A 50,585-nucleotide genomic window follows, 5' to 3' on the forward strand; every position below is an offset into this window, starting at 1 on the left:
ATGTATTCCCCTAATACTCAAATTAATAAAGTAATTAATAATGGACATTCTATTCAATTTAATTTTGAAGCTGGCGATTCTATTCGATACCATAATCATACCTATCATTTGGCACAAATTCACTTTCATGAACCTTCCGAACACACCATTAACGGAGTTCGTTATCCTTTAGAAATCCATTTGGTACATACTGGAAAAAATAAAGAATATACCGTAATGAGTGTTTTAGCCGAAGAAGGAGAAGAAAGCCAGTTGTTCGAGTTTTTTGAAAGTTTTTTACCTTTAAAAGAGCATGAAACCAAAGAAATTCACCAATCATTAGATTTATCTACTTTATTTCCGAAAAACGCTAATTTTTACTCATATGGCGGTTCCCTAACCACACCACCTTGTACAGAAAGTGTAAATTGGGTAGTATTTAAGCAACCCATTATTGTTTCTGTAGAAGAAGTACTAAAACTAAAAAAGAACATGCCTAAAGACAACTATAGAAACGAACAACCTATTTATGATCGAGAAGTTGCGCTAAACCTCTATTAAAAACAGGTGTTTTTACCGTTGATTTTATGATTCAAAAAAACTAACTTGCTAACTCTGGATATAACGAATTAAAACTCTGCATATCCGAAAAGAGTTGGCAAACATTTAAATGAAATTAATAGATAGAAAGAAATAATCTAATCCGAAAATAAAATGAGAATATTTATACTTCCTATATTATTTATACTCTTAAATTCATCTGCTTTTGGACAACAATTTTTATGGTCTACAATCGAAAAAGATTCAATTGCTGAAAAGCATATTCCTTTAGAGTATGTTAATAATGAAATACTAAAGTTTTATGACCATTATGAAAAACATTATGACCTTTCTGGTTACAGTAAAAAAAGGTTTATTGAAGAAATAGATTATGGTTTTGATGATTGGAAATGGATTAATGACATAAATGATTTAACTGTTTTTGCTGTAAAATCAAATACCGGAAGTGGTTCTGTAGTTTTAGTTATGTTTATTAGTGAGAAAAATATTAATCTTATTATTTTCTCCAATCAGGTTTTAGACCGAAATTTCAACTACCAATCTAATTACGAATTTGAAAGAAAAAAGTTTGAGACTTGGCTAAAAACTCTAATGAATTAAAACACTCTTAAAATATATTATGAAAAGGAATTTATTCACAAAAGATGAAATTACTCTTTGTACATACATAGCTCGCTTTGGAAAAAACGAATTTGATGAAAATGATATTCATAAATTAAAAAGTCGTTCTGTTTCTTCAATAAAAATGAAAGTTCAAAATATTGCTTCAATGTTAGATGAAGAAGGATTTAAGACAAATGACAACATATCCAAACTGACTGGGAAACCACCAGGACAAAAGGGAAGAAGAACAAATTGGGACACTGTAAATAATTTGACTGATTTAAATAAACACGAATTCCTAAGTATGTGTCAAAAAATAATTGAAATTTAATTGAGGTCAAATTTGATTTAAAAAAAACGATTTGCCAACAATGTATAACCGCAATTAAGGCGGATTCGACTACGTCCGAATCCACTCGGAATTGCTAACGTCTGTGCTAAACCGAAAATTAACGTATATTAACCCGTAACTGACGGTTATACTAGACCTTTGGAAACAATAAAAAAACCAAGCTTTAGCTTGGTTTTTAAATGCTATAAATATTAAAAATTACATCATTGCTGCTGCAATTTTTTTATAAGTTCCGTTTTCTAATTTTTCTCGAATTGCAGAAAACGCAGTAATGGTTTCATCGATATCTTCTTGTGTATGTGTAGCTGTAGGTATTAACCTTAAAATAATTAATCCTTTTGGTATTACTGGATATACGACAATAGAACAGAAAATTCCGTGATTTTCTCGTAAATCATTTACCATTGCCATCGCTTCTGGAATATCTCCTTTTAAATAGACTGGTGTAATACACGTTTGCGTGGTTCCTAAATCGAAACCAGCCTTACGTAAGCCAGATTGCAAAGCATTGGTGTTTGTCCACAATTTGTCTTTTAATTCTGGCATGGTACGTATCATATCCAAACGTTTTAAGGCTCCTTTTACCATTGCCATTGGTAAAGATTTGGCAAACATTTGAGAACGCATGTTGTATTGTAAAAACTGAACAATATCTTTATCTCCAGCAAAGAAAGCGCCAATACCTGCCATGGATTTTGCAAAAGTTGCAAAATAAACGTCAATTTTATCTTGAACACCTTGTTCAAAACCAGTACCTCTACCTCCTTCTCCAAGAGTTCCAAACCCGTGAGCATCATCAACTAACAAACGGAAATTGTATTTTTCTTTTAAATCACAGATTTCTTTTAAACGTCCTTGTTCTCCACGCATTCCAAAAACACCTTCGGAAATTGCAAGAATTCCTCCACCTGTTTTTTCTGCCAATTTCACAGCACGCTTCATGTTTTTTTCAAAGCTTTCTATATCATTGTGTTTATAAACAAAACGTTTTCCTGGATGCAAACGAACACCATCAATAATACATGCATGTGTATCTACATCATACACTATAATATCGTCTTTAGAAACCAAAGCATCAATTGCCGATACCATTCCTTGATAACCAAAATTCACTAAATAAGCAGCTTCTTTATCAACAAATTCCGCACATTCTCTTTCTAATTGTTCGTGATAAGGCGTATGACCAGACATCATTCGAGCTCCCATAGGATAAGCCATTCCATGTTCGTTGGCAGCAGCACCATCTACTTTTAAAACTTCTGGATGATTTGCCAAACCTAAGTAATCGTTAATACTCCATGTAACTACTTTTTTACCATTAAAAGACATCCTGTTAGAAATTGGTCCTTCTAGCTTTGGAAACACATAGTAGCCTTCTGCTTGATCTGCCCATTTCCCTAAAGGTCCTTTATCTTTTATGATTCTATCGAATAAATCGTTCGCCATATTATCAACTGTTTTGAGGGTGCAAAGGTAGTAAATTAAAACAGTATTTCAAACCTTACAAAAAGGGATGTTATCTATAAAAATCCTTGTTCTTTCATCCATTCATCACTATAAATCTTATTCATATAGCGAGAACCATGATCTGGAAAAATTAAAACGACAACACTATCTTCTGTAAACATACCCTGAGCTGCGTATTGTTTGGTAGCTTGCATTACTGCACCACTTGTATAACCAGGAAACATTCCTTCTTTTTTAACAATATTTCTTGCTTCTAAAGCGGCATCTTTATCTGATACTTTCTCATAAACATCAATAATATCAAAGTCTGTTGCAGTAGGAATTAAATTTTTACCTAAACCTTCAATTTTATATGGACTTACTTCACTTAAATCTAGTTCTCTAGTTTCGTGATACTTTTTTAGAACAGAACCAATAGCATCTACACCTAAAACTTTAACATTTGGGTTTTTCTCTTTTAAAAATTGTCCTGAACCCGAAATGGTACCTCCTGTTCCGCTGGCAACTACCATATGTGTTAATTTTCCATCAGTTTGTTTCCAAATTTCTGGCCCTGTAGTTCTATAATGCGCTTCAGTATTCAACTCATTAAAATATTGGTTGATATAAACTGAATTCTTAGTTTTCTTATGAATTGTTTTTGCGACTTCGTAATAAGATCTTGGATCTTCTGGCGGAACGTTTGCAGGACATACGTGTACTTCTGCACCCATACATTTTAGCAAATCAATTTTATCTCGAGAAGATTTATCACTTACGGCAAGAATACATTTATACCCTTTTACAATGCTGATCATTGCCAAACTAAAACCTGTATTTCCAGAAGTGGTTTCTACTATTGTAGCTCCTTTTTTTAAGATTCCTTTTTTCTCTGCGTCTTGAACAATGTGAAGTGCAATTCTATCTTTTGCAGAATGACCTGGATTAAAAGCCTCGAATTTAGCATAATAAGTTCCAGGTAAATTTTTGGTAATCTTATGCAACTTAATTAATGGAGTTTCCCCAACTAATTCTAAAATCGAATTTGTAATTCCTTGATTCCTTGTCATTCTATCTTGTTATCGAAAAAAACTTAAGAATATTGTTTTTTACGATTTCGTTTGCAAAAGTACATTTATTAATGAAAATTGAAAAGTGTTTTACTACTAATTTATAGGATCTACTTTGTTTTCTAAACTTAATAAAAAAGTATAATCTTTTGCAGTTTCTTTTAGCGCATCAAATCGTCCTGAAGCACCTCCGTGACCTGCTTCCATATTGGTATGCATTATTAAAATATTATCATCCGTTTTTAATTCTCTTAATTTTGCAACCCATTTAGCAGGCTCCCAATATTGTACTTGAGAATCGTGATAACCAGTAGTAACTAACATATTAGGATATGCTTTTGCTTCTACATTATCGTAAGGCGAATAGGATTTTATATAATCGTAATAGCGTTTGTCATTCGGATTTCCCCATTCGTCATACTCTCCAGTAGTTAGCGGAATGCTTTCATCAATCATTGTAGAAACGACATCTACAAAAGGAACTGCAGCAATAATACCATTGTACAATTCTGGGTTTAAATTGATGATTGCTCCCATTAACAATCCTCCGGCTGAACCACCCATAGCATATAAATGTTTTGATGAAGTATAATTGTTTTCAATTAAAAATTTAGAACAATCTATAAAATCGTAGAATGTATTTTTCTTATTCAACATTTTACCATCTTCATACCAGTCTCTACCTAAATATTCGCTTCCACGAATGTGAGCTAAAGCGTAAACAAATCCTCTATCTAACAAACTTAACCTTGTTGAAGAAAAACTATCTGGAATCGTATACCCGTAAGAACCATAGGCATATTGTAACAAAGGAGTTTCGCTGTTTAATTTAGTATTTTTATGATACACCAAAGAAATGGCTACTTTTTTTCCGTCTCTTGCTGTTGCCCAAACACGTTTACTGATATAGTTTTCTTTTTTAAACTTACCTCCTAGTACTTCTTGTTCTTTCTTGATGTCTTTTTGTTGTGATTTCATATTAAAATCAATCACAGAACTTGGAGTTGTAAATGAATTGTAAGAATAACGAATAATATCTGTATCAAATTCTGGATTTGCATACACATTAGCAGAATATGTTTCTTCACTAAAAGGTAAATAGTAATCTTCTGAATTATCCCAACGTTTTATTCTTATTTTGTTTAAGCCATTGTTCCTTTCTTCTAATACTAAGTAGTCTTTAAATATTGAAAAATCTTCTAACAACGTATCTTCTCTATGAGGAATAACGTCTACCCAATTCTCTTTAGAAGTATTCTCTATAGGCGTTTTCATCAACTTAAAATTGATGGCTTTATCTTTGTTTGTTAACAAATAAAAAGAATCACCAAAATGAGAAACATTATATTCTAAATCTCTTTCTCGTGGTTGCAAAACAGTAAATTTTCCTGTAGGATTATCGGCTTCTAAATACTGAGCTTCTGTAGAAACAGTGCTGTATGATCCAATAATTATATACTTTTTAGATTTTGATTTGGTAACATAGGTTCCAAAAGTTTCATCTTTTTCGTTAAAAACCTCCACGTCTTCTGAAGATGGAGTTCCTAAAACGTGTCTAAAAATCTTTACGCTTCTTAAAGTAACTGGGTCTTTTTTAGTGTAAAAAATGGTTTTATTATCATTTGCCCAAACAGAACCTCCAGTAGTGTTTTCAATAATATCCTTATAGATTTCTCCAGTTTCTAAGTTCTTTATTCTTAAAAAATACTGTCTTCTACTAACAGTATCTGTTGCAAAAACAGCCAGTTTGTTATCTGGAGAAATATTTAATCCGCCCAATTGATAATAATCGAAATCTTTCGCCATTTCGTTTACATCAAATAAAATTTCTTCCGAAGCTAGTAAATTCTCTTTTTTACGACTATAGATTGGGTATTGTTTGCCAATTTCATAACGCGTGATGTAGAAATATCCATTGCTTTTATAAGGCACAGAAGAATCATCCTCCTTAATTCTCCCTTTCATTTCTTGAAACAAATCTTCTTGAAATGTTTTTGTATCTGCAGTTATTGCATCATAATAATCATTTTCTGCTTCTAAATAATCAACTACTTTTTGAGTTTGTTCATCTTTTATTTCTGATAATTTTTGTTCATCAGATAAACGCATCCAGAAATAATTATCAATTCTTACATCTCCATGTTTTTCTAATTCTGTAGGATTTTTCTCAGCAAAAGGTGCTTTTACATCAATCGTATTCATCATTCTATTTTTAATGAGCGATTGCAAATGTAAGATTTATAATGATGAACAAAAGAAAAATTTAATCAAGTGATAAATTTTCATTTTTACTTATGAAAGTATTAATTTTGCATCATAAATAATTTTAAAATTAAAGATATGTTTGGAGATTTAGGTGGAATGATGAGCAAACTAAAAGAAGCTCAACAAAAAGTAGAGGAAACCAAAACAAGATTAAATTCAGTTTTAGTTGATGAAGTTGCAGCAGATGGAAAATTAAAAATCACCTTAACAGCTAATAGAGAAATAAAATCGATTTCTATTGATGAAACTTTACTAAATGATGCTGAAGAATTAGAAGATTATTTAATCATAGCTTTAAATAAAGCTATAGAAAAGGCTTCCGATATAAATGAAGCTGAACTTGCTGCAGCTGCCAAAAGTGGAATGCCAAATATTCCGGGTATGGGATTTTAAAATAAGTACTATGGTAATGCTTTTGAGCTATTTTTAACATCAAATAAACAAAGATACTTTAGCACTTAAAGTATCTTTTTTTTTCTTATAATACGCCTAGCGAAGAAACAATGATTAACAAGATGTAGAGCGATATGGTTATAATGGCAAAAACACCAATAAATTTATAATGAGATTTTAACATCTCGAAAGATGCCGCTAAAATTTCTTCATTTTTGGTTGATAATGCCTTTTTCATTCTATTCGAGAACTGCATTAAATAATATGCTGGAAAAAAATAAATAATTGCTAAAACAATATAAGTTATGGTCATTATTATTCCTAAATTCTGAGGCATTCCAGGTTGCATAGCTGCTGCCATACCAAAAATAGTATTTGCAAATATTGCAAATACTAACATTAATCCTATCATTATAAAACCTAATATAGACAAGAAAAATGACCATTTTGCAGTTTCTCTTAAAAAGTTTTTTGAAGCATTTGTTAAGGTTAATTGTTCTAATTGGGTAATTGGAGTGCGTGTATTCATAATTTTTAATTTATATCTCAAAAAAAAACCACGAATTTGTAAATTTAAATTCTTGAATTCGTGGTTAAAAAATTTATATTATTATGTTATTCAAACTCAGCTAGCGTTTTTAAAATAATAGCCACGCAATCTCTTAATTGAGCTTCTGTCATCACTAAAGGAGGTGCAAAACGAATCATATTTCCGTGTGTGGGTTTAGCTAATAAACCATTGTCTCTTAATTTTAAACAAATATTCCAAGCAGTATCGCTATTTTCATCATCATTTAAAACAATAGCATTTAACAATCCTTTTCCTCTTACTAACTTTATTAATTTACTATCTAAAATGTAATTATTTAGTTCACCTCTAAATATTTCTCCCAAATAATCGGCATTATGAGCCAATTTTTCATCTCTAACTACTTCTAACGAAGCAATTGCTACTGCTGCAGCTATTGGATTTCCTCCAAAAGTAGAACCATGATTTCCGGGTCTAATGACATTCATTATTTCGTTATTTGCTAGTACAGCCGAAACCGGATAGACACCACCACTTAAAGCTTTACCAAGAATTAAAATATCTGGTTTTACCTCTGGAGTGCCAGAACAATTTTTGTCTATACAAGAACAATTACCACAACTTGCTAATAAGCGTCCAGTTCTTGCAACTCCAGTTTGTACTTCATCTGCAATAAATAAAACATTATGCTTTTCGCACAAAGCTTTTGCAGCAGATAAATAGCCGTCAGAAGGAACATATACTCCAGCTTCACCTTGAATGGGTTCCACTAAAAAACCTGCTACATTGGGGTTATTTTCTAAAGCATCTTCTAAAGCTTCTAAGTTATCGTATTCAATCTTTAGAAATCCATCCGTAAAAGGTCCAAAATTTTTACGAGCTACTGGGTCATTGGAAAAAGAAATGATAGTTGTTGTTCTTCCATGAAAATTATTTTCACAAACTATAATCTGTGCTTTATTAATATCAATTCCTTTCACCTCATAAGCCCATTTTCTACAAACTTTTAAAGCTGTTTCCACAGCTTCTGCTCCAGAATTGATAGGCAGCAACTTATCAAAACCAAAAAATTCTGTGGCAAATTTTTCATATTTTCCTAACTTATCATTATAAAATGCTCTCGAAGTTAAGGTTAAACGTTGAGCTTGTGTTGTTAAAGCATCTACAATTTTGGGATGGCAATGTCCTTGATTTAGAGATGAATAAGCTGATAAAAAATCGTAATATTTTTTACCTTCTGCATCCCATACAAAAACCCCTTCTCCTTTTGTTAAAACCACAGGAAGTGGATGGTAATTTTGAGCACCATATTTATTTTCAAGTGCCATTGCTTCTTGCGAAGTTAATTGGTCTAAAACAGCCATTTTTAATAATTTTTTAATTAATAATAACCATTCCTTGTCTACCTTTATCCTTCTGATGTGTTTTCAGAAATTCAGCGTGGGAAAGAAATCATCCCCGAAGTTGGACAAAAATAGTAAAATAATTGATGTCAAAAAAAAATCTGTTTTAAACTATTTCGATGAAGTTGATGAAATTAATAATTCTAAACGTTTCATTTCTCTTAGTAAGGCATTTTTATCCATTTGCATCCAAGCAAATATTTTTAACATACTTACTCCAATTAAAAATACAATTGTACCAGTTGCCCACTTTATAAGTTCTTTCGTTTCATCTGTATTAAAAAACTGTACGATACAATAGATAAAAAGTCCAAAGAAAACTACTGTCATTACATTCATTAAAATCATAATCCATTTATTTTTTCCTTTAAAAAGTCCAAAAACCATTTGAAAAACATTCTGTTCATCTAAATCATTATAAAATTTAGTTTCCTCTTGAGTTAAGGTTTCTTTGATTAACTTGTCTATTTCTTCTATATTATCTTTCATAATTTTGGTGTTTTAAAATTGTTTTTAATTTTTCTCTTGCGTGAAATAATCTTGATTTTGCAGTACCAATTGAAATATCTAAAATTTCACTTATTTCCTTTAAACTATAGTTTTCTTTATAAAACAAACGAATAACCATTTGATGATCTACAGATAGTTTTTCTATTTTTTTTAAGAGCTTATTTTGTATTGTTAAAGACAGTTCATTTTCAGTAAAAGAATCCTCTATTTTATCTTCATTAAAGTGTTTTATTAACTTATTCTGCTCTCTTTTTTGAGCTCTAATTAGATCAATAGATTTTCTATTTACAATACTTATGGCCCAACTTTTAAACTTGTTAGGTTCTTGCAATGTTTTTAATTTAAGTATGATGATTGTCCAGCTATCTTGCGCAATATCTTTGGCTAAATCAGCATCTTTTACAATCCAAAAAGCTAAATTACAGAATCTTAAATGCCATTTTTTTACTAAAAAATTCAAGGCATTTACATCTCCTTTTTGATATTTTTCAATCAAATCTGCATCCGATAAATTATGTTTTTGTTTCATAATCAATTACAATACATAGACGTATACAAAATAAAAAGGTTCAAATTATTTTTGTTTCCTGTTTTCACAGGAATGACAATTTTACTTGAAATCCGAGAAAAATCTCGAAAAGTATTTTCGATTTAAAGGTAAATTAATTAAAATAACTAATCTAACCCTTTAACTTTTCTACAAACTTCATAATTCACACTTCATACTTCATACCTCAAACTTCATACTTCAAACTTCACACTTCAAACTTCCTAATTCATCCTTCCTCCTTCACCCTTTTTTACCTAATTTTGCAAACCATTAAATTTGAAAGAATGCCACGTAGAGAACGAAATAAATTTGTAAAAAGAAATCAAATTTTAGAATTAAAAATTGAAGATTACGCTTTTGGCGGAAAGGGAATTGCAAGAATACATTCTGATGAAGGAAGTTTTGTGGTATTTGTTCCGAATACATTACCAGGGCAATTGGTAAAAGCTCAGATTAAAAAATCGAGTAAAAAATATGCTGAAGCAAAATTGATTGATGTTTTGCAACCTTCAGAAGATGAAATTGAAGTTCCTTTTCAAGATATTCCTGGAGCTCCTTACATTCAATTACCAATTGAGTTGCAACATCAATATAAAAAAGAGAGCACATTATCACTCTTTAAAAGAATTGGGAAAGTAGAAAATATTGAAGATTTATTTGATGAGTTTATCACTTCTCCTAACGTGTTTCATTACAGAAATAAAATGGAATATGGCTTTTCTGCCATTGGTTACGATAGAATCAATAAAACAGATAAAGATGAATTCACCCTAGGTTTTAAAAGACGTGGAGTTTGGTGGATGGGAGATAACTTAGAAAAAGATTCTGGTTTGTTTGATAAACAATTTGAAGATCATTTAAAGAACATTCGTAAATATTGTTTAGAAACTGGTTTGGCTCCTTGGCATGGACCCAAAAAAGAAGGTTTTTTTAGATATTTTGTAGTCAGAAAATCTTACAAGACAGATGAATTATTATTCAATTTAGTCACAACATCTTATGATTTGCCAAAGTTCGATTTAAACAAATTTGCTAATTTCTTAGTCGATTTATTTGGAGATAGAGTTGCTGGTTTATTACACACTATTAATGATGAAGTTGGAGATAGAACTATTGCTACTTCTGGAAGTATAGATTTGGTTTATGGAAAAGACAAAATAGTAGAAGAATTGTTAGGCTTAAACTTTGAAATTAGTATGAAAAGCTTTTTTCAAACGAATCCTAAATCTGCAGAAAAGCTATATACAAAAGTGGTTGATTATGTTTTAGAAGATAAATCTAAAGTAGATAATACTGTGGTGATGGATTTATTTTGCGGAACTGGAACTATTGGGCAAATTGTAGCTTCAAAAAGCGATAACGCTAAAATTGTAGGGGTAGATATTGTAGCTTCTGCTATTGAAGATGCTAAAGAAAATGCAAAAAGAAATGGTATTGATGGTCTTAAATTTTATGCGGCAGATGTTGGTAAGTTTTTAACACAACATCCTCAATATCAAAACAAAATAAAGACAATTATTCTAGATCCTGCTAGAGCAGGTATTATGCCTAAAACTTTGCAGAAAATCATCAACTTAAATCCAGATAGAATGGTTTATGTTTCTTGTAATCCTGCAACACAAGCTAGAGACACAGAGTTATTAAGAGAAGCTGGTTATACCATTAAAAAAATTAGTTTGGTAGATCAATTTCCGCATACGGCACATATAGAAACTGTAGTTTTGTTTGAGAAAAGTTAAACAAGTTATAATTTCTAAACTTATATTAGTTATTTATAAAAATGATTCTATTTTAGCAATAAGATATCAAATATGAAAAAACTTACAGATTTCGAAATCAATAAAAAATTAGAATCTCTAATAGACTGGGATTATTATGAAGATGCTTTACACACAGATTTTGAGTTCGATAATTTCAAAGATTGTATGTCTGCAATGAATAGAATTGCTTTCGAATGTGAGGCTATAAATCATCATCCAGAATGGACTAATATTTACAATGTCTTAGAAATTAAATTAACGACTCATGATGCAAATGGAGTTACAGAATTAGATTTTAAACTAGCAGAAGCCATTAATAAAATTGTAGAAGTTGAAGAGTAATATGAGGAAAGTAATAGTTTTTTTAGGTTTCATTATATTGGTAAATATTTCTTGTGAAAAAGACGATTTTTGTTTACAAAATCCTGTTACCCCAAATTTAGTGATACGTTTTTATGATGACATTAATAGAAACACTAAAAAACAAGTTAAAAAGCTATCTATTTGGGCAGAAAATAAAGATACATTGGCATTATACACGAGTGTAAACCAAGACAGTATTGCAATACCTCTTAATTCTTCAGATACTAAAACTATTTATCATTTAAAAATGAATGATTCAGATGGTAAAATAATTAATAATAAAATTGAAACATTAACAATAGAATACAATCCAACAGAAATTTATGTTTCTCGTTCTTGCGGATATAAAGTTATTTTTAACAACATAACTTTTTCATCAACAAATACTTGGTTTAAAGAAATTACACCAACTACATTAACCACAATCGATCATCAAAATTCAGCACATGTTCAGATTTATCATTAGTATTTGTTTTCTTATTGCTTTTATAGACGGATTTTCTCAAGAACAAAAAAAGGACAGTTTAGTTAATAATCAAAAAGATAGCATCATCTTTAAATCTGCTTACGGAATTAGAGTTGGATTTGATATAAGCAAACCAATAAAAGCCCAATTTGATAAAGCTTACAGTGGTTTAGAGATTGTTGCAGATTACAGATTATCTAAACGATTTTATGCAGCAGTAGAACTAGGTTTTGAAGAACAAACTGCAGATGAAGATCATACCAACTCTACAGCTAAAGGAAACTACATTAAAGTAGGTTTTAATTTTAATGCTTACAAAAATTGGTTAGACATGAACAACGAAATCTTTTTAGGTTATCGTTATGGTTTCAGTATTTTCGAACAAACTCTTAATAGTTATTCACCAAATGTTATTTCTGGAATTAATGGGAATCCAATTTACTTTCCACCAAATACAATTACTACACCAACTATAACAACAGGCTTAAATGCTCACTGGTCTGAGGTTGTTATTGGTTTTAGAGCAGAAACATTTAAAAATTTCTTTGTTACATTTAGTGGATCATATAAAGTTATGATGAGTATAAAAGATCCCGAAAACTTTAAATCGCTCTTTGCTCCTGGATTTAACCGAATTTTTGAAGGCGGAACAGGTTTTGGGTTTAACTACACGCTTACATATTTAATCCCTTTTAAAAAGAAATAAAATTAAGTTTTATTGATTTTTTAGTAACTTTAGCAACCATTTGATTAAAATCAACCATTATGAATAAAATTCCAAGTGTCAATTTAGCTGATTTCCTTTCTAATGATAAAACTACAAAACAGAAGTTTATCGATGAAATTGGTCATGCCTATGAAAACATTGGTTTTGTAGCTTTAAAGGGGCATTTTTTAGATGATAAATTAGTAAAGAGTCTATATACTGAAGTCAAGAATTTTTTTGATTTACCTATAGAAGTAAAGAAAAAATATGAAATTCCAGGAATTGGAGGACAACGTGGTTATGTTTCTTTTGGAAAAGAATCTGCAAAAGGGAAAAAAGAAGGTGATTTAAAAGAATTTTGGCATTTTGGGCAATATGTTAACAAAGATTCTAAGTATGCTAAAGAATATCCAGATAATGTAATTGTAGAAGAGTTACCAAAATTTAACGAAGTTGGTAAAGAAACCTACCAAATGTTAGAAAAAACTGCGAAATATGTTTTGCGTTCTTTAGCACTGCATTTAGGTTTAGAGGAAAATTATTTTGATGATTATATCAAAAACGGAAACAGTATTTTACGTCCAATTCATTATCCGCCAATACAAACAGAACCTAAAGGTGCTGAAAGAGCTGCAGCTCATGGAGACATTAACTTAATTACTTTATTAATGGGTGCTCAAGGAAAAGGTTTACAAGTTCAAAATCATAACGGAGATTGGATTGATGCCATGGCAGAACCTGATGAGTTAATGATAAATGTTGGTGATATGTTATCACGTCACAGCAATAACAAATTAAAATCTACCATACATAGAGTTGTAAATCCACCAAAAGAAATGTGGGGAACATCACGCTATTCAATTCCATTTTTTATGCATCCAATCTCTGATATGAAATTAGATGTTTTAGAAAATTGTGTAGATCAAAAGAATCCTAAACAATTTGATGATATTACTGCTGGTGAGTTCTTAGAAGAACGTTTAAAAGAATTAGGATTAAAAAAATAGTTGTTAGTTTTTAGTTGTTGGTTTATAGTAATTAGAATTTTAACCAATAACTACAAACCATAAACCAATAACAAAACAATGGATTTAAAAGATCAACTAAAAAACTTATTTCCTAATCACGAGGAAACCTCTGAGCCAGTTATGGAAAAATCCAATATCTGGCTGCAAGACGATCCTATTATCTGTAAATATGAAAAGAGAAAAGGGAAACCCATAACGATTTTAGAAGGGTACACTGGAGCTACTTCAGATTTTAAAATATTGGCCAAAGACATAAAAACCAAACTTTCTGTTGGAGGAAGTTTTAAAGATGATAAAATTATTATTCAGGGTGATTACCGAGATAAAATAATGACTATGCTTAAAGAAAAAGGATTTAAAGTAAAACGTGTTGGTGGATAGTTATTAACATTTCACAATAAATAAACACAAAAAACGTTGTTTTTTAATTATGGGCAATTCTATATTACACATTACCAATGGAGATAGTACTACAAACTGTCTAAAAAAACTCAAATTTTCTGGAGATTTTATCACCTGGAGAGAAATGTTGTGTGAAGGTAAAACAACTACTGATGTTGGTAGTGAATCTTTTTGGAAAAATAGGTTTGATTTCTTTAAAAACTCTTACAAAGTCAGCAAAAAAAAGTTTATAGATTTTACTTTAAAAGAATATAGAAATCTTTGTAACAAAAAAGAAAGTAAAGAAATTGTGTTATGGTTTGAGTACGATTTGTTCTGTCAAATAAATATGATAGCAGTTATAAGTTGGCTTAAAACTTACAGAAAAGGATATCATATTTCTTTAGTTTGTAGCGGAAATGTTAAGGATTCTAAAAAACTTAAGGGTTTAGGAGAATTAACAGAAAATCAAATTCATCAACATTATAAAAACAGAGTATATTTAACCCAAGATGATATTGAATATGCTGATTATATTTGGCAATTGTATTGTTCGGACTCTCCTTTACGTTTAGAAACTGTTTATAAATTTAACCCAATGTCTCCTTTTCAATATTTAGCATCTGCTATTGAAGCTCATTTACTACGTTTCCCCTCTATTGATAATGGTTTAAGCACAATTGAAAATACCATTTTAGAAACTGCAAATACTCATAATCTTTTGTCTAAACATCAATTGGTAGGTGAATTATTAAAAAGTCAAGAAATTTATGGTTTTGGAGACTTGCAATACGAACATAAAATAGACAAACTTCAAAAGTTATTTACCTCTTTCGATCCTGTTAAATTATCAAGGAAAGGAAAGAAGATTTTAGCAAACGAAATAAATTATTATGGTGAATTACGCAACGAAAATTCGTATCTTGGTGGAGCAAAAAAATATAGTTTTCTGTTTAATAATCAATCAGAAAAACTATTACAAATTACTTCTTAAATGTCTATAAAACATTCTGAACTCATCTTAAATCCTGATGGAAGTGTCTATCATTTAAATTTAAGACCAGAACACATAGCTAATGATATTATTTTTGTTGGCGACCAAGATCGAGTAGATAAAATTACCAAACACTTTGATTCTATTGATTTTACAACTCAAAAACGCGAATTCAAAACTACCACTGGAAGCTACAAAAACAAACGATTTTCTGTAATGTCTACGGGTATTGGTCCAGACAATATAGATATTGTAATGAATGAATTAGACGCTTTAGTAAACATCGATTTAAACACCAGGAAACCTAAAGAAAATTTAACTACTTTAAACATTGTTAGAATTGGTACTTCTGGTTCTTTACAAGCAGATATTCCTGTAGATTCTTTTGTAATTAGTTCTCATGGTTTAGATTTAAATGGGATGCTCCACTCTTATCAGATTGATGAAATTTCTAATTCTGATATTGAGAATGCTTTCGTAAAGCACACTAATTGGAGTGATAAAAAAGCGAGTCCAATCATCATTTCTAACAGTAAAAAATTAGAAGACAAATTATCTTCAGACAAATCATTTTCAGGCATTACTGCAACTGCAGGAGGTTTTTATGGGCCTCAAGGGAGAATCTTAAGACTATCATTACAAGATGATGACTTAAATCACAAAATTGATAGTTTTGACTTTAATAATCATAGAATTACCAATTTAGAAATGGAAACTTCTGCTATTTATGGATTATCAAAATTATTAGGTCACAATGCTTGTTCTATCAACGCAATTATTGCTAATAGAACTAATGGAACTTTTAGCGAAAATCCTGGAAAAGTTGTAGCTGATTTGATTGAATATACGCTTAAAAAATTAATACAGTAAATGATTAACTTAAAAGTTGGTGGCGTACCAGAACATTTTAATTATCCTTGGTACATCACCTTAAAAAATAAAGAATACAACAAGCACAATATCAATCTTCGATGGCAAGATTTTCCTGGTGGAACAGGACAAATGTGCAAAGCTTTAAGAAATGGAGACGTAGATATTGCCATTGTTTTAACAGAAGGGATTATTAAAGACATTGCTGCAGGAAATCCTTCTAAAATTGTACAGACCTTTGTAAAGACACCTTTAATATGGGGAATTCACGTAGGTGCAAAATCAACTTTCAAAAAAATTGAAGATTTAGAAAACGCCACTATTGCAATTAGTAGATTTGGTTCAGGGTCACACTTAATGTCAATTGTAAATGCTTATAACCAAGGTTGGGATATTAGCAAACTAAAGTTTAAAGTAATTGGAAATTTACAAGGTGGAATTGACGCTCTTACAAATGGTGAAGCAGATTATTTTATGTGGGAACACTTTACTACTAAACCTTTGGTAGACAATGGTACTTTTAGAAGAGTTGATGATTGCCCTACTCCTTGGCCTTGTTTTGTGGTTGCTGTAAGAAATGAAGTATTAGAAAACAATTTTGATGAAGTAAAACAAGTTTTAGATATTATTAATGAAGAAACTAAAGATTTTAAAAAAATTGATAATATTGATGAAATTCTAGCGGAAAGGTACGAACAGCAGCTAGAAGACATTCAAAAATGGTTAAAAATTACTGAATGGAATGCAGGAAAACCCATCACAAAGAATTTAATTACTCGTATTCAAAATAAAATGATAACCTTTAACGTTATCGAAGAGAAGAAAAACTCAGGAATGTTCATAAAAAATATGTACATTTAACTCGTAAATCATATAATAATGAAAAAAGTAGTATTTATTGCAATTTGTGTTTTAGGAATCATTTGTTTTTCTTCTTGTAGAAGTACATCTAAATCTTGTGGTTTAGCAGACAATACAACAACTATTCCAACAACCTTAAAACAAGTAGATTTATCTTAAATCTCTTGTTTCTTAATTTCAAATTCAATGAATCCGCACTATGCGGATTTTTTTATAAATTTATCTTTCATTGAAATTATTCTGATTTATGTCTAGAGTCCATCTTTTTGAAATAGCTGATTTTAAATGGTTTCCGCAGTTTTTAAGAAATTATTTAACCGACTTTTTGCAATTTTTATCGAATAAAACAAAGTTGTATAAACCCATAATTACTGTTATTGAAAAGGGATTAGATTTGTGTAAAACTAATCAAATTATAGATTTAGCTTCTGGTGGCGGAGGTGGATTATTATGGTTGAATTCAGAATTGCAACAAACAAATCCTGATTTAAAAATTTTACTAACCGATTATTTTCCAAATATTACTGCTTTTGAATTCACAAAAAAGCAAGCAAATAACATAGAATACGTTTCAAATTCTGTAGATGCTAGAAATGTTCCGAAAAACTTAAAAGGTTTAAGAACTCAATTTTTGTCCTTTCATCATTTTAAACCTATAGATGCAAAATTAATTCTTCAAAATGCCATTGATTCTAATACAGCAATTGCTATTTTTGAAGCACAAGAAAGAACAATTCCAAGTATTTTGGCAATGCTCTTTTCTCCTATTTCGGTTTTGGTAACCACACCTTTTATAAAACCTTTTAAAATCGGAAGAATTATTTTTACCTATTTAATTCCTATCATTCCTATTGTAACTTTATGGGATGGAATTGTTTCATCGTTAAGAACCTATTCTGTGAAAGAAATGACAGAATTAGTAAATCAATTAGACAATAAAGACGATTTTTATTGGGATATTAATAGGATTAAATCGGGTCCTGGAGCAATTTTATATTTATTAGGCACTCCAAAAAACATTACCAAATAATTTCTTTTTTATTGATGGATTTCAAAAAAGCATTTGTTTTAGAAAAATGCTGATTTCCAAACCAATAACCTCTATTTGCACTTAATGGTGATGGATGTCCAGACTCTAAAATATGATGTTTTTTCTTATCAATTAGTTTCGATTTCTTTTTAGCAAAACCACCCCAAAGTAAAAAAACTACATCTTTTTTTTCTTTAGAAATCTGTTTAATAACTTCATCTGTAAACGTTTCCCAACCTTTTTTTTGATGACTTCCAGCTTCGTGAGCTTTTACAGTTAAAGTTGCATTTAACAATAAAACACCTTGTTTTGCCCATTTTTCTAAATTCCCACTTTGGGGATAAGCAACATTTAAATCAGAAGAAATTTCTTTAAAAATATTAATTAATGAAGGTGGATGAGGAATACCATCTTGGACAGAAAAACACAAACCATTAGCCTGATTAGGTCCGTGATAAGGATCTTGACCAATAATTACCACTTTTAAATCATTTAATTTACAGTAATCAAAAGCAGCAAAAATAGTTGAACCTTCTGGATAACAAGTATGATTTTCATATTCTGATTTCACAAAACTTGTTAATTCTCTAAAGTAGGCTTTCTCAAATTCTGGTTGTAAAATATTTTTCCAACTATCAGCTATTTTTACTTGCATTGTTTCTTATTTTTGTAACGATTTCAAATATAGTATTTTGAGCAAAAACATATCCAAAAAAACATTACAAGATTTAGAATTTTCAACGGTTTTACAACACGTTGCAGCATATTGCATCTCTAGTTTAGGAAAAGAAAATGTTTTTGAAATTCAGCCTATACACAATAAAAAACTTTTATTTAAAGAATTGCATTTGGTTGATGAATACTTATCTTCTTTTGAAAGTGAAAACAGAGTTCCTAATCACGGTTTTGATAATATTACTGAAAGTGTAAAACGTTTAGCTATTGAAAATAGTTTTATAGAAACGGATGCTTTTTTAAAAATTGCAACTACTTCTTTAACGGTAAATGAATTAATCAAGTTTTTTAAAAAATTTAAGGAGCAATTTCCAACTTTTTTTGAACTTTCTCAGCAAATTGAATTTACCACTTTTGTTGATGATGAAATAAAAAAAATTATTGACATTTCTGGTGAAGTAAAAAACAATGCATCACCAGCTTTAAAACAAATTCGAAAAGATATCAATCACGTTCGTGGTAAAATTGGCGCAAGTTTTTCATCAGCATTATCTAAAGCAATTGCTGCTGGATATTTAGATGACATTAAAGAAACTGTTGTTGACAATCAACGTGTTTTGGCTGTTTCTGCTATGCATAGAAAAAAAGTTGCTGGTAGTTTATTAGGTTCTTCAAAATCTGGTAATATCGTTTATATTGCACCACAGGCAACACTATCTTATGCAAGAGAATATCAAAATTTGATTTATGACGAAAAACAAGAAATTGTAAAAATATTAAGAGAGTTATCTGCAACAATCCGCCCATTGGTTTCACTTTTAGAAGAATATGTATCATTTTTAATTCATATTGATGTTGTTGGTGCAAAAGCAAAATATGCACATGAAATGAATGCCATTTTGCCAATAATATCAAAAGAGAAAAAAATCTATTTTAAAAATGCGTATCATCCTGTTTTATGGAGAAAAAATAAAGAACAAAAATTAGAAACCATTTCTCAAACTATTACGTTAAATGAGCAACAACAAATTATTGTAATTTCTGGACCTAATGCTGGTGGAAAAAGTATCACTTTAAAAACCATTGGTTTATTACAAATAATGTTGCAAAGTGGTATTCTAATTCCTGTTGATGAGCGCAGTCAAACGTATATTTTCGACACTATTCTAACAGATATTGGAGATAATCAATCTATAGAAAACCAATTAAGTACATATAGTTATCGTTTAAAAAATATGCGTTACTTTTTACGCAAGTGTAATGAAAATACATTGTTTTTAATTGATGAATTTGGTACGGGTTCTGATCCTGAATTGGGTGGTGCTTTAGCAGAAATTTTCTTAGAAGAATTTTACCACAAAAAGGCTTTTGGAATTATAACTACCCACTACTCCAACTTAAAAGTTCTAGCAAATGAATTGGAGAACGTTACCAACGCAAATATGCAATTTGATGAGCGTTCTTTAGAACCTTTGTATAAATTATTTGTTGGGCAAGCAGGTAGTTCTTTTACATTTGAAGTTGCTCAGAAAAACGGAATTCCTTTTAGTTTAATCAATAAAGCAAAAAAACGTGTTGAAACTGAAAAGGTACGTTTAGACAAAACCATTTCTAAGTTACAAAAAGAACGTAATCGATTACAAAAGAACTCAGATAACTTAGAAAAACAGAAATCAAAAGAACAAGAACATTTAGATAATTTACAAGAAAAAGAACAACGTATTCAAAATAAATTAGCTGGTTTTCAAGAATTGTATGATCAAAATCAAAAGATGCTTTCTTTAGGTAGAAAAACCAATGAACTTTTAAATAAATATTTTCAAACCAATAATAAAAAGGAATTAAACTTAAATTTCAACAAATGGGTTGCAGACGAAAAAGTAAAATATATTAAGAAAAACCCCGTTAAACCAAAAACAAAAGCCCAAAAACAAAAGGCTAAAGTTGCCGTTAAAAAACAACAGGAAGTTATTAAAAAAGTTGAAAAAGAAGTTTTAGAAAAAGTTGTTGAAGTACGCAAAGAAAAGAAAATTGAGGCTGCAAAAATTGCAAAAGCAAAATCTGAATATGTTTATAAACTCAATGATAGAGTTCGAATTATAGATTCAAATTCTGTGGGTACTATCGACAAAATAGACAAAAAAAGTGTTACCATCAACTACGGTATCTTTACTACAAAAACTTCTGTAGACAAATTAGAATTAGTAGAAAAAGCAAAATAAATTGATTTTCTGCATGAAAATCTAACTTCTTTTCTTTTAGCATTTGAAAATCTTTACTATGCTTCTAAAATATTATTAAGGTAATTGTTATACTATTACTTAATGTTTATCGTTTAAAAAATAAAAACTTATGAAAGTTAATTATTGGAAAAACGGATTGCATGTAAGTGGATTAGCTCCTTTTGGCTATATAATTTCGCTAATCATTTTTTATTTCCATACGACCATAATATTGGGTAGATTTCCAAAATACAACCAGCCTGATCCGAAAAAACTTGATATTTACAACTATTATTCCGGAGTAATTGATCTTTTAATTGGAATATGGCTACTCTCTTTTCTAACAATTATAATCATAATTTTATCTAATTTAATAATCAATCGAAAAGATGTAAATTGGAAGTTAATTGGTTTGTATTTTACCGGGCATGTAATTGCAATAATCTTATTTTTTTCAAAAATAATGGAGTGGTATATAGACTAATTACCTAAAAACAACTTAGAAACATATTAATTTTACAAAACTTACTCATATTTTTTCATTTCTTCATCGTAAAACTCTCCAGCTTTATCCATTAAAATAGCTAATTCAGTAGCAATATCTTCTTCTTTTTCTCCTGTTAAATCTTCAAACCACTCTACTTCGTCGTCTTTTAAGTTAATCATAAAACGAGGAAATTCTGTATGCAAAACAAAGATATCTTCTGGGTAATTGCTATTATCTGCTAATAAAAATTTAGGTAAGTTCATTTTTCTTTTTTATGAGTTTTAAAGTTAATAAATTAAACCGGATAAATAATAAAATAGATGCGGTAGTTAAACCAGCTAATAGTCCAAGCCAAATTCCAAAGCTGCCATACATTTCTTTAGTCCCTAAAAAATAAGATACTGGAAAACCTATTACCCAATAAGACACAAAAGTGAGTATAGTTGGAATTTTTACATCTTGTAATCCACGTAAAGCTCCTAAAACTACAACTTGAATACTATCAGAAATTTGAAAAAATGCTGCTGCTAACAATAATTTTGAAGCAATAGAAAGGACTTCCATATTATCTGAATAATTGGCTGTATCATTTAAATCTACATAAATATTAGGTAAACTTTTGTGGAATAAATAGAAAATACTTGCAAAGAAAATAGCGAATAAAATCCCTAATAAAAAGATAGAAAAAGCTATTCTACGTAATTCTTTAAAGTTTTGTAACCCTTTTTGATTTCCAACTCTAATCATAGATGCCACACTTAAACCCATAGCCACCATGAAGGTCATTGAAGATAAATTTAAAGCTATCTGATTTGCCGCTTGTGGGTTTTTACCCAATAAGCCACTTAACCAAATTGCAGCTGTAAAAATGGCAACTTCAAAAAACATTTGCATTGCACTTAAAGAACCTAAATTAATAATTCTTTTAATCATTAAAATATCTAATACAAAAAACTTTATATCCTTTACAATTCTTGCAGAACGTTCTTTAAAACGTAATAAAGTCCATAGATATATGACCATTACAATACGTGAAGCTAAGGTTCCGTAAGCAGCTCCAACAATACCCATTTCTGGAAATCCGAATTTCCCAAAAATTAATACATAATTCAAAATTACGTTTATAATATTTGCAATTAAAGTTGCATACATTGGGTACTTGGTCATCGACATTCCATCACTAAACTGTTTTATAGCTTGGAAAATCACTAAAGGTATTAAAGAAAAAGCTACTAAATCTAAATAAGGAATTGCCAATTCCACCACTTCTTTAGGCTGTTTCATCAAGTACATTAGCGGTTTAGAAAAATAAATCCCTAAGAACAAAATAATTCCTAAAAAGGTACACAGAAACAAGCCGTGTTTGTAAGAAGATCTTGCTTGTTGTAAATTATTTGAAGAATCTGCTTCTGCAATTAAAGGTGTTATGGCTGTAGAAAAACCAATACCAATAGACATTGCTATAAACATAAAACTGTTTCCTAAAGAAACTGCTGCTAATTCTGCGGTTCCTAATTGCCCCACCATAATATTATCAATAAAACTAACAAAAGTGTGCCCCAACATCCCTAACATTACTGGTGCTGCTAGTTGCCAATTGTATTTGAATTCTGAAGTGTATTGAGTGATATTCAATTATAGTTTTTTTCTGTTGGCGAAAATACAAATTAGTATTGTTCAATATCAGTTTATAAAATTAAAAATACGTTATATGCCGTATTGTTTTGGCGTTCAGCATAATATAATTTTGAAATATCAAACAAAAACTAAACCTTATGAAAACAAAAATTACTTTTAAAACTTTTTTAGCATCATTAATTATGATGCTTATGATTTGTAAAACTTTTGCACAATGGACTTCAGTAAGCAATGGTTTACCTGCATTAACCACAGTTGGAGTGGCTAATGTTAGAGATACTCTTTTTACTGCCGTAAAAAATCACGGAATTTATTACTCAGTAAATAATGGTGACAATTGGACTGCTTGGAAAAATAACTCAAGACTGACTTCTAAAAATTTTAATAAAATGGAAGGACTGCCAATTTTTTCTACTAGTGCCGGAGGAAACTACTTTTATGTATATGGAGAAAATCAAATGGATTTTTATTTTTCTCAAGGAGATGGTTCTGCTCTTGTAAACTACAATAATCCAAGCGGAATAATAAATTCTTGGATGAAAATTGAAGATGAAAATACTGAATATGATGTTGTTGCTACAAATAATGGAATATATTATAGTACGGATGATAAAAAAACTTGGACACAATCTTCTGGAATAAGTGGAGATGCTTTGGTGGTTAATGATCTAAATTTAATAACTTATAAAGACAATTCTGAAGCAATATTCGCTTCTACTAACAAAGGAATTTATAAGTCTGAAGATTTTGGAAAAACATTTACACTTTTTACAACAGGTATTACTGAAAACATTGTAGTTTACAATCAAAATTTCATAGTTACTACCTCTAGTGGTATCTATTTTCACAGAAATGATGATGATAAATACTTTCCTCTTATTTTAACAGGAAACTATAGAACCTCAGTTATGAGTTATACTGACTTAACTGCTTATGCTTTTGGTAATGGAACAGCGAAAAAAATAAATCTACAAACCGCAGCAGTAGAAAATTTAAATTTAACAAATGTTTCTGGAGGTATTATTAATAGTGCTACTTATATAAAAGAATTCTTATTTATTTGCACAGATAACGGTGGAGTTTTTAGAATAAATAGGCAAACAGGTTTATCAGTTAATGATTCTAAACTTAACAGTATTTCATTTACTGCTTTTCCTAACCCAAGTGATGGAAAACTTACGCTTACTACAAATCAACCCGCAACTTTCGAATTATATTCTGTAAAGGGAAAATTAATAAAATCATTACAAGTTAATAAACAAGAATCATATCATTTAAAATTGGCTTCTGGTATTTATTTCTTGAGGAAAAAAGGAACAAAAATTATTAAGAAAATAATTTTTAATTAGAAAAATTTCTTAATTCTTAAAATAAAATTAAAACTCTTTATTTGTTAAAGAGTTTTTCTTTTTTATGTTATTTTTGATGCTCACTTAAACAACATCATAATGGCAGATATTACGCTTAAAGGAAATGCAATAAATACTATCGGAAATTTACCAGAAATTGGAACTACAGCTCCTGATTTTACTTTAACAACAGTTGATTTATCTCAAAAATCTTTAACAGATTTTTTTGGTAAAAAAATAATTTTAAATATATTTCCAAGTGTAGATACAGGAACTTGTGCTACTTCTGTTAGAGAGTTTAATAAAAAAGCTTCTGATTTAGAAAACACAATTGTTTTATGTGTTTCTAAAGACTTACCATTTGCTCAGAAACGTTTTTGTGGGGCTGAAGGAATAGAAAACGTTGAGATGTTATCTGACTTTGCCGATGGGAATTTCGGAAAATCTTATAATTTAGAAATTGCTAATGGACCTTTAGCACATTTACACTCTAGAGCTATTGTAGTTATTGATGAAAACGGAAAAATAACATACACAGAACAAGTTCCAGAAATTGTTGATGAACCAAATTATGAAGCTGCCTTAAACGCATTATAGAATGAAAAATCCAAATGATAGTTTTTTAAGAGGTAGATTGCGTAGTGTAAAATATGCTTTTAAAGGACTTTGGATTCTAGTAACTACTGAAGATAGTGTTAAAGTGCAACTTTGTGTTGCTTTAATTGCTACCATTTTAGGTTTTGTCTTTAATATTTCTAATACAGAATGGATGTTACAATTTTTAGCAATTGGCTTAGTATTAACAGCAGAAGCTGCAAATACAGCCATAGAAGCTATTGCTGATTTTATTCATCCAGAATATCATAAAAAAATTGGATTAATTAAAGATATTGGTGCTGGAATTCCAACTTTTGCAGCATTAATCTCTCTTGTTATAGCAGGTTTTATTTACATTCCTAAAATACTATTACTTTTCTAAGTAAATATGTATATTTACTGCTAAAATCTACCAATAACTTTAATGGCTAAAAGCAAACAAGGCACAAAAAAAATAATTAATACTTCGGAAAATAAACCGAGTTTTTTTGCATTTCTTAAAACAAGACAATCCCAAACCATTTTAGGAACGTTCTTAATTTTGTTTGCTATCTTTTTATGTATTGCCTTTATTTCTTTTTTCTTTAATTGGCAAGAAGATCAAAGTACCATTAGTAAGTTAACAGACAAAACTGTTAGAAGTAAAAATCTTTTAGGGAAAATTGGTGCAAACTTAAGTCACTTTTTTATTTATAAAAGTTTTGGTATAGCTGCATTTATTATCGCTTTTCAGGTATTTTTAACTGGGGCATTAATTTTGTTAAAAAAGAAATTAAATAAAATTATAATCTCTTGGAATTGGAATTTACTTGCTACTTTATGGCTATCTATTTCTTTAGGTTTTTTGCACAAAAAAAACGCGCTTCTTTCTGGTATTATTGGTTTTGAGGTAAATGAGTTTTCACAAACTTTTATAGGAAAAACAGGATTAGTTATTCTATTAGCTTTTTTATGTATTACCTACATTGTTCTCCGATATAAAGTAACTTTTGATGCTTATTTTGAAAAGATTCAAAGAAAAAGAGAAGAAAGAAAAGCCAAAGAATTTGAAAAAAGTAAAGAGAAAATTACTGAGAAAAATGAAGAAACATCTAAAAGTATCGACTTAACTACATCTGAGAAAAAAGAAAAATCTGAATTTGAACTTTCTGTAGAAAATTTAAAACCTACCATTTCTAAACATTCAGAAGTTGAAAAACCAAAAGCAGAATACCCTTTAAAAGTAGAAGAACATATTGAACCTACTTTAAAAACAGAAATTGGAAAAAATGAAGAAGTTGTAGCCATAGATATTGAAAAAATAGAAGAAGAAAAAAGTGTAACAGAAAATCTATCTGATAAAATTTTAAAAGATTTCGGAGAGTTTGACCCAACATTAGAACTGTCTAACTTTAAGTTTCCTACTTTTAATCTCCTAAAACAATACAACGAAAGTATTTCTATAGATCCTGAAGAATTAGAGGCTAATAAAAACAGAATAGTAGAAACTTTAAGTAATTATAAAATTGGAATTTCTGAAATTAAAGCTACTGTTGGTCCTACAATAACCTTATATGAGATTGTTCCTGAAGCTGGAATTCGAATTTCAAAAATTAAAAATTTAGAAGATGATATTGCGCTTTCTTTATCTGCATTAGGAATTAGAATTATTGCTCCTATTCCTGGAAAAGGTACGATTGGTATTGAAGTTCCAAATAAAAAATCAACTATTGTTTCTATGCATTCTGCAATTTCTTCTAAGAAATTTCAAGAATCTAGGATGGAATTGCCGATAGCTTTGGGAAAAACCATTTCTAATGAAACTTTTGTTGTTGACTTGGCTAAAATGCCTCACTTATTAATGGCTGGAGCTACTGGGCAAGGGAAATCAGTAGGTTTAAATGCAGTTTTAACATCACTATTATATAAAAAACATCCTGCTGAAGTAAAGTTCATTTTAGTTGATCCCAAGAAGGTAGAATTAACTCTATTTAATAAAATAGAACGCCATTATTTAGCCAAACTCCCAGATACTGAAGAAGCTATTATTACAGACACTAGTAAAGTAGTTACTACTTTAAATTCTTTGTGTATTGAAATGGATAATCGTTACGATTTATTAAAATCTGCAATGGTTAGAAATATTAAAGAATACAATGCAAAATTTAAACAGCGTAAATTAAATCCTAATGATGGTCATCAATTTTTACCCTATATTGTTTTGGTAATTGATGAATTTGCAGATTTAATTATGACTGCTGGTAAAGAAGTAGAAACACCAATTGCGAGACTTGCTCAGTTAGCAAGAGCTATTGGAATTCATTTAATTGTAGCAACTCAAAGACCTTCTGTAAATGTAATAACAGGTATTATTAAAGCCAATTTTCCATCAAGAATTGCATTTCGAGTAACTTCAAAAATTGATTCAAGAACCATCTTAGATGCACCTGGAGCAGACCAATTAATTGGTAGAGGAGATTTATTATATTCTGGAGGAAACGATATTACAAGAATACAATGTGCTTTTGTTGATACTCCTGAAGTTGAAAAAATAACTGATTTTATTGGCTCACAAAAAGCATATACCGAAGCTTATCAGTTACCAGAGTATATAGATGATGAAAGTGGCACAAGTATTGATATTGATATTGAAGACAGGGATAAACTCTTTAAAGAAGCTGCAGAAATTATTGTTACGGCGCAACAAGGTTCTGCATCTTTGTTACAAAGAAAATTAAAATTAGGATATAATAGAGCGGGTAGATTAATTGATCAACTAGAAGCAGCCGGTATTGTCGGTGGTTTTGAAGGTAGTAAAGCTCGACAAGTTTTAGTTCCTGATTTAATAGCATTAGAACAATTATTAGAAAACGAAAAGAATATATAGAAACTCGATAAAACGAGATTACAAGATTAGAAATATGAAGAAAATTGGAATTTTAATTTTAAGTTTATTTATATCAACCGCAAGTTTTTCTCAAAACTCTGCTAAAGCTAAATCATTATTAGATGAAGTTTCCACCAAAATGGGGGCTTATAAAAATATGCATATTAGTTTCAGCCAGACCTTAAGTAATGAAGATGCTGGGATTAAAGAAGGTGATGAACCTCCAATTAGAGGAGAAATTACATTGCAAGGAGAAAAATACCATCTAAATTATTTAGGAAACAACTTTATCTTCGACGGCAAGAAACTTTATGTGATTAATAAAGAAGAAAAAGAAATTTCTATTACTGATGGAGACATGAGTGGTGATGATGGATTTATTTACCCTTCTAAACTATTAACTTTTTACAAAGAGGGTTATACTTTTCAAATGGGTAAATTAAAGAATTTAAAAGGTAAAAAAGTTCAATTTGTTACATTAAATCCTATTGATAGTTCATCAGATATTATTAAAGTAGAATTAGCTATAGATGCAAAAACCAAACATATTTATAAATTAATTCAAGTTGGCTCTAATGGTTCAAAAACAACGTTTACCATTACCGGTTTTAAGAGTAATCAATCTATATCTGATACTTTTTTTTCTCTTGAGATTGAAAAATATAAGAAACTTAAATACACCATAGATTAAACTTTTTACCAATTAACAGAAAATTAGTAGCTTTTTAATAGATTAGAAGCTACTTTTGTTTTTAATGAAAATTTTAGATAAATACATCTTAAAAACATTCTTTAGACCATTTATAGCAACATTTTTAATTGTGCTATTTGTATTGGTTATGCAAGTATTATGGCAAACTTTTGAAAACATTGCTGGTAAAGGTATTAGCCTACCTTTTATTCTAAAATTTCTATACTATACCGCCTTAATCATTACTGCTCAAGCATTACCAATAGCTGTATTATTATCTTCAATTATGGCACTAGGTAGTTTAGGTGAAAATTATGAATTTGCAGCTGCTAAATCAGCTGGAATATCATTACCAAGATTAGTAAGACCGTTAATTATTCTCACCATTGTTTTAAGTGGTGTAAACTTCTTGTTCTTGAATAATATATTTCCATATGCTACATTAAAGCAAGCCAATTTATATAGCAATATAAAAAAGAAAAAACCTGCTTTAGCCCTTGTACCTGGAAGTTTTAATAGTGATATACCCGGATATCAAATTAAATTTGAGGAAAAATATGGTGAAGAAGAAAATTTATTAAAAAAAGTACTTATTTATGATTTATCTGATAAAAAAGGAAATCAAAAAGTAATTACTGCTGAAAGAGGAAAAATAGTATCTGAAGAAGGAAGCCGTTATATGACACTTATTCTATACGATGGTTATTATTTTGAAGAACATGTTAAGTCTGCTAGAACTTTAGCAAAAAGAAAGAAAATGGCAGCCTCAAATGCTAAATTTAAAGAATACGAATTTAATATCGATATTTCTTCTATTACAGGACAAAATTTAGATGAAGTTCGAGTAACTGACAATTACAGAATGCTGAGTATGCAGCAAATAAAAGATACTATTCCACACATTAAGAGTAGTTATGATGAAGTCTTACGTCTTAGAACTAAAAATATTTATGCAAGTACTAATGCCAAGAAATTATATAAATATCCAGATTCATTAATCAAAAAAAATCTTGAATCAGAAATTCTAGACAACTTTATTTTAAACGAAAAAATAGCAGTTTTAAATTCTGCTACATCAAAATCTAGCAGAGCGTTAAGCTCTATAAATAATAACATCGATACCATAAAGTATCGACGTAAAACTTTAAATTTCTTTGATACAGAATATTACAATCGGTTTGCATTTTCACTGTCTTGTTTAATATTGTTTTTCATTGGAGCTCCTTTGGGTTCTATTATAAGAAAAGGCGGTTTTGGTTTACCAATGATTCTTGCCATTGCTATTTATGTAGTTTATTTTTTTAGTAATACATTTGGAAAAAATTTAGCAGAAGAAAGTTCTATAACAGCTCTTTTAGGTTCTTGGATTGCTGTAATAATTATGGCTCCTATAGGTATTTTATTAACTATTAGAGCAACAAAAGACAAAGGAATATTTAATACAGATGCCATTGTGCTACCGATAACAAACTTTTTTAAAAAAATCTTCAAAAGAAAAGAAGACTAAATTTATGACCTCAAAAATTCATAAAAATAAGATACAATTAGATCTTATAGCTGATGCCATAACAGATATAAAAAATGGTAAAGTTATCATTGTTGTTGACGATGAAAATCGTGAAAATGAAGGTGATTTTCTTGCTGCTGCTGAAAAGGTAACTCCAGAAATGATTAATTTCATGGCAACTCATGGAAGAGGTCTTATTTGCGCCCCTTTAACAGAAGGTAGGTGCAAGGAGTTGGAGTTAGGCATGATGGTGAATAATAATACAGACCCAATGGAAACTGCTTTTACAGTATCTGTAGATTTACGTGGAAAAGGTGTAACAACTGGAATTTCTGCCTCTGACAGAGCGTTAACTGTAAAAGCCCTAATTGAAAAAGGAACAAAACCTTTTGATTTGGCAAGACCAGGTCATATTTTTCCGTTAAGAGCAAAAGAAGGTGGTGTTTTAAGAAGAACTGGACATACAGAAGCTGCTATAGATTTTGCTCGTTTAGCTGGTCTCGAACCAGCTGGTCTTATTGTAGAAATAATGAACGAAGATGGAACCATGGCTCGTTTACCAGAGCTCTTAAAAGTTGCTAAAAAGTTTGATATTAAAATTGTATCTATAGCAGACCTTGTAGCTTATAGAATGGAGCACGATTCTTTAATCGAAAAGAAAGAAGATTTTAATATTATTACTCGTTTTGGAGAGTTTAGGTTAAGAGCTTATCAACAAACCACTAATAAACAAATACATTTAGCATTAACAAAAGGTTCTTGGTCTAGAGAAGAAAGTGTTTTAACCAGAGTAAATTCAACTTTAGTTAATAATGATATTTTAGGAACACTTACTAATAATGCTGATCAAAAATTAGATCAAATGTTTCAAGTAATTAATGACCAAGGAAAAGGTGCTATTATATTTGTAAATCAACAAAATCAATCTCAAAATTTACTAAGCAGACTCTCTATTTTAAAAGAAAATCAAGAAAATGGAAATATTAAAGCTCCAGAAATTAAAATGGACGCCAAAGATTTTGGAATTGGAGCACAGATTTTACATGATTTAAATATTAGTAAATTAAAATTGATCACAAATTCACAACAAACAAAACGTGTAGGTATTATTGGTTATGGTTTAGAAATTGTTGACTATGTAAATTATTAATTTTATTCGTTATTAAAAATTTAAATAAAACCTATTCAAGAGATTTTAGAAAAAGGGAAATCTGATTATTTTATAGAAAATTCTAAAGAGCTACTTCTACTCCACTTTTTAATTCTACTGGTTTTTGATTTTGTAAAAATAAACGAGCGGTGTGTTTTCCCTTTAAAACAACTTTATTATGGGTAACTTCTAACCAACTTCCTTCTCGTAACCCTAATACTGGTGTGTTATTAAAAACATGATACTCTTTAATTCTAGTTTCACGGGTTTCTCCCATATGTTTAGAATCTTTTATTGGGTCTAAATAGTGTGCATTAATATTAAAAGGAATACAACACATTGTTGTAAAACTAGGCGGATATACAATTGGCATATCATTAGTATTCATCATTGATACTCCACAAATATTACTTCCAGCACTAGTCCCTAAATAAGGAGTACCAATATCTATAGTTTCTTTCAATATTTGCAATACATCATTTTTATACAACTGATTTACCAATTCAAAAGTATTTCCGCCACCTGTAAAAATAGCTTCTGCATTTTTAATAGCATCAGTAGAATTATCATATTCATGAATCCCTTTTACATCAATATTAATTTTTGAAAAACCTTTTTTTGCAATTGTTGTGTATTCATCATAAGAAATACCACTTGGTCTTGCATAAGGGATAAAAAGCAATGTTTTAACTTCTTTAAAATGAATTTTTAAAGTTGGAAATAAATATTCTAAATAATCACTTCCATGAATTGTAGATGTGCTAGCAATAATCATTTTCTTCATGAAATCAAAAATAGAACAATTCGCTTTAACAATTAAAATTCGTTTAAAAATCTTAACAACATTTTACAATTCTTTTGGTAGAATTTTAGCATGATTATTATTTTTCTTTGTAAAAAAAATAGACCTAAATTTCTAAATATGCTTTCGAAATATTATAGTCAACACATAAATTCATATGTAATTTACATCAAAACTATTGTATGATAAGAATAATAGGTATTATTTTTCTCTTATTATCGTTTTCTACATCTTCTCAAGAAAGAAATATACAGATAAAAGGAAAGTTAATAGATTCATTAGGTATCGTAAAAGATGCAAATATCATTAATATTAATAGCAACCAAGGAACTTCTTCTTCTAATATTGGAACTTTTGAAATATATGCTTCTCAAGGCGATTCATTACAAATTTCAACTATTCAGCATCAGACAAAAATTGTAAGAATTGGTCAGTTAAATTATCATAATAAAATTCTTCTCATTCAATTAGAGTTGAAAACTTATACTTTAGATTCTTTTGATCTTAAAAAGCATAATTTAACTGGTAGATTAAGTATAGATTTGAAATCTGTACCAAAGCGTAAAAAGGATTCAATATTAAAACTTACTATGGATTTTTCTAACATTAATTTTAATCATATAGATATTAGAATTGATGAAAATGTTAGAGCAACGCCGCCAAAAGTAAGAGTAGATCCGAATACTAAATTTGAAGGTTTTAATTTTATGGCATTATTTTCCTCTATAAAGTCTAAGCGTTCTAGAATAAACAAAGAAAAAAAGCTTTACAATACAAATTTTCAGAAGAAAATTATGGACGAATTAGGAGAAGCATATTTTTTTAAAAATCTAAAAATCCCAAAAGATAAGTATCAACATTTTTTAGCATATTGTAATCTCTTAGAAATTGAAAAACTATATTACAATGGACGACTTTTAGAAGTAATACAAATACTAGAAGACAAAAGTATTACTTATCACAAAAGTATTAGAAAAAAAGATTCAAAGTAATTTAGTCTTTAACAAGTTTAATAATCTTTTACTTCATTTTTTAGGTATTGCCTTACTTTTTCTAAAATACGATTGAATTTAGATACAAGCTTAAATTAAAAGTCAATTTATTGATTGATTTCAAAATGAAAAAAGTATCCTAAAAAATTACTTTTTAAAAACTAAAATTATTATTTAAAATATGATTTTAACATAAGTTTACATAATATTAAGTATTTTTTCATAAATTATATCACGAAATTTGTTTTAGTTAAATATTTTTATGGTAAAAAAATTACTTTTCTTCATTCTTTTAACTTCTTCAATTACCTTTTCTCAAAGCAAAAAAGTATTGCTGAAAGGAAAAGTAATAGATTCAATTGGCGTTGTAAGAAATGCTAATATTGTAAATATAAAATCCAATCAAGGAACTTTTACATCAGACTTAGGTTATTTTGAAATTTATGCTAATGTGGGAGATTCTTTAAGAATTTCTTCTATCCAACACAAAACAAAAACATTAGTTGTTAATTCTTACAATTATCAAAATAAAATCATTACCATTCCTTTAGAATTAGTGATTTATACCCTAGAAGAATTTGAACTCCGAAGAAACAATTTATCTGGACGATTAGGGATTGATTCTAAAAGTGTACCAAAAAACAGAAAAGATTCACTTTTAAGAGCTGCAATGGATTTCTCTAATGTGAATATGAAAATAGTTGAGGAGGATGACTATATAGACAAAAGAGTTCGTCCAAATATTAATAATACTGATCCAACTCGTAATTTTGTAGGCGTTGGGGGTTCTGCGTATTTTGCCTTTAAATATTCAGAAAAACTTTGGAAATTAAGAAGAGAACTTGAAATAAAAAAAGCGTTTCCTTATAAAATCATGAATGAGTTAGGAGAAGATTTTTTCTTTAAAAAGCTTAAAATTCCTGTAGAAAAATATTTTCACTTCTTAGATTATTGCAACCCTTTTGAGATTGAAAACTTACATCATAAAGGACGAATTTTAGAAGTCATTAAGATACTCCGTAGAGAAAGTATCTCTTACCTAAATATAATTAAAAAAGAGTAATTTGGCTCAATAATTGGTTTTATCCTTCTATGAAAACACCTAAAATAGTATTCTTCCTTTTTATAGTTTCTACATTATCTTTCTCTAGTCACAAATATTATTTGAGTTTAACACAAATAAAATTTAAACCAAAAGTAAAAGCAGTTCAAATAATTATTAATGTTTTTATGGATGATATTGAAACAGCGCTTAACAAAGACTATAAGATAGATTTACAACTAACTACAAAAAAAGAATTAAAGAACAATGACTTCTATTTTGAAAAATATTTAAAAGATAAGCTACATTTTAAAATAGATGGAGTAGCCAAAGAATATAATTACATCGGTAAAGAATACGATGGAGACTTGGTCTTTTTTTATTTAGAGATTGAAAATATAGAGAGTGTAAAAAACATTCATGTATCTAACAAAATACTAACACATCATTTTCCTGAACAAGAGAACTTAATAAAATCTAAAATTGGTGATGTACATAAAAGCGTATTACTTACCAAAAAGGATTATCAAAGTACCTTAAACTATTAAAATTAATGAACTTCAAATTATGAAAAAACTTTCAGTTACAACTTTTGTCTTTGCTTTTGTCTTTGTTGGTTTTGCTCAAAAAGCCAAACAAGGTCACACAAATCAAAACAAATTTAGGCAGTTAAAACAAGAATTACCTACACCTAACTCTCAAAGAACTGCTTCTGGTGCACCTGGTAAAAATTACACTCAACAAAAAGTAGATTATGTAATGGATATTACTTTAGATGATGATAACACTAGAATTACAGGCACAGAAACCATCACGTACCATAATAACTCTACTGATGATTTGTCTTATTTATGGGTACAACTAGACCAAAATATGAGAGCACTAGACTCTAAAACACCAGACATTAGTTCTGGGAAAGTACCCAGAAGATTACCAAATAGATGGTACCACAGAAATTATCCAGAAAAGAAATTTGATGGCGGTTTTAAAATTATGAGCGTAACAAATGTAGATGGTAGTAATTTATCACATACTATAAACCAAACCATGATGCGCGTTAATTTACCAAAACCATTGGCATCTGGAGATACCTTTAAATTTAACATTTCATGGTGGTATAATATTAACAACCACAGAACCCAAGGAGGAAGGTCTGGTTACGAACATTTTCCAAAAGATGGAAATAACAACTATGTTATTGCTCAGTTTTATCCAAGAATGTGTGTCTATGATAATGTAGAAGGTTGGCAAAACGATCAATTTTGGGGAAGAAGTGAATTTGCATTAGAATTTGGAGATTTTAAGGTAAACATAACTGTCCCAGCAGACCATATGTTAGGCGCTACAGGAATTTTACAAAACGAAAAAGAAGTATTATCCAGAAAAGAAAGAAAAAGATTAGAAACTGCAAGAAAAACTTTTGATAAGCCAATTATTATTAGAACCCAAGAAGAAGCAGAAAAGTTTGAAAAATCACGTTCTAAAAAAACTAAAACTTGGAAGTTTTATGCTGAAAATGTTAGAGATTATGCATTTGCAACCTCTAGAAAATTTATATGGGATGCTATGGCAGTAGATATAAATGGTAAAAATGTAATGGCCTACTCTTTATATTCTAAAGAAGCAAACCCTTTATACGGAGACCATTCTACAAGAGCTGTGGCGCAAACTTTAAAAACGTATTCTAAATACACATTTGATTACCCTTACCACAAAGCCATTTCTGTTGATGGTCAAATGGGAATGGAATACCCTCAGATTTGTTTTAACCCTGGAAGACCAGATTTAGCCAATGGTGGATATTCAGATAGAATGAAATACAGGATGATAAAAGTTACCATTCATGAAGTAGGACATAATTTTTTTCCAATGATTGTTAATTCTGATGAAAGACAATGGACATGGATGGATGAAGGGTTAAACTCTTATATGGAAATGTTAGCTGAATTAGATTATGATAAAGATTTTCCAATTGTAAGAGGATATCCTAAAAATATTGTTAGGTATATGTCTGGAGACCAATCTAGAATTGCTCCAATAATGTCTAAAGGCGATAACGTTTATAGTTTTGGTTCAAACGCATATGGTAAACCAGCCACAGCACTTTGGATTTTAAGAGAAACTATTATGGGTAAAGAGTTATTTGACCACGCGTTTAAAACATATTCGCAAAGATGGAAATTTAAACACCCTACTCCAGCTGATTTCTTTAGAACAATGGAAGATGCATCTGGTATCGATTTAGATTGGTTTTGGAGAGGTTGGTTTTATACCACAGATGTTACCGATATCGGTATAAAAGGAGTAAAAAAATTCTCTACTATAAAAGGTGAAAACGCGGTAGATTTTATCGAAGATACTTCAGAAGGTTTAGGTTTTTCAAAAGAGCATAATAAGTATTTGTATGAAATTACTTACAACAAGCCTGGTGGATTAGTTATGCCAATTATCGTAGAATTTACTTATAAAGATGGCACTAAAGAAAGAAAAACTTATCCTGCTCAAATTTGGAGATATAACGACAAAGAGGTTACAAAAGTTTTTTCATCAACAAAACAAATTACCAATATTACCATAGATCCTGATTTAGAAACTGCAGATGTAGATGTAACAAATAATAATTTCCCTATCCAGCAAAAAGATAAATTCGATAAGTTTAAAGCAAAGATTAAGAATTAAGCTTTTTAATTTTTAATAATCATCTAGAGGAGATATGATTGCATATCTCCTTTTTTTATAAAGATTTGTTAAAACTTTAACCTTTTTTAACCTATTAGCATTGTTATTCTTAATTTACACCACATTTTAAACAATTCAAATCAAATGAAAAAATTATCCTTAATTTTATTTTCTTTCTTCTTCGTTGCAACTGCTACTTTTGCTCAGGAGAAAAAAGAGAAAAAGAAAACTCAAAAAGGGCACATTGATCAAAACAAATTCAGACAAATGAAAGATGTTTTGGCGACACCTAATGACCAACATACAGCCTCTGGAGCACCTGGCCATCAATACTCTCAACAAAAGGTTGATTATATAATGGATATTCGTTTAGACGAAGCTACTAATCATATTTATGGCGATGAGAAAATTACTTATCATAACAATTCTAAAGATAATTTAGAATATTTATGGGTGCAATTAGATCAAAATATGAGAGCAGATGATTCTAAAACTCCATTAGCAAAATCTACTGGAGCATCTGCTTTTTTAACTCCTAAAAGTTTTAAAAATTCTTACATGAAGCAGAAAAATGGTTTCGGTTTTAATATAGAAACTGTAGAGGCAGATGGAAAACCCTTATCGCACTTTATAAATAGAACTATGATGCGCGTAAATCTACCCAAGGCATTAGCTCCAGGAGATACTTTTAAATTTAGAATTAAATGGAACTATAAAGTAAACAACTCTGTTAGAGATGGCGGACGCTCAGGATTCGAAGATTTTCCTGATGGAAATAATAATTATACAATAGCCCAATTTTTCCCAAGATTAGCAGTTTACAACAATGTAGAAGGATGGCAAAATATGCAATTCTGGGGACGTTCTGAATGGGCATTAGAATTTGGAGATTACGAAGTAAATATTACTGTACCTGCTGATCATATATTAGATGCCACAGGAGAATTGCAAAATGAAAAAGATGTTTTAACTAAAACACAACGTAAACGTTGGGAAAAAGCTAGAAAATCTTTTAAAGACCCAGTATTTATTGTTACTCAAAAAGAAGCTGAAAAAGCAGAAAAAGAGCGTTCAAATAAAACTAAGACTTGGAAATTTAAAGCTAAAAGTGTTAGAGATTTTGCTTGGGCTTCATCTAGAAAATACATTTGGGATGCGATGGCTGTAAACATTAATGGAAAAACTGTTATGGCAGTTTCTATGTATCCAAAAGAAGGAAATCCTTTGTGGGAAGAACACTCTACAAGAGTAGTTGCAAATACTTTAGAAGAATATTCTAAATTAACTTTCGATTACCCTTATTCTAAAGCTATTTCAGTTCATGCTAAAAATCAAGGTATGGAATATCCAATGATTTGTTTTAATTACGGAAGACCTAATCCTGACGGAACATATTCTGATAGAGTTAAAAATGGAATGATTGGTGTAATTACTCACGAAGTTGGTCATAACTTTTTCCCTATGATAGTAAATTCTGATGAAAGACAATGGACATGGATGGATGAAGGTTTAAACTCTTTTGTAGAAATCTTAGCAGAATTAGATTACGACCCAAACTTTAATACTGGTAATTTACCTAAAGATATAGTACGTTATATGGGCGGAGACCAAAGTAATATCTCTCCAATTATGTCTCAAGGAGATTATGTTAAACAATTTGGACCAAATGCTTATACTAAACCTGCAGCTGGTTTATATATGTTACGACAAACTATCATGGGGCCTGAATTATTTGACCATGCTTTTAGAACCTATTCTAAACGCTGGATGTTTAAACACCCTACTCCTGCGGATTTCTTTAGATCAATGGAAGATGCTTCTGGAATGGATTTAGATTGGTTTTGGAGAGGATGGTTTTACACTACAGATGTAACTGATATCGGAATTAAATCTGTAAAACCTTTGTATTTAACTGATAAGCCAAACGAAAGAGTTAAACGATTAAAAGAACAATACAAACAATATTTCGATAATTTAGGTGATTTAGTTTATATCACCGATAAAAAAGAAGATGCCAACACTAAGGCAATGGATAAATATGCAGACGGTAAAAAAGTGCCTGCTTACATTTATCAAGTAGAATTCGATAAACCTGGAGGTTTAGTAATGCCTATTATTGTAGAATTAACTTATGCGGATGGTTCTAAAGAAAGACAAACTTTTCCTGCACAAATATGGATGAAAAATGATAATTCTGTAAAAAGAGTATTTGCTTCTTCCCAAGAAATTATAAGTATTAAAGTAGATCCAGATTTAGAAACTGCAGATGTAGATACATCTAACAACAGTTGGCCTAAAAAAGAGTCAGATAACTTTGATAAGTTTAAGAAAAAATTGAAAAATTAACCTTCAATTATTTATAAAAAAACCTCGCTAATTGCGAGGTTTTTTTTATTACTTATCTTAAATCAATTATAAAGTTTGAAGTTGAGGAAATGATTAAAAGTCAAAAATATTTGTAAAAAAAAACTCAAGAATCGAATTTCTTGAGTTTCTATTTCGTTTATATAAAACTATACTTACCTTCTACTATAATTCGGAGCTTCTTTTGTAATGGCTACATCATGAGGATGACTTTCATTAATTCCGCTAGCAGTAATTCTAACAAATTGCCCTGTTTCTTTAAGAGTTTCTACATCTTTAGCACCACAATATCCCATACCAGCACGTAAACCTCCAACAAACTGATGGATACTTTCTGCTAATTCACCTTTATAGGGAACTCTACCAACTATTCCTTCTGGAACTAACTTTTTAATATCGTCTTCTACATCTTGGAAGTAACGATCTTTAGAACCTTTTTTCATGGCTTCTACAGAACCCATTCCTCGATAAGATTTAAACTTTCTTCCTTCGTAAATAATTGTTTCTCCTGGAGATTCTTTTGTTCCGGCTAACAAAGAACCTAACATTACAGAATCTGCACCTGCAGCAATTGCTTTTGGAATATCTCCTGTATATCGAATTCCACCATCAGCAATTACAGGTACTCCGCTACCTTTTATTGCTGCAGCAACTTCTAAAACTGCAGAAAACTGAGGAAAACCAACACCAGCAACAACTCGAGTTGTACAAATAGAACCTGGACCAATACCAACTTTTACAGCATCTGCACCAGCTTCTACCAAATATTTTGCAGCAGCTCCAGTTGCAATATTTCCAACCACAACCTCTAATTCTGGAAATTTTGTTTTTACTTCTTTTAATACGTTAACTACCCCTTTTGTATGTCCGTGAGCAGTATCAATAATTACAGCATCTACTCCAGCAATTACTAAAGCCTCTGCTCTATCTACAGCATCTCCGGTAACTCCTAAAGCAGCTGCAACTCTTAATCTTCCGTAAGAATCTTTATTTGCAATTGGTTTTTGTGTTACTTTAGTTATGTCTCTAAATGTAATTAGCCCTTTTAATTTATAGTTTTCATCAACAATTAAAAGTTTTTCAATTTTATAATTTTGAAGAATTTTTTCAGCATCATCTAAAGAAGTTCCAACATCAGCAGTAACTAAGTTTTCACTAGTCATTACGTCTACAATTGGTCTTTTCCCATTATGTTCAAAACGTAAATCTCTATTGGTTACAATTCCTTTTAAAGTACCATGCTCATCAACAATCGGAATTCCTCCAATACTATGCTCTCTCATATATGCTTTCGCATCTAAAACAGTGGCTGTTAAAGGCAATGTAACTGGATCTAAAATCATACCACTCTCAGCACGTTTTACTTTTCTAACTTCTTTTGCTTGTTGCTCAATAGTCATATTTTTATGTAAAACTCCAATACCACCTTCTCTAGCAATAGCAATTGCTAAAGCAGATTCTGTTACAGTATCCATTGCGGCTGAAGCAATTGGTACGTTTATGGTAATATTTCTAGTAAATTTTGTTTGAATACTAACTTCTCTCGGAAGTACTTCTGAGAAGGCTGGAACTAAAAGAACGTCATCGTAAGTTAAACCTTCTCCTAAAATTTTATTTTCGTGTGCTGTCATTATGCAATTATGATATAATTGCGTGCAAATTTACAATTAATAAATGACATTTAAGCTATTAATTTATTTTCTAATAATAAGCTTAACAATTAGTTCATTTTTATTCTCAATTTTTTTAATCAAAATACATAAATGATTATCAGTAAGTTATGTTTTTTATTTTTATTTATTCTAAATAAAGTTTGTAAATGTATTACGAGGTGTTATATTTGCATCCGAAAAACAAACTATTTATAATTAATCTAAATAAAATGAAGAAAGGTATTATTATATTAACAGCCTTATTTACAGTAGTTTTAACTGCACAAGAAAAGAAAAAAGAAAAGGGATCTTTAGATTCTATCCAAAAGTTAGATGAAATAATTATTTCTACTGCAGCAATTTTTGGTAACAAATATGTTGCTAAACATAGAACTGGTTCTGCCTATTATTTGTCTCCTGCAGAATTGCAAAAATTTAGTTTTACAGATGTAAATAGAGTTTTAAGAAGTGTTCCTGGAGTAACTATCTATGAAGAAGATGGTTTTGGTTTACGACCAAATATAAGTTTAAGAGGAACATCACCTGAAAGAAGTTCTAAAATTACATTAATGGAAGATGGAGTTTTAATTGCTCCTGCTCCATATAGTGCTTCTTCTGCTTATTATTTTCCAACAATAGCAAGAATGGAAGCTGTGGAAGTTTTAAAAGGAAGTAGTCAAGTACAATATGGTCCATTTACTACTGGGGGTGCTATAAATATGATTTCAGCCCAAATTCCGACTGAATTTGGAGGAAAAGTTAGAGCAAGTTATGGTAGTTTTAACTCAAATCAATTGCATGCAAAAATTGGAGGCGGAAATAAAAACTTTGGATATGTCTTAGAATATTTAAATTATGGTTCTGATGGATTCAAAACTTTACCTAGCGGAAAAAATACAGGATTCAATAAAAATGACATTGTAGCTAAATTTGGTGTAAACCTCTTTCCTAATGCTACAGTTCAGCAATCATTAGAGTTTAAATTTCAATATTCTGATGAAGAAGGAAATGAAACTTATTTAGGGTTGTCTGAGCAAGATTTTAAAACAAATCCTTTTGCTAGATATGCATCTTCTAATGAAGATAAAATGACGACTAATCATACACAATATATGCTTACACATAAAGTGGATTTTTCTAAAAACGTAAGGCTTACTACAACAGCATATCAAAATAATTTTGCTAGAAACTGGTACAAGTTAAACGATGTTACTTTTAACGGAACCAAGAAAGGAATCGCTTCTATTTTAGAAGATCCCACTACTAATGCAGATTATTTTAACATCGTAAATGGATCTGTTAATTCTGCTGCTGATGCCATTGGTGTGAAAGCAAATAACAGAAAATATTACTCAACAGGTATTCAAACAAAAATAGATTACCATTGGTATAAAGGTAATGTTTTTCACGATTTAGAAGTTGGTTTACGTTATCATTATGATGAAGAAGACAGATTCCAATGGGTTGATAAATACAGCATTTCAAATGCAGGTGTTATGTCTTTAACTACAGACGCTATAGAAGGTACAGATGCCAATAGAGTTAGCAGTGCAAAAGCATTTGCTTCTTATGTTACTTATAAAGTAAAATATAATAATTGGACGTTTACTCCTGGTGTTCGTTATGAAAACATTACACTACAAAGAGAAGATTATGGTAAAAATGATGTAACAAGAACTGGAGCTAATCTATCAACAAGAGAAAATTCTGTAGGTGTTTTTATTCCTGGAATGGGGGCTAATTATAAATTTAATAATGATTTCTCTTTATTTGCTGGAGTTCATAAAGGATTCTCTCCTCCAGGTAATCAAGATGGTCAAGAACCTGAAGAAAGCATCAATTACGAACTAGGAACACGTTTTAATTTGGGTGGAATAAAAGGAGAGTTTGTAGGATTCTTTAACGATTATTCCAATCTTTTAGGGAGTGATTTAGCTGCTACAGGAGGAACTGGTTCATTAGACCAATTCAATGCTGGAGAAGTGAATGTAAGCGGATTTGAATTGTTATTGAACTATAATATTGCTAAAAAAGACGCTAAAATTTCGCTTCCAATCTCTTTTGGATATACATTTACAAACACTGAATTTCAAAATAGTTTTGGTAGTGCTAACGATTTATGGGGAACAGTTACTGCTGGTGATGAATTACCTTACATCCCAAAACATCAATTTAATGCTGGTTTCTCTGTTGAGCACGCTGATTTTGAAATCAACTTAAATGGAAGATTTAATGGAGAGTTTAGAACATTAGCAGGTACAGGTAACATTCCTGATGCTGAAAGAGTTAACTCTAATTTTATTGTTGATGTTTCTGGTAAATATTTTATTAACAAAAAACTGAGTGTAACTGCCAACGTTATTAACTTATTAGACAATACTTACGCTGCATCTAGAGTTCCTGCAGGTTTAAGACCTGGTCATCCTTTTGGAATATATGGAGGTTTAGAATTTAAATTCTAATTTCTAATATTTAGAATACAAAAAAAAGAACGCTAATTAGCGTTCTTTTTTTTGTTTCATTTTTAAATACTCAACAACAGCTTTTCTTATATCGGAACCTAATTCTGTAGCTTTAGGTTTATAAATAGAAAGTACTTCTTTGTTTTTATCAGATAAAAAAGGAATGTCAAATCCTTTTAATAAATAGTCAGAAAAAGCAACAGTATAAGTCTTTTTTAGGTTGATGGGTTTTCCTTGAATTAACCAAGTTTTGTCTTTTAATTCAATATGATGTCTATGCAAATAAGCACCAGTACCTGCTGCTAATTTTCCGTAATCCAACACACGTTTTAACAATCTTCCTTTTATATCAACTTTTAAAATATCACCTCCATAAGGCAACACTCTAAAAATATCAACTGCTGTAATATTTCCAGACAATTGGTCGTCAATTCTTATAGAGCCTCCATTTACCAAAGCAGCATCTACCTTATCATCAAAAGCAAAAGACATAGCAGCTGTAATAACTTGCCCTAAATTGGTTTGTTGACTTCGAATTGGTGTATCTCTACCATCTAAAGGAGTTTTTACATTGTAAATAACTTCATTTGGATTAGGAATAATATCTTTAATTTTTGATGTTAAAATAGATTGCCATTTTTTAACAATTACATCCACTTTTTCATCTGGTTTTATAGAGGAATTGATTTCTTTTAACTCAGATTTTACAACTGTCTTCTTAGTGATTTTATCATACGAAATTCTATGGATATAAGCTGTTTTAGCATTGGCATCTGCTTTCGTAATCAATACATTACCCACTTTTTCATATTTGTTTGTGTGTTCATGACCTCCCATAATTAAAGGCAAATCTGGAATTAGTTTTGCAATTCTCTTATCATTGGTAATCTTAACGTGAGTTAAACCAAAAACTACATCAACTTTATCTTTTATTGCCGCATATGATGCTCTTACTTTTACAAACATATTACCATATTCTACATAATCTTTTGGATTTGAAGGAATACATACACTTATAAAACCAATTTTAATTTTTGTACCATCTGCGTCAACAATTTCTTTAATGAAAGTATCTCCTACTGGCACTTTATCACCTTCTCGTTCTTTATAAAAAGGAATTGCAGCTTCGTTCGTTTTTAATTTTACATTGGCAGAAATCCAAGGAAAATTACTTTCATTTAAACGTTTTTGCAAATCTTTTTGAGAAACATCAAATTCGTGATTTCCAAAAGCAACCAAATCAAAATTCATAGCGTTCATTACTTCTACCATTTGTTTTCCACGAACTCTTTCTCCATCAACCTTTATGGTTCCTAATAAAGAAGGGTTTAAAAAATCGCCCGCTAAAAACAGCATTGTATTTTGGTTTTCTTTTAATAATTCTTGATGCACAGTCTCTACTCTTGCCATTCCTCCAAATTCTCCTCCTTGTATAGGAGCAATTTCATACACATCATTCAATTGTAAAAAAGTGAATTCTATTTTTCCATCGTCTTTTGTACAAGAGAAAAATAATGCAATTGATATTAAACAGACTAGTATTCTTTTTGATTTCATTCTCTGAATTTTATATATATAAAAGTAAATAGTTTTATTTAAATATTTACTTTTATAATATGGAAAAGATAAAACTTTATGCAATTGCAATAATTTGTTTAATTATACTTTACTTTTTATACATTAACCTAAATCAAAAAGAATCTATAGAAGATATAGATAATAACGATTTAATTAATAATGTAATAAAAAGTGATATTGATATTTACCAAAAAATCTATAAAATTGATGAAATACTTAATAGAAAATGTAGTTATGGAAAAAACATGCATTTATTAAATGACAAAGAGAAAGATTTAATTTACATCTTGAATTTAGAAAGAGAAGTTAATAATGGAGGTTTTAATCAGTTTTATTATAACTCAAGTGGCAACTATGCTATAGAAACATTAAATACTTTAAGAAAGATTGAATCAAAAAAATTATTTGATTTAGTTAAAAAAGCTAATTCTGAATTCCCAAATAATTTTATTCCTTCAAATAGAGAAAAACGGATTGGAATCTTGTCTAATATTGAAGATAAATCTGAGAAAACATGGAAAGAATTAGATAATAATTTTTACAATTTAAAAGAAGATTACATTTCTCTATTGTATGTTTATTATACTAGTGATAATCTATAAAAACACCTCCAAAGCTTTATTATAAGCACTTTCAAAACTCATAGGTTTTATATTGGTATCTGCTTTTTTAGTGGTAAAATAACTGACCAATTTTTCTGTTGGCATATTACCCGTTAATTCGTCTTTAGCCATTGGGCAACCTCCATAACCTTTTATAGCACCATCAAAACGATTACAACCTGCTTTAAAAGCTGCATCTACTTTTTCATGCCATTTGTCTGGTGTGGTGTGTAAATGCGCACCAAATTCAATTTCTGGATATCTAGGAATTAAATTCGAAAATAAATACGTTATAACTTCTGGAGTTGAGCTACCAATAGTATCTGAAAGTGATAAAATTTTTACGCCCATTTTAGACAGTTTTTCTGTCCACTCTCCTACTATTTCGACATTCCAAGGATCTCCATAAGGATTTCCAAATCCCATAGACAAATACGCAACAACTTCTTTTTTTGTTTTGTCTGCAATGTTTAAAATTTCGTCTAAAGTTTCTATCGATTCTGCAATGGTTTTATGCGTATTACGCATCTGAAAGTTTTCAGAAATTGAAAAAGGATATCCTAAATAATCAATTTCTTCAAACTGAGAAGCATCATTTGCACCTCTAACATTTGCAATAATTGCCAATAGTTTACTTTGTGTTTTCGATAAATCTAATTTAGATAGAACATCTGCTGTATCACGCATTTGCGGAATAGCTTTTGGTGAAACAAAACTGCCAAAATCAATCGTATCAAAACCTACTTTTAACAGAGAATTGATATACAATGCCTTTTTTTCTGTAGGGATAAAATGCGATTTTATACCCTGCATTGCATCTCTAGGACATTCTATGATTTTCACTTTTTTCATCTTCTCAAAGATAGCTAAACAAATGAAGTTGCAAAATAATTTCAACTGATTATTGCTTGCTTTTTGGTACTTTCGTTTTCTAAATGAAAACACCAAAATACATACTTCCTATAATTATCATTTCGCAATTTTGTTGCACCTCTTTATGGTTTGCTGGAAATGGTGTAATGAATGATTTGGTCATCAATTTTAATTTATCATCGAATGCATTAGGGCATTTAACTTCTGTTGTTCAATTCGGTTTTATATCTGGAACATTAGTTTTTGCATTATTTACTATTGCTGATCGTTTTTCTCCATCAAAAGTTTTTTTTATCAGTGCTTTTTTGGGCGCAATATTTAATGCTCTTTTAACTATAGAAAATCAGACATTTTTATCATTATTATTTTTTCGATTTTTTACAGGTTTTTTCTTAGCAGGAATTTACCCTGTTGGTATGAAAATAGCTACAGATTATTACGATAAAGGACTAGGGAAATCTTTAGGTTTTTTAGTAGGAGCTTTAGTTTTAGGTACAGCTTTACCGCATTTGTTAAAAAACATCATGCAAAACTTTCCTTGGAAAAGTGTTATTATTACAACTTCTTTTTTATCTTTTTTGGGTGGATTATTACTAGTAATCATTGTAAAAAATGGACCGTACAGTATTAAAAGTAAAGAATTAGATTTAAAAGCCTGTTTTTCTGTTTTTAAAAATGAACGTTTTAGAAAAGCAGCGTTTGGGTATTTTGGGCATATGTGGGAGTTATATACATTTTGGGCGTTTGTTCCGATACTCATACAATTATATCAAAACTCGCATCGAAACGTAAATTTTAATATTTCATTGTTATCATTTTGTGTAATCAGCATTGGAGCGTTAGCTTGTGTTTTAGGTGGTTATTTAGCAGAAAAATATAGTACGCAAAAAACAGCGTTTAGTGCGCTATTATTATCTTGTATATGTTGTTTATGTTGTCCGATTATTTTTTTTATTTCTTCCGAAATTCTATTTATCATCTTTTTAGTTTTTTGGGGAATGGTAGTTATTGCAGATTCACCACTTTTTTCGACATTAGTTGCACAAAATGCACCTTCTAAAAACAAAGGAACAGCTTTAACTATTGTAAATTGTATCGGGTTTACAATAACCATTATAAGCCTACAAGCTGTAACATATTTGTTCGATAATATAAATAGCTATTGGATATTTTTAATTTTGGCCATTGGTCCTATTTTTGGATTATTGGCATTGAAAAAATCTACTTTAACATAATTATTTTAAGTACAAACTTCTATTTTTGCAATTATGGAAACTCAGAAACAGGTTACAAAAAAACTACAAAAAGCAACCGCAGAAGCCATACAGCAATACACAATGATTGCAGATGGAGATAAAATTATGGTGTGTCTTTCTGGTGGTAAAGATAGTTATGCAATGTTACACATGTTGTTGCATTTTAAAAAAGTGGCACCTATTTCTTTCGATATAATTGCTGTAAACCTTGATCAAAAACAACCTGGGTTTCCTGAAGAAGTATTGCCAAATTATTTAACCAATTTACAAGTTGATTATAAAATTATAGAAAAGAATACTTACAAAATTGTAATGGAAAAAACCCCCGAAGGCAAAACCACTTGTAGTTTATGTTCTCGATTACGAAGAGGAACTTTGTATGAAGCAGCTAAAGATTTAGGTTGTAATAAAATTGCATTAGGACATCATAGAAATGATATTTTAGAAACCTTTTTCTTAAACTTCTTTTTTGCTGGTAAATTAGAAACCATGCCTCCAAAATTTAAAAATGATACAGGCAATTTAGTGGTGTTAAGACCCTTGTCTTTTTGCAGAGAAAGTGATATTGAAATCTATGCAAGGTTTATGAATTTCCCTATTATTCCTTGTAATTTATGTGGTTCTCAAGAAAACTTACAACGCAAAAGAGTAAAACAAATGATTACAGATTGGGAAGCAGATTTCCCGAACAGAAGTGCAATTATGATGAATGCCTTACAAAATGTATTTCCTTCTCATTTATTAGACAAAAATCTCTATGATTTTGAACATTTAGAAAGTAAAATTTCTGAAGCTTCATTCGTAAATTAAAAACACAATAAAATCATTTCAATTAATTATTGATTTATGGTTTAAAATCAAAACAGCCCTTTAAATGAAATTTAGGTTAATTAATTTAGTACATATTTTTCTTATTTTTTTTAGTAATATAAGTTTTGGACAAAAAACAGATTCTTTAACCGTAAAAACAAAAAAGGTAAAGATTTTACCCGTACCAGCCTTTGGTTATGAACCTGAGACAAAATTTCATTTCGGAGCCGTAAGTCTTTTTACAATAGATTTATATCAAGATGCTAAAACACGCTTATCGAATGCAAAAATTGAATTCAACTATAGTTTAAGAAATCAGATTATTTTTGAATCTGAGTGGAATTATTTTTTCAAAGAAGAAAAATGGTTTAGTGATGGTTTAGTTCATTTTGCCAAATACCCTGATTTTTTCTATGGAATTGGAGCTGACGTAACTGAAAATGATAAATTATTATACGAAAGTAACAGAATGATTCTTGATTTTGGTCTTTATAAGAATCTTATAGATAAACTATTTTTTGGGGGTGAAATAAGATACGCCAACTATAGCAATATTTCTATAACCGAATTGAATACATCGGCAGAATTAATAGATTCTTGGAATTTTGGTTTAAGTACTACCATTTTTTATGATTCTAGAAACAACCTACTAAATGCTACAAAAGGTTCGTATTTTAAATTAAACCTGGGCTATAATATTGGAACCAATCACTATACAACGGCAAAATTAGATGCGAGAAAATACTTTACTTTTAAGAATAATTTTGTTTTAGCCTGTAGACTTTACAATAGTTTCGTTATAGGTACTCCTAATTTTTATGATTACTCAATACTTGGTGGCGATGAATTTGTTCGCGGTTATTTTTATGGTAAATATAGAGACCATAACTTATCTACTTTCCAAGCAGAAGTAAGAACCCCTCTTTTTTGGCGTTTAAGTTTAGCTTTTATAACAGGTATTTCAACAATTTACAATAATTCTAATTTTGCCAGAGATTTAAAACCAAATAATGGTGTTGGAATACGTTTTTTAGCAGATAAAGAAGATAATGTAAATTTAAGGTTTGATTACGTATTAGGGAACAACAATAATAGTGGATTCTATATTAGTTTTGGAGAATCATTCTAAAAAATAATATGATTATAAAACTTTATGAAGTAACATGTTTAAAAATTAAGTAAAAACAGGTGTTTTTACTATAAATTTTTGGTTTAAAAAATTTAACTTAGCTAACTCTGGATAATTGGTCAATACAACAACGCATATTTGAGTTTATGTTTTGATGAATTATAGAATAAACTTATATTCATGGAGACAATATTATGTTATAAATAATATTACAAAACATCAGTTTAGTCTATTAAATTAGATGGCTATACTGATATTTTATAAGCATATAAACAAGTTAGCATACATTACTCAGCAGTATGAAAATTATTGATTTAACATATTTGAATAGATTAAAAAAGTTTTTTCGTTTTTTAATATTGTTCGTAATCCTACTTGTGATAAAATCTATTTTTGAAGATACTTTTTATTATGGATTTGTTGAGGATCTAAAAGATAAATTATGGATTGGAATTATTTTAGCAATTGGAGTTGGAGTAGATGTTTCTAGGACTAAAATAGTTATTAAAAAAATTGAAAATAATGATGAAAGAGATAGAGCCTTAAAATGGGTTGAACAATATTTTGAAAAAAATAATGCTATGGTGATTTACAAGAAAGAAACTGAAAGAATTTATCTAAGTGAGAATAATAAAGGAAGATTTCTAAAAAAGAAAAGGAAAGAATTTTACTCTGTTGAAATTAATGATAAAAAAATATGGATTGAAGGACCCTATAATTTTAATCCAAATTAATTAATTAATAAATTAAAACCAGGAATAAGTCAATTTCAAGAATGTGAGGTAATAAAAACTAAACCAAATATTGGAAACAGAATTGTGTCTGGATTAGTTGATTGTATCTTAATTTACACTCTCTTTTTTTATTTCTGTGTATTTGGAGAATTAAATCAAAATTTGAATTAAAACGTATGCTAACAAAGAACTGAGTTAAAAAACAAATAAATTCTTCGTTAAATTTTTACTATATTTTTCTAGGCTCAAAAATCTATTCATTCGTTTTTTGAGCTTTTATTTTTTTATTTAATATGCTATTTAGGTAA

Annotated in this window: 49 protein-coding genes (1 of these 49 cut by a window edge); 35 read left to right on the top strand and 14 right to left on the bottom strand. The window is 29.7% G+C overall.

Going from position 1 to position 50,585, the window contains the following annotated elements; translation table 11 throughout:
- The 3 genes from DIS07_RS13655 to DIS07_RS13665 all read left to right on the top strand — a co-directional run.
- Positions 1-540, top strand: the 3' portion of a protein-coding gene (locus DIS07_RS13655) for a carbonic anhydrase (RefSeq protein WP_109405814.1). Its footprint begins 243 nt before the window's first position; the window shows 540 of its 783 coding nt (coding positions 244-783); its start codon lies beyond the left edge, outside the window; it ends in the stop codon at positions 538-540.
- Positions 541-693: 153 nt separating this feature from the next.
- On the top strand, positions 694-1,140 hold the full coding sequence (locus DIS07_RS13660) for a hypothetical protein (RefSeq protein ID WP_109405815.1): 447 nt from the start codon (positions 694-696) through the stop codon (positions 1,138-1,140).
- Positions 1,141-1,159: 19 nt separating this feature from the next.
- The gene (locus DIS07_RS13665) at positions 1,160-1,474 is read left to right on the top strand and encodes a hypothetical protein (RefSeq protein ID WP_109405816.1); all 315 of its coding nucleotides are present in this window, start codon (positions 1,160-1,162) and stop codon (positions 1,472-1,474) included.
- A gap of 219 nt (positions 1,475-1,693) precedes the next feature.
- On the opposite strand, the gene DIS07_RS13670 is transcribed toward DIS07_RS13665, so the two are convergent.
- The 3 genes from DIS07_RS13670 to DIS07_RS13680 all read right to left on the bottom strand — a co-directional run bounded on the left by DIS07_RS13670 (position 1,694) and on the right by DIS07_RS13680 (position 6,213).
- Positions 1,694-2,941: an aminotransferase class I/II-fold pyridoxal phosphate-dependent enzyme gene (locus DIS07_RS13670; protein WP_109405817.1), complete on the bottom strand. Its 1,248-nt coding sequence runs from the start codon at positions 2,939-2,941 to the stop codon at positions 1,694-1,696.
- A 74-nt stretch (positions 2,942-3,015) separates the two neighbouring features.
- Positions 3,016-4,011 (bottom strand): PLP-dependent cysteine synthase family protein, encoded by a 996-nt coding sequence (locus tag DIS07_RS13675; RefSeq protein WP_109405818.1) that lies wholly within the window; start codon positions 4,009-4,011, stop codon positions 3,016-3,018.
- 96 nt (positions 4,012-4,107) lie between these two features.
- Complete coding sequence (locus DIS07_RS13680; protein WP_109405819.1) at positions 4,108-6,213, bottom strand: S9 family peptidase; 2,106 nt, start codon at positions 6,211-6,213, stop codon at positions 4,108-4,110.
- Between the two features lie 138 nt (positions 6,214-6,351).
- Between DIS07_RS13680 and DIS07_RS13685 the strand changes: the two genes are divergently transcribed.
- Positions 6,352-6,669 carry a YbaB/EbfC family nucleoid-associated protein gene (locus DIS07_RS13685; protein ID WP_109405820.1) on the top strand — a complete coding sequence of 106 codons (318 nt, stop codon included), beginning with the start codon at positions 6,352-6,354 and terminating at the stop codon, positions 6,667-6,669.
- An 85-nt stretch (positions 6,670-6,754) separates the two neighbouring features.
- On the opposite strand, the gene DIS07_RS13690 is transcribed toward DIS07_RS13685, so the two are convergent.
- The 4 genes from DIS07_RS13690 to DIS07_RS13705 form a co-directional block, all read right to left on the bottom strand.
- Positions 6,755-7,198: a DUF5362 family protein gene (locus DIS07_RS13690; protein WP_109405821.1), complete on the bottom strand. Its 444-nt coding sequence runs from the start codon at positions 7,196-7,198 to the stop codon at positions 6,755-6,757.
- An 86-nt stretch (positions 7,199-7,284) separates the two neighbouring features.
- A complete protein-coding gene (gene rocD, locus DIS07_RS13695; RefSeq protein ID WP_109405822.1) occupies positions 7,285-8,562 on the bottom strand; it encodes an ornithine--oxo-acid transaminase in 1,278 nt (425 codons plus the stop codon).
- 150 nt (positions 8,563-8,712) lie between these two features.
- Positions 8,713-9,090, bottom strand: a complete 378-nt coding sequence (locus DIS07_RS13700; RefSeq protein ID WP_109405823.1) for a DUF6768 family protein — start codon at positions 9,088-9,090, stop codon at positions 8,713-8,715.
- Entirely contained in the window at positions 9,080-9,640 is a 561-nt protein-coding gene (locus DIS07_RS13705; protein WP_109405824.1) for an RNA polymerase sigma factor, read from the bottom strand. The genes DIS07_RS13700 and DIS07_RS13705 overlap by 11 nt, the downstream gene beginning before the upstream one ends.
- 305 nt (positions 9,641-9,945) lie before the next feature.
- Between DIS07_RS13705 and rlmD the strand changes: the two genes are divergently transcribed.
- The 11 genes from rlmD (at position 9,946) to DIS07_RS13755 (ending at position 18,120) form a co-directional block, all read left to right on the top strand.
- Positions 9,946-11,400: a 23S rRNA (uracil(1939)-C(5))-methyltransferase RlmD gene (gene rlmD, locus DIS07_RS13710; RefSeq protein WP_109405825.1), complete on the top strand. Its 1,455-nt coding sequence runs from the start codon at positions 9,946-9,948 to the stop codon at positions 11,398-11,400.
- A 72-nt stretch (positions 11,401-11,472) separates the two neighbouring features.
- A complete protein-coding gene (locus DIS07_RS13715; RefSeq protein WP_109405826.1) occupies positions 11,473-11,763 on the top strand; it encodes a 4a-hydroxytetrahydrobiopterin dehydratase in 291 nt (96 codons plus the stop codon).
- Between the two features lies 1 nt (position 11,764).
- Positions 11,765-12,250 carry a DUF6452 family protein gene (locus tag DIS07_RS13720; protein WP_109405827.1) on the top strand — a complete coding sequence of 162 codons (486 nt, stop codon included), beginning with the start codon at positions 11,765-11,767 and terminating at the stop codon, positions 12,248-12,250.
- Complete coding sequence (locus DIS07_RS13725; RefSeq protein ID WP_109405828.1) at positions 12,231-12,956, top strand: DUF6048 family protein; 726 nt, start codon at positions 12,231-12,233, stop codon at positions 12,954-12,956. Before DIS07_RS13720 ends, DIS07_RS13725 begins: the two co-directional genes overlap by 20 nt.
- Before the next feature lie 59 nt (positions 12,957-13,015).
- Entirely contained in the window at positions 13,016-13,963 is a 948-nt protein-coding gene (locus DIS07_RS13730; RefSeq protein WP_109405829.1) for an isopenicillin N synthase family dioxygenase, read from the top strand.
- Between the two features lie 78 nt (positions 13,964-14,041).
- On the top strand, positions 14,042-14,365 hold the full coding sequence (locus tag DIS07_RS13735) for a translation initiation factor (RefSeq protein ID WP_109405830.1): 324 nt from the start codon (positions 14,042-14,044) through the stop codon (positions 14,363-14,365).
- Positions 14,366-14,414: 49 nt separating this feature from the next.
- A complete protein-coding gene (locus tag DIS07_RS13740) occupies positions 14,415-15,359 on the top strand; it encodes a DUF1835 domain-containing protein (protein ID WP_109405831.1) in 945 nt (314 codons plus the stop codon).
- The gene (locus tag DIS07_RS13745; RefSeq protein WP_109405832.1) at positions 15,360-16,229 is read left to right on the top strand and encodes a nucleoside phosphorylase; all 870 of its coding nucleotides are present in this window, start codon (positions 15,360-15,362) and stop codon (positions 16,227-16,229) included.
- Positions 16,230-17,090 (top strand): substrate-binding domain-containing protein, encoded by an 861-nt coding sequence (locus DIS07_RS13750; protein ID WP_109405833.1) that lies wholly within the window; start codon positions 16,230-16,232, stop codon positions 17,088-17,090.
- 18 nt (positions 17,091-17,108) lie between these two features.
- Positions 17,109-17,249, top strand: a complete 141-nt coding sequence (locus DIS07_RS15115; protein WP_181374608.1) for a hypothetical protein — start codon at positions 17,109-17,111, stop codon at positions 17,247-17,249.
- An 88-nt stretch (positions 17,250-17,337) separates the two neighbouring features.
- Positions 17,338-18,120 (top strand): hypothetical protein, encoded by a 783-nt coding sequence (locus tag DIS07_RS13755; RefSeq protein ID WP_109405834.1) that lies wholly within the window; start codon positions 17,338-17,340, stop codon positions 18,118-18,120.
- Here the strand turns inward: DIS07_RS13755 and DIS07_RS13760 are convergent.
- Positions 18,110-18,775 carry a uracil-DNA glycosylase gene (locus DIS07_RS13760; protein ID WP_109405835.1) on the bottom strand — a complete coding sequence of 222 codons (666 nt, stop codon included), beginning with the start codon at positions 18,773-18,775 and terminating at the stop codon, positions 18,110-18,112. The two genes, DIS07_RS13755 and DIS07_RS13760, sit on opposite strands and share 11 nt — an antisense overlap.
- A gap of 37 nt (positions 18,776-18,812) precedes the next feature.
- On the opposite strand from DIS07_RS13760, the gene DIS07_RS13765 reads away from it, so the two are divergent.
- Both DIS07_RS13765 and DIS07_RS13770 read left to right on the top strand, forming a co-directional pair.
- Complete coding sequence (locus DIS07_RS13765) at positions 18,813-21,017, top strand: endonuclease MutS2 (protein ID WP_109405836.1); 2,205 nt, start codon at positions 18,813-18,815, stop codon at positions 21,015-21,017.
- Between the two features lie 130 nt (positions 21,018-21,147).
- Entirely contained in the window at positions 21,148-21,501 is a 354-nt protein-coding gene (locus tag DIS07_RS13770) for a hypothetical protein (RefSeq protein ID WP_109405837.1), read from the top strand.
- A gap of 41 nt (positions 21,502-21,542) precedes the next feature.
- Here DIS07_RS13770 and DIS07_RS13775 read toward each other — a convergent pair whose 3' ends face one another.
- Both DIS07_RS13775 and DIS07_RS13780 read right to left on the bottom strand, forming a co-directional pair.
- Positions 21,543-21,767, bottom strand: coding sequence for a hypothetical protein (locus DIS07_RS13775; RefSeq protein ID WP_109405838.1), 225 nt, complete (start codon positions 21,765-21,767; stop codon positions 21,543-21,545).
- Complete coding sequence (locus DIS07_RS13780) at positions 21,754-23,079, bottom strand: MATE family efflux transporter (RefSeq protein WP_109405875.1); 1,326 nt, start codon at positions 23,077-23,079, stop codon at positions 21,754-21,756. Before DIS07_RS13780 ends, DIS07_RS13775 begins: the two co-directional genes overlap by 14 nt.
- Before the next feature lie 200 nt (positions 23,080-23,279).
- Between DIS07_RS13780 and DIS07_RS13785 the strand changes: the two genes are divergently transcribed.
- From DIS07_RS13785 to ribB, 7 genes are all read left to right on the top strand, one after another.
- Positions 23,280-24,491 carry a T9SS type A sorting domain-containing protein gene (locus tag DIS07_RS13785; protein ID WP_109405839.1) on the top strand — a complete coding sequence of 404 codons (1,212 nt, stop codon included), beginning with the start codon at positions 23,280-23,282 and terminating at the stop codon, positions 24,489-24,491.
- Positions 24,492-24,590: 99 nt separating this feature from the next.
- A complete protein-coding gene (tpx, locus tag DIS07_RS13790; RefSeq protein WP_109405840.1) occupies positions 24,591-25,088 on the top strand; it encodes a thiol peroxidase in 498 nt (165 codons plus the stop codon).
- A 1-nt stretch (position 25,089) separates the two neighbouring features.
- Positions 25,090-25,470: a diacylglycerol kinase gene (locus DIS07_RS13795; protein WP_109405841.1), complete on the top strand. Its 381-nt coding sequence runs from the start codon at positions 25,090-25,092 to the stop codon at positions 25,468-25,470.
- Positions 25,471-25,512: 42 nt separating this feature from the next.
- On the top strand, positions 25,513-27,954 hold the full coding sequence (locus tag DIS07_RS13800) for an FtsK/SpoIIIE family DNA translocase (protein WP_109405842.1): 2,442 nt from the start codon (positions 25,513-25,515) through the stop codon (positions 27,952-27,954).
- A gap of 34 nt (positions 27,955-27,988) precedes the next feature.
- Positions 27,989-28,645: a LolA family protein gene (locus tag DIS07_RS13805; protein WP_109405843.1), complete on the top strand. Its 657-nt coding sequence runs from the start codon at positions 27,989-27,991 to the stop codon at positions 28,643-28,645.
- Positions 28,646-28,709: 64 nt separating this feature from the next.
- Positions 28,710-30,152 carry an LptF/LptG family permease gene (locus DIS07_RS13810; protein ID WP_109405844.1) on the top strand — a complete coding sequence of 481 codons (1,443 nt, stop codon included), beginning with the start codon at positions 28,710-28,712 and terminating at the stop codon, positions 30,150-30,152.
- 4 nt (positions 30,153-30,156) lie between these two features.
- Positions 30,157-31,302, top strand: coding sequence for a 3,4-dihydroxy-2-butanone-4-phosphate synthase (ribB, locus tag DIS07_RS13815; RefSeq protein WP_109405845.1), 1,146 nt, complete (start codon positions 30,157-30,159; stop codon positions 31,300-31,302).
- Between the two features lie 82 nt (positions 31,303-31,384).
- Here the strand turns inward: ribB and pepE are convergent, their stop codons facing one another.
- Positions 31,385-32,086 carry a dipeptidase PepE gene (gene pepE, locus DIS07_RS13820; protein WP_109405846.1) on the bottom strand — a complete coding sequence of 234 codons (702 nt, stop codon included), beginning with the start codon at positions 32,084-32,086 and terminating at the stop codon, positions 31,385-31,387.
- A 200-nt stretch (positions 32,087-32,286) separates the two neighbouring features.
- Here pepE and DIS07_RS13825 point away from each other — a divergent pair, with 200 nt between their 5' ends.
- From DIS07_RS13825 to DIS07_RS13845, 5 genes are all read left to right on the top strand, one after another.
- Positions 32,287-33,096: a hypothetical protein gene (locus DIS07_RS13825; protein ID WP_109405847.1), complete on the top strand. Its 810-nt coding sequence runs from the start codon at positions 32,287-32,289 to the stop codon at positions 33,094-33,096.
- Between the two features lie 262 nt (positions 33,097-33,358).
- Positions 33,359-34,159 (top strand): peptidase associated/transthyretin-like domain-containing protein, encoded by an 801-nt coding sequence (locus tag DIS07_RS13830; RefSeq protein WP_109405848.1) that lies wholly within the window; start codon positions 33,359-33,361, stop codon positions 34,157-34,159.
- Positions 34,160-34,188: 29 nt separating this feature from the next.
- Positions 34,189-34,686, top strand: coding sequence for a DUF6702 family protein (locus tag DIS07_RS13835; protein WP_235869150.1), 498 nt, complete (start codon positions 34,189-34,191; stop codon positions 34,684-34,686).
- Between the two features lie 19 nt (positions 34,687-34,705).
- Complete coding sequence (locus DIS07_RS13840) at positions 34,706-36,817, top strand: M1 family metallopeptidase (protein ID WP_109405849.1); 2,112 nt, start codon at positions 34,706-34,708, stop codon at positions 36,815-36,817.
- Between the two features lie 144 nt (positions 36,818-36,961).
- Complete coding sequence (locus DIS07_RS13845) at positions 36,962-39,163, top strand: M1 family metallopeptidase (protein ID WP_109405850.1); 2,202 nt, start codon at positions 36,962-36,964, stop codon at positions 39,161-39,163.
- Positions 39,164-39,336: 173 nt separating this feature from the next.
- On the opposite strand, the gene guaB is transcribed toward DIS07_RS13845, so the two are convergent.
- Complete coding sequence (gene guaB / locus DIS07_RS13850) at positions 39,337-40,812, bottom strand: IMP dehydrogenase (RefSeq protein ID WP_109405851.1); 1,476 nt, start codon at positions 40,810-40,812, stop codon at positions 39,337-39,339.
- Between the two features lie 251 nt (positions 40,813-41,063).
- Between guaB and DIS07_RS13855 the strand changes: the two genes are divergently transcribed.
- Positions 41,064-43,295 (top strand): TonB-dependent receptor family protein, encoded by a 2,232-nt coding sequence (locus DIS07_RS13855; RefSeq protein ID WP_109405852.1) that lies wholly within the window; start codon positions 41,064-41,066, stop codon positions 43,293-43,295.
- A 36-nt stretch (positions 43,296-43,331) separates the two neighbouring features.
- On the opposite strand, the gene DIS07_RS13860 is transcribed toward DIS07_RS13855, so the two are convergent.
- Complete coding sequence (locus DIS07_RS13860; protein WP_109405877.1) at positions 43,332-44,852, bottom strand: bifunctional metallophosphatase/5'-nucleotidase; 1,521 nt, start codon at positions 44,850-44,852, stop codon at positions 43,332-43,334.
- A gap of 59 nt (positions 44,853-44,911) precedes the next feature.
- Between DIS07_RS13860 and DIS07_RS13865 the strand changes: the two genes are divergently transcribed.
- The gene (locus DIS07_RS13865) at positions 44,912-45,475 is read left to right on the top strand and encodes a DMP19 family protein (RefSeq protein ID WP_109405853.1); all 564 of its coding nucleotides are present in this window, start codon (positions 44,912-44,914) and stop codon (positions 45,473-45,475) included.
- Here the strand turns inward: DIS07_RS13865 and DIS07_RS13870 are convergent.
- On the bottom strand, positions 45,470-46,327 hold the full coding sequence (locus tag DIS07_RS13870) for a hydroxymethylglutaryl-CoA lyase (RefSeq protein ID WP_109405854.1): 858 nt from the start codon (positions 46,325-46,327) through the stop codon (positions 45,470-45,472). The genes DIS07_RS13865 and DIS07_RS13870 overlap by 6 nt on opposite strands.
- Before the next feature lie 83 nt (positions 46,328-46,410).
- Between DIS07_RS13870 and DIS07_RS13875 the strand changes: the two genes are divergently transcribed.
- The 4 genes from DIS07_RS13875 to DIS07_RS13890 all read left to right on the top strand — a co-directional run bounded on the left by DIS07_RS13875 (position 46,411) and on the right by DIS07_RS13890 (position 50,277).
- Complete coding sequence (locus DIS07_RS13875) at positions 46,411-47,583, top strand: MFS transporter (protein ID WP_109405855.1); 1,173 nt, start codon at positions 46,411-46,413, stop codon at positions 47,581-47,583.
- A 33-nt stretch (positions 47,584-47,616) separates the two neighbouring features.
- Positions 47,617-48,414 (top strand): tRNA 2-thiocytidine(32) synthetase TtcA, encoded by a 798-nt coding sequence (gene ttcA, locus DIS07_RS13880; RefSeq protein ID WP_109405856.1) that lies wholly within the window; start codon positions 47,617-47,619, stop codon positions 48,412-48,414.
- A 64-nt stretch (positions 48,415-48,478) separates the two neighbouring features.
- Positions 48,479-49,543, top strand: a complete 1,065-nt coding sequence (locus DIS07_RS13885) for a BamA/TamA family outer membrane protein (protein WP_109405857.1) — start codon at positions 48,479-48,481, stop codon at positions 49,541-49,543.
- A gap of 377 nt (positions 49,544-49,920) precedes the next feature.
- Positions 49,921-50,277 (top strand): hypothetical protein, encoded by a 357-nt coding sequence (locus DIS07_RS13890; RefSeq protein ID WP_146190739.1) that lies wholly within the window; start codon positions 49,921-49,923, stop codon positions 50,275-50,277.
- Positions 50,278-50,585: the final 308 nt, after the last annotated feature.

This window comes from Polaribacter aquimarinus (assembly GCF_003129485.1).
GTDB lineage: Bacteria > Bacteroidota > Bacteroidia > Flavobacteriales > Flavobacteriaceae > Polaribacter > Polaribacter aquimarinus.

Coding starts and splice junctions, on each gene's coding strand:
- DIS07_RS13660 (WP_109405815.1), top strand. CDS start 694: ATGAGAATATTTATACTTCCTATATTATTTATACTCTTAAATTCATCT.
- DIS07_RS13665 (WP_109405816.1), top strand. CDS start 1,160: ATGAAAAGGAATTTATTCACAAAAGATGAAATTACTCTTTGTACATAC.
- DIS07_RS13670 (WP_109405817.1), bottom strand. CDS start 2,941: ATGGCGAACGATTTATTCGATAGAATCATAAAAGATAAAGGACCTTTA.
- DIS07_RS13675 (WP_109405818.1), bottom strand. CDS start 4,011: ATGACAAGGAATCAAGGAATTACAAATTCGATTTTAGAATTAGTTGGG.
- DIS07_RS13680 (WP_109405819.1), bottom strand. CDS start 6,213: ATGAATACGATTGATGTAAAAGCACCTTTTGCTGAGAAAAATCCTACA.
- DIS07_RS13685 (WP_109405820.1), top strand. CDS start 6,352: ATGTTTGGAGATTTAGGTGGAATGATGAGCAAACTAAAAGAAGCTCAA.
- DIS07_RS13690 (WP_109405821.1), bottom strand. CDS start 7,198: ATGAATACACGCACTCCAATTACCCAATTAGAACAATTAACCTTAACA.
- rocD (WP_109405822.1), bottom strand. CDS start 8,562: ATGGCTGTTTTAGACCAATTAACTTCGCAAGAAGCAATGGCACTTGAA.
- DIS07_RS13700 (WP_109405823.1), bottom strand. CDS start 9,090: ATGAAAGATAATATAGAAGAAATAGACAAGTTAATCAAAGAAACCTTA.
- DIS07_RS13705 (WP_109405824.1), bottom strand. CDS start 9,640: ATGAAACAAAAACATAATTTATCGGATGCAGATTTGATTGAAAAATAT.
- rlmD (WP_109405825.1), top strand. CDS start 9,946: ATGCCACGTAGAGAACGAAATAAATTTGTAAAAAGAAATCAAATTTTA.
- DIS07_RS13715 (WP_109405826.1), top strand. CDS start 11,473: ATGAAAAAACTTACAGATTTCGAAATCAATAAAAAATTAGAATCTCTA.
- DIS07_RS13720 (WP_109405827.1), top strand. CDS start 11,765: ATGAGGAAAGTAATAGTTTTTTTAGGTTTCATTATATTGGTAAATATT.
- DIS07_RS13725 (WP_109405828.1), top strand. CDS start 12,231: ATGTTCAGATTTATCATTAGTATTTGTTTTCTTATTGCTTTTATAGAC.
- DIS07_RS13730 (WP_109405829.1), top strand. CDS start 13,016: ATGAATAAAATTCCAAGTGTCAATTTAGCTGATTTCCTTTCTAATGAT.
- DIS07_RS13735 (WP_109405830.1), top strand. CDS start 14,042: ATGGATTTAAAAGATCAACTAAAAAACTTATTTCCTAATCACGAGGAA.
- DIS07_RS13740 (WP_109405831.1), top strand. CDS start 14,415: ATGGGCAATTCTATATTACACATTACCAATGGAGATAGTACTACAAAC.
- DIS07_RS13745 (WP_109405832.1), top strand. CDS start 15,360: ATGTCTATAAAACATTCTGAACTCATCTTAAATCCTGATGGAAGTGTC.
- DIS07_RS13750 (WP_109405833.1), top strand. CDS start 16,230: ATGATTAACTTAAAAGTTGGTGGCGTACCAGAACATTTTAATTATCCT.
- DIS07_RS15115 (WP_181374608.1), top strand. CDS start 17,109: ATGAAAAAAGTAGTATTTATTGCAATTTGTGTTTTAGGAATCATTTGT.
- DIS07_RS13755 (WP_109405834.1), top strand. CDS start 17,338: ATGTCTAGAGTCCATCTTTTTGAAATAGCTGATTTTAAATGGTTTCCG.
- DIS07_RS13760 (WP_109405835.1), bottom strand. CDS start 18,775: ATGCAAGTAAAAATAGCTGATAGTTGGAAAAATATTTTACAACCAGAA.
- DIS07_RS13770 (WP_109405837.1), top strand. CDS start 21,148: ATGAAAGTTAATTATTGGAAAAACGGATTGCATGTAAGTGGATTAGCT.
- DIS07_RS13775 (WP_109405838.1), bottom strand. CDS start 21,767: ATGAACTTACCTAAATTTTTATTAGCAGATAATAGCAATTACCCAGAA.
- DIS07_RS13780 (WP_109405875.1), bottom strand. CDS start 23,079: ATGTTAGGGATGTTGGGGCACACTTTTGTTAGTTTTATTGATAATATT.
- DIS07_RS13785 (WP_109405839.1), top strand. CDS start 23,280: ATGAAAACAAAAATTACTTTTAAAACTTTTTTAGCATCATTAATTATG.
- tpx (WP_109405840.1), top strand. CDS start 24,591: ATGGCAGATATTACGCTTAAAGGAAATGCAATAAATACTATCGGAAAT.
- DIS07_RS13795 (WP_109405841.1), top strand. CDS start 25,090: ATGAAAAATCCAAATGATAGTTTTTTAAGAGGTAGATTGCGTAGTGTA.
- DIS07_RS13800 (WP_109405842.1), top strand. CDS start 25,513: ATGGCTAAAAGCAAACAAGGCACAAAAAAAATAATTAATACTTCGGAA.
- DIS07_RS13805 (WP_109405843.1), top strand. CDS start 27,989: ATGAAGAAAATTGGAATTTTAATTTTAAGTTTATTTATATCAACCGCA.
- DIS07_RS13810 (WP_109405844.1), top strand. CDS start 28,710: ATGAAAATTTTAGATAAATACATCTTAAAAACATTCTTTAGACCATTT.
- ribB (WP_109405845.1), top strand. CDS start 30,157: ATGACCTCAAAAATTCATAAAAATAAGATACAATTAGATCTTATAGCT.
- pepE (WP_109405846.1), bottom strand. CDS start 32,086: ATGAAGAAAATGATTATTGCTAGCACATCTACAATTCATGGAAGTGAT.
- DIS07_RS13825 (WP_109405847.1), top strand. CDS start 32,287: ATGATAAGAATAATAGGTATTATTTTTCTCTTATTATCGTTTTCTACA.
- DIS07_RS13830 (WP_109405848.1), top strand. CDS start 33,359: ATGGTAAAAAAATTACTTTTCTTCATTCTTTTAACTTCTTCAATTACC.
- DIS07_RS13835 (WP_235869150.1), top strand. CDS start 34,189: ATGAAAACACCTAAAATAGTATTCTTCCTTTTTATAGTTTCTACATTA.
- DIS07_RS13840 (WP_109405849.1), top strand. CDS start 34,706: ATGAAAAAACTTTCAGTTACAACTTTTGTCTTTGCTTTTGTCTTTGTT.
- DIS07_RS13845 (WP_109405850.1), top strand. CDS start 36,962: ATGAAAAAATTATCCTTAATTTTATTTTCTTTCTTCTTCGTTGCAACT.
- guaB (WP_109405851.1), bottom strand. CDS start 40,812: ATGACAGCACACGAAAATAAAATTTTAGGAGAAGGTTTAACTTACGAT.
- DIS07_RS13855 (WP_109405852.1), top strand. CDS start 41,064: ATGAAGAAAGGTATTATTATATTAACAGCCTTATTTACAGTAGTTTTA.
- DIS07_RS13860 (WP_109405877.1), bottom strand. CDS start 44,852: ATGAAATCAAAAAGAATACTAGTCTGTTTAATATCAATTGCATTATTT.
- DIS07_RS13865 (WP_109405853.1), top strand. CDS start 44,912: ATGGAAAAGATAAAACTTTATGCAATTGCAATAATTTGTTTAATTATA.
- DIS07_RS13870 (WP_109405854.1), bottom strand. CDS start 46,327: ATGAAAAAAGTGAAAATCATAGAATGTCCTAGAGATGCAATGCAGGGT.
- DIS07_RS13875 (WP_109405855.1), top strand. CDS start 46,411: ATGAAAACACCAAAATACATACTTCCTATAATTATCATTTCGCAATTT.
- ttcA (WP_109405856.1), top strand. CDS start 47,617: ATGGAAACTCAGAAACAGGTTACAAAAAAACTACAAAAAGCAACCGCA.
- DIS07_RS13885 (WP_109405857.1), top strand. CDS start 48,479: ATGAAATTTAGGTTAATTAATTTAGTACATATTTTTCTTATTTTTTTT.